This is a genomic window from Haloarcula sp. Atlit-47R (assembly GCF_003665985.1).
GTDB lineage: Archaea > Halobacteriota > Halobacteria > Halobacteriales > Haloarculaceae > Haloarcula > Haloarcula taiwanensis.
Genome location: NZ_QPLQ01000004.1, coordinates 161,889 through 218,681, shown reverse-complemented (window position 1 = coordinate 218,681; position 56,793 = coordinate 161,889). Strand labels below are relative to the sequence as shown.

Here is a 56,793-nt window from a genome sequence, read left to right as displayed (position 1 = left end):
AGGAGTTCGAGCCGGACATCATCGTTTCGGGCTACTCCGCGTATCCCCGGGAGGTCGACTTCGAGCGGATTCAGGAGGCCGCCGATGCGGTCGACGCCTACCACCTTGCGGACATCGCCCACATCACCGGTCTCGTCGCTGCCGGCGTCCATGAGTCGCCGGTCGGCGTCGCAGACTTCGTCACGGGATCGACGCACAAGACCATCCGCGCCGGCCGCGGTGGCATCATCATGTGCGACGAGGAGTACGCCGACGACATCGACGCCGCCGTCTTCCCCGGCTCTCAGGGCGGCCCGCTGATGCACAACGTCGCCGGCAAGGCTGTCGGCTTCGGCGAGGCGCTGGCCCCCGAGTTCGAGCAGTACGCCCAGCAGACCGTCGACAACGCCATCGCGCTCGGCGACCGACTCAAAGAGCACGGCCTCTCGCTGGTCTCGGGCGGCACGGACAACCATCTCGTACTCATTGACCTCCGACCGTCTCATCCCGACACCACTGGCAAGGAAGTCGAGGAAGCGCTGGAGGAAGCCGGCATTGTCCTCAACGCCAACACCGTTCCGGGCGAGACCCGCTCGGCGTTCAACCCCTCGGGCATCCGCGCCGGCACGCCCGGGCTCACCACCCGCGGCTTCGACGAGGACGCCTGCCGCGAAGTCGCGGACCTCATCTACAAGGTCGTCGACGCTCCCCACGACGACGATGTCGTCGCGGAAGTCAGCGACCGTGTGGACGAGATGACCGACGAGTACACGCTGTACGACTGAGCGGTCCCGACCGTCGTTTTACCGGCGGTACCGGCTTTCGTCACTGACGTCCCTGAACAGCATCGTGAGCGGGACCAGAACCGCCATCGCGACGGCGATAAGCGCGAGGATGGGTAGCGGCGGCAGGAACGCCAGTGCCATCCCGACCGCGTCCCCTTCCGCGGCGTTGACGGCGGCGACCGCTCCGCTGTCGTAGAATATCGTGTAGAGAACGCCAAACAGGACCGTCATGAACACGATAGAGTAGAGCATCCGAAACGGACGGGTGACGATTTCGACGGCATTGTGCCGGATTCGTCCGATTTTTCGGCTCGATCCTCTGTTCGTTTCGCTGACGAGCAGGCCCAAGAGGCGTCGGACAACCATGAGACACAATGGATGGCTGACAGCATGAACGTATACCCTGATTACCGACGACGCGCTCGTCCGAGCACTCCGGCGTGCCCGCTGTTTTTTCACCACACTCACCGTTGCGTTCAGCGTGACCGAGACCGACAGGACGCGTCGCGCGGTCCTGACTGCGGGCGTGGCGGCAGTTACCGCGCTCGCCGGCTGTGACAGCGGCTCTGGCCCAGACTCGCAGCCGTCCGAAACCGGGACGACGCCGCCCACGGAACCGACGACGACCGCTCTGACCCCGACGGAGGGAACCGAGCATTCTGACCTAGACCTGCGTGAAGCGAACGTGACCGACGTGGCCGTGACGAACAGCGGGGGGCAGGACTATCGGTTCGACGTGACGCTGTATCACGACGACGACGGCGAGGACGGCTACGCGGACTGGTGGCAGGTCGAGACGCTGGCCGGGGACCGACTCGGCCGCCGGGACCTCCTGCACGCTCACTCGACGACTCCGTTCACCCGTTCGGAGACGATTGCGGTTCCCGGCGATGTCGCATGCGTGGTGGTCCGGGGCCACGACCAGACCCACGGGTACGGCGGGCAGGCGATGACGGTGGCTGTCCCGGACGGCGCGACACGGGCCATCCGGCAGGGGGCCGAGCGGAAGTCGGTCGCCGAGTCGGACTGTCCCTGAGCAGGGTCGCTGTGGCGGCTGGCCGAAATCCGGGACGTTCATACCGCCCCGTGCCGCCGTTGTACCTAATGACAGAAATTATCGACGGCAACGCCGTCGCACAGTCGATTCGGGACGACCTGGTCGCGTCCATCGACCGCCTCGCCGACGCCGGCCACCGTCCGTCGCTAGCGACGGTGCTGATGTCCGAGGACCCGGCCAGTGAGACGTACGTCTCGATGAAACAGGACGACTGCGAAGAGGTCGGTATCGAGGCCATCGACATTGACATCGACCCCGACGCGGACGCCGCCGAACTGTACGACACAATCGAGGACCTCAACGCCGACGACGATGTCAACGGCATTCTGGTCCAGATGCCCGTCCCCGACCACGTCGAGGATAGGGAGGTCCTCCGGGCTATCGACCCGATGAAAGACGTCGACGGCTTCCACCCGGAGAACGTTGGCCGACTTGTCGCCGGCGACGCCCGCTACAAGCCCTGCACGCCCCACGGCGTCCAGAAGCTCATCGAGAGCGCCGGCGTCGACACCGAGGGCAAGGACGCCGTCGTCGTCGGCCGGTCGGACATCGTCGGCAAGCCGATGGCGAACCTGTTCATCCAGAAAGCCCCGGGTGGCAACGCGACGACGACGGTGTGTCACTCCCGGACCGACGACCTCGCCGAGCGGACGCGAAACGCGGACATCCTCGTCGCCGCGGCCGGCGTCCCGGAGATGATAGACGGCGAGATGATTCAGGAGGGCGCGACGGTCATCGACGTGGGCATCAACCGCGTCGACGCCGACACAGAGAAGGGGTACGAACTCGTCGGCGATGTCGAGTACGAGAGCGCGAAGGAGGTCGCTGGCGCAATCACGCCGGTCCCCGGCGGCGTCGGCCCGATGACCCGCGCGATGTTGCTGTACAACACGGTCAAAGCGACGGGCCTGCAACACGACATCGACGTCGACCTCCCCTGAATGCCGGCGCTCGCGGCCTTCCGGAACCGTGACGTGCTCACCCGGCGTGTGACCCGCGAGACCGACGCGGCGGGCGTCGATGCGGTCCGGGCCCGCGCCGAGCGCGGCTGCCACTGGGCAGTGGGTGCGCTCGTCACCGACCCCGACGACCGCGTGCTGTTCGTCTACGAGGACGACACGTGGAAGCTCCCGGGCGGCGGCGTCGAGGCCGGCGAGACCCGCCGAGCGGCCGTGCGCCGCGAGGTGCGCGAGGAGACCGGGGTGGACATCGCCGTCGACGGACTGGCCGCCGTCACCGAGGTCACAGTGACCGACGGCGGGCGCGAGGCGACGTTCTTCTTCGGGACCTACCGCGGCACGCCCGCGTCGACGGCGCTCGCGTCGGACCCGGGGCTCGACGACGAGGGCATCGAGACCGCGGCGTGGAAGAGGTCGGTGCCGTCGGACTGCCTAGACGAGCCGCTGCTCCGGCGACTCAGGGGTTAGACGGTGTCGTCCTCGATTCCAGCGAGCCAGTTCTCGGCCCTGACGAAGGCGCTCTCGTCACCGGTGATGTACGACCCCAGGTCCCGGGCCGCGTGAACGAGACGGTTGGCGTCCGCGGAGTCGACGTCGCCGTCCAGCGCCTCGACCCGCTTTCGGTGGTCGCGAATCCGCCCGGAGAGCTGTCGTGCTGTGGGGTCCGGGTGAGCGTCCAGATACGTCCGTACGTCCCGCTGATAGCTGTCGACAGCGGCCGCCATCGCTAAACCGTACGGCACGCGAAGCGCCGACGGGACGTCTTCGACGGCCGGACGATTGCCGTCGTCAGCCCCGCCGAGCAGTTCGTAGAAGTACCGCTCGGCCGGGTCGCCGCTGCGCAACTCCCGCGTGAGGTGTGCGCCGATGTGCTGGAGTTCGACTGCGGCGACGAACGTCCGGTCAAACTGTCGAAGCTCGCCTGCGTCAATGAACCCCCGCTTGCGCGTGTACTCTCGGCACCGCTCCGCTGCCGCGTCAGCGATCTCCCGTGTCGGGTCCGCGTCGATTCGGCTCCGTACCGGCGTCAGGTCGAGCGTGGTTGGTGTATCCGTGTGCTCGGTGTGCTCGTCGATCCCGACGCTGTGGATGCTACCACAGTCCGGACAGGCGATGCTTCCGGTCTCGTAGTACCGCCACCGCGTGCCACAGTCTTGACACTCGCGCTCCCCGCGGACTTTCATACGACATAGTGAGAGGGCAGCCCTCAAGATTGTTCCGTGCGGGCTGTCTACGCCCACGTATGCGCTCGGAAGACGAGATCCGCGAGCAGTACGAGTTCCTTGTTGAACAGCTAGACGACGAGGAGATGAACCACGAGCGGGTCCGGATGATGTTCACTCACTACAAGCGGGCACTCGGATGGGTGCTTGAGGAGGAACATATCTAAATTAGTTACAACTTACATTCACATCTACTTCGATAACTAACATCTGCTGGACGGGGCCGGTACTTTTAAGTTATTCTGCCCCATTCGACCAAGTGACGCTTCGCTTGGAGGGCCGAAGCGTCAGCGGGGACCAATTCAGGGCGGCAAGCGGTCGCGTTTTTCGCGACCGCTTTCCACTTACTTCGCTGCTAACAGTCTAATACAAGTGACTTCTGTGTCTCTGAAACGTAACTGCTCGGCGATACGACGCGCTCGATAGACAGTTGTGTGTCCGCCGCGTGTGCCGCGCCAGTTCAACCTCGATGCTGACCTCGGTGACGCCGCCCTTGACCACCATGCGCGACTGTCACCCCAAGTTCACCGGTAATAGTGCCGCGAGGTGGTTCCCCTGCGCTGATGTGATCGTATTGTCAGAGGTCGGTCATCGTTCTGAGATGTGACACGGTGACGGTGGGTTGACTACTCCTTCCACTACAATCAGGCGTGTTTCTGCCAACTGTAACCTACAGTGACAAATAATACGGCTGCCATCAGTTTCCGGAGAATGATGATATACTGACTGTATTTACCGTATGGACAAAACGATGACTGAGGGCCTACATACAGAAAATTCGACACCTAGAGATGCCGAAACTATATCAAATTCTCTGGGCCGATATATTTAACAGTATAGATACTAAATCATTACATAGGAGAATCGATGCACGACTTGACAGGATTCCAGCGTGACCTGCTCTACGTGATCGCTGGCAGGGAAGAGCCCCACGGGTTAGCTATCAAGGAGGAACTCGAAGCGTACTACGAGAAGGAGATCCATCACGGTCGCCTGTATCCGAACCTCGACACGCTTGTCGACAAGGGACTCGTCGAGAAGGGCCAGCGCGACCGCCGGACCAACTTCTATACCCTCACGCGCCGCGGGCGTCGCGAAATCGACGCCCGCCGTGAGTGGGAAGACCAGTACGTCGACCTGTAACGAGGTCACACCGCCGCTGGTAAGGCTGTCGTTCCCGGGTAGCGACGAGACACATCGCTGGCTTGTACCGGTGGTCGACCGCTGACTGCCGAACGAGAAACACATGCCCGGAACCAACAACTGTTAACTTATGTCATACGTATGTGCTCTATGTCGATTCTTTTGCAGCTCTCTCCGGTCCCAATTCAGACGACAGTGTTTCGAATCCTGCTCGCGGGGGCGCTTGGGATGTTTCTGGGGCTCGAACGGGAGTGGTCACAGAAGTCGGCCGGTGTTCGGACGTTCGCGCTGATTAGCCTGCTCGCTGCGGTGTTCACGCTGGTCGAGAGCCAGGCGCTGCTCGTCGTCGGTGGCGTCCTGGTCATCGTGCAGGGGATCTTGCTCGCAGTGCAGGGGCTCCTCGGCAGTGCGGAAGAAGAGGGGCTATCGCTGACCACATCTGTCTCGATGCTCGTCGCATACGGCATTGGGGCACTGGTCGCACAGGGGTTCATTCTCGAAGGCGTTTCGGTCGCCGTCTTCTCGTCGTTGCTACTGGTGCTCAAGCGGGAACTCCACTCCCTTGCGTGGGGGCTCACTCGCGAGGAACTACGCTCAGCGACGGAGTTCGCCATCATCGCCTTCGTCATTTACCCGTTGCTTCCGTCCGAACCGGTCGAACTGCCTGGCGGACTGGTCGACGTGACCGTGGAACTGCGTGTCATCTGGCTGATGGTGGTGTTCGTCGCCGGCATCGGCATCGTCAACTACGCCATCGTCCAGACGTACGGCGGCCGCGGCATCGCCGTCACCGGCTTTTTCGGCGGTCTCGCGTCGTCGACGGCGGTGGTCGGCACGATGCTCGACCACGTTCGACAGCGGCCGGACGCAACCTCGTATGCCGTTGCCGCGATTCTGCTGGCCGACGCAGCGATGGCGCTCCGGAATCTCCTTATTACCGTGTTCTTCACCGTCGAGCGCGGCGTTTTACTCGAGGCAGTTGTTCCGCTTGGGGCCGTCATTGTCGGCAGTGTCGTTGTCGCCGCATACACCGCAGATTGGTCCGAGACGGTCGAAATGGGGCTTGAAAGCCCGTTCTCTCTACGGAATGCGCTCGCTTTTGGCGGGGTATTTCTGCTGGTCGTAGTCGCTGGCGGGTTCGCAGAGACGCAGTTCGGAACAGCAGGTCTCTACGTCACGTCGGCCCTCAGCGGACTGGTTTCCAGTGCCGGGGCGACGACCTCAGCCGTGTTGTTGTACCGCGGCGGCGCTATCGACGGACCGACGGCGATGGTCGCCATCCTGATCGCGACGGCCGCCAGTATCATGATCAAAGCAGCGCTGACCGCCCCGGGACCGAACCGCGCCTTCGCCACCCGTGTCGCATTCTGGAGTTCGGTCGTCCTCGGTGTCGCAACAGTGCTGGCGCTGGGGCTCTTGATTTAAAACTGGTAGCGCCGGTCGTCCTTGTCCTGTTGCTGGGGGAAGTCGTTCCCGGTCATCTGGTCGAAGGTCATCCCTGAGAGGTACTCGTCGTACGTGCAGTCGTAACTCGACCGGAGGTGGAAATCAAGTGTCCCACGGTCGACGGTCGACTGAAACAGCATATGAACCGCGCGCCTGACGAGTTCGTCCGGATCGTCTGGGTCGAGTGCGACTGACAGCATCGCGAGTTCGTTGCGTGTCTCACGGTCGATGGACAGCTCGAACTCGTCGTCGAAGTCGCCGTACGCCGCTTCGATATCATCCTGCAGATCTTCGAGGCTCATACGAAAGGAGACGTCGAGCGCGAGGAAACCCCTTACGACTCGTCTGAGGCCGCTCCGTCAAAACACGTGTCTACGCCAGTATATCATATGATAAATTATATCATGGGTTGAACATAACGATTGGTAGCGGTCGACCACTGAAGGGTTCAGATCAGATAATGACAGGTGGTGGGGACGAGACAGCAGGGTCCGGCCAGCACGACGGGCTGCGAGAGCGGCTTCGCGCAGCACTCCCGGGCGTGTACGCGCGAAACTACGCGGCAAAATCCGCGGTCGCGCTGGCAGTAATCGTCGTCGTACTCGCAGCCGTCGGCTTCGGCAGCTACCTGCAGATACAGAAACGGGTTGTCAGCGACGCAGCGACGGACCTCGAAACGTCGGCCACGCATCGCGCCGACAGCATCGAGCAGTGGCGGACAACCACCGAGACGAATGCCATCGCTATCGCGGCTGCAGGGGTGTACGACACTGGAACGCCCGCAGATATCAGACAGTACCTCACCACAGCAGCCACGGCAGAGTCGTCACGGGTTCGGTCGCTTCACTACGTCTCCACCGTCGACGACTCGGAGGTCGTTGTTGCTAGCACTGACCAGAGCACAGACGGCCGGGCTCCGTGGGCGGTCAACCCCGCGTGGAAGTCCCCAGTACTGGCGACGTTGAACGATACGACCGGTACTGAGACAGTAGTGCAATCGACGGCATACGCGGACGGTAGCGGCCACTCGATAGCGTTTGTGACTCCCGTCTCCGATGGCGACGGGGCACTAATTCTGGTTGCGCGGGTCCCGGTGGGACAGTTCAACGACGGTCGCAGCGGGTTTGAAACGCGACTGCTCACCGGGGACGGAGACCCGCTTATCGACGGTCAGGACGGTTCCGCGCCGCTCAGTCAGGACGGTCTCCGGGCCGCAACAGCGGGCCGAACGACGACTATCGAAACTGAAGACCGTGTCACAGCGTACACGCCCGTCAACGGCACGTCGTGGGTGGTCGCGACGAGCGCCGAGCGCGAGTCGCTGTACGGGACCAGCCGACTTGTCCGCCAGGGATTTCTCGCTGTCATCGGGACGGCAGTCGTCACGCTGGGCGTCGCGGGGTATCTCTTCGGACGGCACACGGTTCGACCAGTGGTACAGCTCCGCGACCGAACGCAGGCGATGAAAGAGGGTGACCTCGGCGTCGATATCTCGACCACTCGGCAGGACGAGATCGGGCGGCTGTACGACGCGTTCGAGAACATGCGGGATACGCTCCGGAGCCAGATCCGACAGGCGCAGGCGGCTCGTGAGGAAGCCGAACGGTCGAGCCGCGAACTCGAACGGCAGAACGAGCGGCTGGACGAGTTCGCGTCGACGCTGAGCCACGACCTCCGCAATCCGCTGACGGTCGCTCGGGGACATGTCGAACTGCTTGCGACGCGGCTGTCGGATCCGGAGACGGATGCAGCCGACCTCCAGTCCCACATCGAGAAACTCGAAGACGCACACGACCGTATCGAGTCGATAATCGACGACGTGCTGACGCTGACGAGAAAGGGAGCAAGCGTCGAGGAGACCGCTCCGGTTCCGCTGGAGGCCGTCGTCACCGATGCGTGGGACAACATCGACAACAAAAGCGCTGGCATCGAAGTCACGGGGAGTCGAACCATCGACGCCGACCGGACGCGACTCTTACGCGCCTTCGAGAATCTGTTTCGCAACGCTATCGACCACGTTGGCCCGGACGTGACTGTCACGGTCGGACTGACGGAACACGGATTCTATGTGGCCGACGACGGGCCGGGAATCCCGACTGACGCGGTCGACAACATCTTCGAGTACGGCCACACGACGAGCGAGGACGGGACCGGGCTTGGCCTTTCTATCGTCAAGACAATCGCGGAGGCCCACGGCTGGCGGCTGTACATCGATACGACCTACCCCGACGGCGCGATGTTCGTGTTCGCGGACGTGTTCAGCGAGGACGAGCCGGACTGGTACGGAACCGAGTTCGAGTGGGGCCGACCCGAAGCCGACGACTGATATCACCGGCTATTGCAGGATTCCATTCTCTGTCGAGGGGATTCTCTCCAGACGCACGGTCAGACGAGCGGTACCGACCGCCACGCACAAATCAGGACAGAGCCAAGCGGGGGTATGACCGACCAGTCGACAGCGACGGACCGCCCGGGAGACGTGCCCACGGACCCGTCGGCTGTCCGGGACGCGCTCGTGGAGTGGTACGAGGCGGATCACCGCTCGTACCCGTGGCGGGAGACGACAGACCCCTACGAGATTCTCGTTTCTGAGGTGATGAGTCAGCAAACCCAGCTGGACAGGGTCGTCGACGCATGGGAAGACTTTCTTGACCGCTGGCCGACTGCGGCGGCGCTGGCAGCGGCCGACCGTTCTGCCGTGGTGGGTTTCTGGACCAGTCACTCGCTGGGGTACAACAACCGGGCGAAGTACCTCCACGAGGCCGCGGGGCAAATCGTCGAGGACTACGACGGCGAGTGGCCCCGGGACCCGGACGGCCTCAGCGACCTGATGGGGGTCGGCCCCTACACCGCCAACGCCGTCGCCTCCTTCGCGTTCAACAACGGGAACGCAGTCGTGGATACGAACGTCAAGCGCGTCCTGTACCGCGCCTTCGACGTGCCGGACGACGACTCGGCATTCGAGGCGACCGCGAGCGCGCTCATGCCGGAGGGACAGTCACGGGTCTGGAACAACGCCATCATGGAACTGGGCGGGGTCGCCTGCGAGAAGACGCCCGACTGCGACGGCGCGGAGTGCCCCTGGCGCGAGTGGTGCGGGGCGTACGAGACGGGCGATTTCACCGCGCCGGACGTGCCCACACAGCCCGAGTTCGAGGGGAGCCGCCGACAGATGCGGGGCCGGGTCATCTCGGCGCTGAAGGAGTACGACGAACTGCGGCTGGACGACCTCGGCCCCCGCGTGCGCGTCGACTACGCTCCCGACGGGGAGTACGGCCGGGAGTGGCTCCGCGGGCTGCTGTCGGACCTCGAAGACGACGGGCTGGTCGAGTGCGAGGGGGCCGGCGATGGAGTCGTCGCTCGCCTCAAACGCTGACCGCGAGTGGCATACATCTTGAACCCCTGTGGCTAATACGTTCCCAATGGTTGGCTTGCTCGGCTCGGTCGCCCTCATCGTCATCGCAACCGTGGTCATCTGGAAAGGCAGCGGGTACTTCGAGCAGGCCGCCGAGCGACTGAGCAAGTACTACGGGCTGCCGGTAGCGGTCCACGGTGCTATCGTCGTCGCCGTCGGATCGAGCTTTCCGGAGATCAGTTCGGTCGTCATCAGCACTGTCATCCACGACGAGTTCTCGCTGGGCGTCGGGGCCATCGTCGGAAGCGCAATCTTCAATCTGCTCGTGATTCCAGCCCTCGCGGCGCTGTCGAGCGAGGAACTTCGGTCGACGCGCGACATCGTCCACAAGGACGCCCAGTTCTACGTTATCAGCGTCCTCATCCTCTTTATCGTGTTCGCGCTCGGGGCGACCTACGTCCCGGGCGGGACGAACCAGGCGGCCGTCCTGACCCCCGCACTCGCCGTCGTCCCGCTGGTGACCTACGGCATCTACGTCTTCCTGCACCAGCAGGACGCGAGCGACCACGTCGCAGACGAGACCCACAGCGTCCGTCCGGGCCGGGAGTGGGGCATGCTCGGGGTCGGCCTCGTCGTCATCACCGTCGGCGTCGAGGGGATGGTCCAGGGAGCGCTCTCGCTGGGTGTTATCTTCGACACGCCGCCGTTCCTCTGGGGATTGACTGTCATCGCCGCCGGCACGAGCCTTCCCGACGCCTTCGTCAGCGTCCGGGCGGCGAAAAACGACGACAGTGTCACGAGCCTGACGAACGTTCTGGGGAGCAACACGTTCAATCTCTTAGTGGCGATTCCAGTCGGCGTCCTGCTGGCCGGGCGGGCGACAATCGACTTCCTCGTGGCCATTCCGACGATGGGATTTCTGGGCTTTGCGACGCTCGTGTTCATCGTCTTCACGCGGACGGACCTCGAACTCACCGACCGCGAAGCGTACACGCTGCTCGGCCTGTACGTGGTGTTCGTCTGCTGGATGACCCTGGAATCCGTCGGCCTCATCGAGACAGTCCGCGGTATCTGAGCGGCGCTGGGTCGCTTTTGTCCGCCGTCGAGGCCCGCGATCCCCACAGCCGCGCGGGCTACTCGTCGGCGGGCGGTAGCTCGCGAGCGTAGACCGCTTCATCGTACGGGTCGCCGCCGATAGTGAGCGTGCGCGTCTCGACCCGCTCGAAGCCGAGGTTCTCGAAGAATTCCCGACTCCGGTCGTTCGAGGCCAGGTCGAGCGCGCGGAACTGCTCAACGCCGTGTTCCCGGAACATCGATTCGAGCCGGTCGTACAGCGCCGTCCCGACCCCCTCGCCGTGGTGGTCAGGGTGGACGTACAGCCGCAGCATGGTCCCCATGGTGTGCATGGTGATGCCCTGTGTGAACCCGACGATGTCCCCGTCCTGCTCGGCGACCAGCAGCACCGCCTCGATATCGTCGAGGTCGTTGGCGGGGACGCCACCGGCCCACCCGTGCAGCGCGCTCCCCAGCGGGTCGGCGTACCAGTCGGCTATCGTCTCGTCGATGACTTCGGACTCCAGGGAGTCGTAGGCGTCGTGCCATGCCGCCCGTGCGACTCTGCGGATACCGTCGGCGTCAGCGTCGAAGGCTCGGCGGATGGTCGTCATGCGTGGCCCAACGCTGGATAGACAGATTGTTCCGAGCAGGTGCCACGCTGAGTGGACTGATGCGACAGACGGTGCAGTCCCGGTGGCTCGGTCGACCGCTGAGGCGTGTCGCGTACCATATGCTGTGTCTATCGGTTCGTTTGGGCTATCATGGCTAATATCCTCCCCCAGCGTGTGTGAACTGTTCGCATAATCTATCATGGTTTATCATTAGGTTTATGTAGTTGACACCCATTGATGCTCTTGTATGAGGACAGTCATCCTCGGTGTCATCGGCTCCGACGCGCACGTCGTTGGGATTACCATTCTGGAACGAGCGTTCGAAGCGGCAGGGTTCAACGTAGTCAACCTCGGTGTCCAGTCGTCCCAGTCGGAGTTCATCGACGCCGCGGATGAACACGACGCCGAGGCGATACTCGTGTCGTCGCTGTACGGCCACGCCGAGCAGGACTGTCAGGGGTTCCAGCAGCAGATCAATGAGGCAGGACTTGACGTGACGACGTACATCGGCGGCAACCTCGCTGTCGGACAGGATTCCTTCGAGGAGACGCGCGAGACGTTCAAAGCGCTCGGTTTCGACCGGGTCTTCGATTCGGAGACCGACCCGGAGGAGGCCATTGAGGCGCTGAAGGCCGACCTCGGCCACCGCTCCCGCGAAGAGGCCTCGTCGGAGAAAATTCAGCTCGGCTCCTGACCCACAGACTGCTGCTTCAGACGCTTGCGCCGGCGACCCCTGTGCAATCACTCTCGGCTACTGCTACTGTCGACCACGCACAGCCCGGGACGCTGTACGACCGGTACGGATGGGCCACATAGCACCGTATCTCAGCCGTCTCTACGTGTACCACGACAACTGACGTCGGCCAACGGACCGTAGCCGTGACACTCCGGCAACGGAACCGAGACCAGCGACACACTCTGTCACCCCCATTGATATACCGGGTCCACTCCATAGCCCTGTCATGGCCGAACCACACGTCGTCGGCGTCGTCGGTAGTCTCAGAGACCAGAGCTACACCAGAGTTGCTATCAAGCGCGCGCTCGCCACTGCCGAAGAGATGGGAGCGACGACGGAACTGCTGGACCTCCGGGAGTTCGACCTGCCGGTGTTCGATGCCGACCACCGCGAGGTAGGCGACGCCGTCGAATTCACTGACCGGGTCCACGCGGCTGATTCGATTTTGCTGGGGACGCCGGTGTATCACGGGTCATACTCCGGTGCGTTGAAGAACGCACTCGACTACTGCGGCTTCGACGAGTTCGAACACAAGACTGTGGGGCTGCTTGCGGTCGCTGGCGGGGGCTTTCCGATCACCGCGCTCGAACACCTCCGCTCGGTCTGCCGGGCACTGAATTGCTGGGTCATCCCGCATCAGGCCGCGGTTCCGAACGCAGGTGATTACGTCGCTGACGGCCGGATAACTGACGCAGACATCGAAGACCGGGTGACGACGCTCGGTGAGGAAGCAGTCCAGTACGCGAACATTGAGCCGGACCCGGCGTGTTTCGAGAGCGCGGAGAACGTCGGCGCAGACGATTAGCGGCGAGGACCGTGTGCGCGTCCGAGCCGTGAGCGTGTGATCCGGGGGTGCAGACGATTAGCCGCACATACCGTCGTGCGTGTCCGGCCAACGGCAGGCTGCTGACCGAGAGAAGGAAACGGTCAAACCGCCTCGCGCCCAAGTTTGCGGCGTGACTCAGTGGGTCGAGAATCCGACCGGCGGCCGGGACCGGGGGCCGACCGCGCTACTGCGCGCGTGGGTCGAGATACTCAGTCGTCCGCGGCGGTTCTTTCGCGCCGGCGTCGCACCGGGCGACCAGGCACCGGGACTGGTGTTCGCCGCGACGGTGGTCCTCTTCGAGGAGGTGAGCCGGTACGCCGTCGTCAAACTGGCCCAGCGGGGCCTCCTGTCTACGGGGCCGTTTGAGTACCCCGCTATCGGCGGCTTCTCGCCCGGCGTCGCGGTGCTGGCGCTGTTTGCTATCCTTGTGTTCGTCACGCCGGCGACGGTGCATCTGACGGCAGCGTTGCAGACCCTGCTGTTGCTCCCCGTCGCGTCGGACCGCGGTGGCGTGAGCGAAACTGTACAGGTGATGTGCTACGCGATGGCCCCCTGCCTGCTGGCTGGGCTGCCCAGCGCCGAGGTCCGGGTTCTCGTCACCGCCTGGGGTGCGGGGTTATATCTGCTGGGCACTGCTGTAGTCCACAACGTCAGGCTCCCGGTGGCGGCGATCGTCGGGGCCATCCCCGCCGCCATTATTTTCGGCTACGGCTTCCGCGGCTTCCACGCCCTCTCGGTGCTGGTCGCCGACTACGGGTTTTAGGGGCTGCCCGCGTGCATCTCTCCACGATGCTCAGTATCGACATCGACCAGTTTATGCTGGAACTCAAAGATGGCGCGTTCAAGAGCGTTGGCCCGTCGAACAAAGAAGCGACGATCAAGATGTACGACGTGGAAGGCGTCGACGTTCGAGAGTACGGCGACAAGCGCGTCAAAATTGCCTTCGAAGACGAACAGGGGAGCGAAATCGAAGTCGCTCTGTTCCCGGAGCAGGCGAAAGCCGTCGCTACAGGGCTTGAGATGCTCGAAGAAGAGAGCGAGATGTTCGAATAGCGGCCCCGTTCCGTTCGTCCGGAATTCGACAACCGTTTTAGGCCCGACATGCTTGCACCGTGTAATGGGTTCGTGTATCATCTGCGGCAAATCTGTCGAAGGACGCATCTGTGACCTCCACGAGGAGGACGCCCTGTTCGAGTTCCGTGGCTCGCGTGCCGACCAGCTATCGGTCGACCGCTACTACCGCGGCAGTGTCGACGGCTTCGCCGAGTTCGGCGTGTTCGTCGACATCGGCGACAGCGTAACGGGGCTGCTCCACCGGAGCGAACTGGACCAGCGGCTCGATTCCCTCGACTGGGAGTCGGGCGACACCGTCTACGTCCAGGTCAAGAACGTACGTGACAACGGCAACGTCGACCTCGGCTGGTCGATCCGCCAGTCCGAACGCGAGTTCCGCGGCGTCCTCGTCGACGACCCGGAGATCGGACACTCTGTCCTGCTTGAGAACGAGGACGACGAAGACGAAGCACAGTCCGACGACGGCTCCGACGAGGTCGAGTCCGAATCGACAGCCGACGAGTCACCAAGCCAGAGCGACGACGAATCGAGTTCGGAAGACGACGCCGGCACGAGCCAGTCTGAATCCGAGAGTACCGCAAGCGCCGGTGCTGTCAGCCGGGCCAACGACGCCGACCGCGTCGAGGGCACTGCGGCTGTCGGTGGCAACGACGGCGGGTCGAACACCGCTGCCGTCACCGAGTCCGGCGACGAAGCCGTCGCGGAGAGTGAGGAGCAGACGGACGAGGCGACTACCGCCGAACCGGTCGCCGCGGCTATCGGCGACCTCGACGACCACGTCGGCGCGGACGTTCGACTGGAAGGTGAAGTCGTCGGTATCCGGCAGACCTCCGGGCCAACGGTATTCGAACTACAGGACGAGACCGGTACCGTCGACTGTGCGGCTTTCGTCGAGGCCGGCGTCCGTGCCTACCCCGAGGTCGAGGAAGACGACTACATCCGACTGTCAGGCGAAGTCCGCGAACGTCGCGGTGAACTGCAGGTCGAGACCGAGGAGCTCGATGTCCTCGAAGCCGAGGAGCGCGAGGAAGTCGAACAGCGACTTGCCGACGCCCTTGACGACGAAGCCCGACCTGACACGGTCGAGCCGCTCGCCGACGATACGGCGGTCGCGAACCTCTCAGAGGAACTAGTCGAAGCGGCGACCCAGATCCGGAAAGCCGTGCTGACCGACCGACCGGTCATCGTCCGCCACGCCAACACCGCGGACGGCTATCTCGCCGGCAGCGCGCTCGAACGCGCGGCACTCCCGCTGGTCACCGAGCAGCACCGCCGCGCCGACGCGAAGTATCACTACTTCGACCGGCGACCTATCGAGGGCGGCGTCTACGACATGGACGACGCGACGAAAGACACGACGACGATGCTGGACAACCGGGAGCGCCACGAGGAGAAGCTCCCGCTGTTCGTCTTCGTCGCCGCCGGTGGCACGCGTGAGAGTCTCGACGGCTTCGACCTGCTGAACGTCTACGGCGCGCCGAGCGTCGTCATCGACGACATCGACGTCGACGGCGCGGTCGTCGACACGGTCGATGCTGTCGTTTCGCCGTCCGCTGACACCGTTTCCGAGACCACGTCGACAGCGCTCGCAGCCAACGTCGCTGCACACGTCAACGAGAACGTTCGCGACGACCTGCAACACCTTCCGGCTGTGAGCTTCTGGGAGGATATCCCCGAGCCGTACGTCGACGCCGCCAGCGAGGCGGGGTACGACGAGACCGCGGTGTCGGAGCTCCGCGAAGCCGTCGCGCTGGAGGCCCACTACCAGTCCTACGAGGACAAGCGCGAACTCATCACCGACCTCGTGTTCGGTGACGACGAGGAGGATGTGGGCGGCTTGGCCGGCCACATTGCAGAGCAGTTCCGCGAGAAGGTCGACGAAGAGGTGTCCACCGCCCGTGCCAACCTCGATCACCGGACCGTCGGCGATGTCGACATCGCCGTCCTCGATACGGACGCGTTCACCCACCAGTACGAGTTCCCGCCGGAGTCGCTCCTGCTCGATGAACTCCACCGGGATGTCCGAGACGAGAGCGACGCCGTGCTCGGCATCTCGACGGACACGATGTATATCCGTGCCAACGGCGAGCTGGACCTGCACGAGCTAGTCAACGAGGTCCGCGAGCGAGTTCCCGAAGGCGGCGTCGCGACGCGGAGCGTCCGCGAGGGGACCATTCGCTATCTGGCCGGCGAACGCCCGGCCGTCCTCGACGCCACGCTGGACGTACTGGCCGACGAACTGTAGCGCAAGAGGCTTTTTCTCTCTGCTGGCAGTCTGACCGGGCATGAGCGACGGCCCCGTCAACGAAGCTGACCTCGACTGGACCGACCACGACCACGGCGACCGGACGTTCAAGCGCAAGCAGATCGGTGACGCCGCCGGCGGTGAGCAACTCGGTGCGAGCCTCTACGCCGTGCCGCCGGGCAAGCGGCTCTGGGTGCGCCACTACCACGAGGGCAACGAGGAAGCGATATTCGTCCGTGGCGGAACGGGCACACTCCGGCTCGGTCCTGAGGCCGAAGAACACACGCTAGAACGGGGCGATTACGTTGCGCTCCCGGCTGGCGAGGAGAGTACACACGAAATCGAAGCCGGCGAGTCTGAACTCCGACTGCTGATGGTTTCGACAATGGAGGAGCCGGACATTACCGTCTACCCCGACCGGGAGATGGTCGGGCTGTACGCAGGGTCGCCCCCTGGCGGCGAGAAAGCAGACCGGACGCTGTCGACGTATCTCGATATAAACGCCAAAAAGGAGTACTGGGACGAGTGAATCTTAGCGGCTGCCGACTTCGAACTCGGACAGCATCGTCTGGAGCCGCTCGGACTGCTCGGCCAGCGATTCGATGCTGGCGCTGACCTGCGACATGGACGCGGCCTGTTCCTGTGCGGTCGCGGAGGCGGTTTCGGTCTCCGCGGCGGTCGCCTCGCTGATGTCTACGGCTTCCTCGACCATCGACACCGCTTCCTCAGTCGTGGCGGCCTGGTCGTCCGTCGTGTCGCTGATTTCCTGAATCCCGTTGTCGGTCGCCTCTGCGTTCTCGGCGACTTGCGTGAACGTATCGACGACCTCCTTGACGGCTTCCGTACTCTCCTGCATATCCTCCTTGGCACCCCGTGCCTCCGTGACCGTGGTTTCGGTCTGCGCCTGGGTCTCGGCAATGAGCTGTTCGATTTCGGTCGCCGAGGCTTGCGTCTCCTCGGCGAGCTGTTTGACCTCGTCCGCGACGACGGCGAACCCGTCGCCGCCCGACCCGTTCCCGGCCCGTGCAGCCTCGATGTTGGCGTTCAGGGCCAGCATGTTCGTCTGCTCGGCAATGTCGCCGATGAGATCGACGATCTCGCCGATTTCGGCCATCTTCTCGTCCAGCCGCTCCACGTTTTCGACGGTCGAATCGATGGCGGTCTGGACCTCCCGGGACCCCGCAATCGCCTCCTGTGCCGTCTCCTCGCCGGTGTCCGCTATTTCGGCCGTCTCGCGGGACCGCTCCGCGACGGTCTCGGCGGACGCGGCGACCTCTTCGACGGTCGCCGACAGGTCAGTCATCTCGCTGGAAACGGTTTCGAGCATCTCACGCTGGTCGACCGCCCCGCTGGCGATGCCCTGAATCGACTCGCTCATGTCCTCGCTGGCCTCCGTTGCCTCGTTGGCACCGGCCGTGGCCTGATCGCTCGTGGACGCAACCTCCTCTGAGAACGCCTGTATCTCTTCCATCGCAGACTCCGTCTCCGTCATCATCTGATTGAACGACTCAGCGATCTGTGCCATCGCTTCGTTGTCGGCCACGTCGGGGTCGACGCGAACCGTCAGGTCACCGTCGGCAGCGGCCGCCATCGCCTCGCTGAATCTGCTGGCTGTCTCCTGGAGTTCCGTGTTTTGCCGCTCGGCAGCCTGCATTTTCTCCTCCGCCTTCTCGCGGGCCTTCTTGGCTTCGGCGCGTTGCCGCTCTATCTCTTCTTGTTTGGCCTGGAGATCGTCAATCTCCGAGGCGCGCTGTTCGGCCTGTTCGAAACGCGCTCGCGATTTCTCGCGTGACCGCTCAGTCGACACCCAGTTGTTCACAAGGGCGACACACAGCATCAGGACGAACCCTCCGTGGATAAGCCCCCACACCCAGGGGTTGTTAATCGCTGCCGTGTGGTTGTAAACGCGACTCGGGTCGATCGTTCCGAAGTAGCCGTGGGTGAGAACCACGTACGCCAGTCCCCATAAGAACGGGACCCAGTCCTCGTACACGGCGACCATCGCCATCCCGACGAAGAAGTGAAAGTGGGCTTCAATATAGCCGCCGGAGAACTGGACGAGAGCGAGCGACGAAACGAACACACCCGTGACCGAGAGAATCGTCCTGACACGCCGCCTGAATCGTTTGATGAGGCTCCCCGCCGACAGGGCGAACACAACCCCACAAAGCAGGAGGACCCGAGGCAGCGCGGTAGCGGGGATCTGCGCTTCAGCTATCGGAGTCGACCCGCTGTAGACTCCGAGCCCGAACAGAAACGGTATGTGCAGCAACGTCACAAGCACCACGCTCCGGTGTCGGTTACGCCACTGTTTGTCCGGGATTGTCGACCCGTCTGGGATATAGGATACGAAGCTTTCTAGCCGCTCGACTGGGCCTGGATTGCCGTCTGTTGGCTGCCCAATATCTCCCGTTGGCTGTGCCATATGTACACATGGTACGACTATCACAAATTAACCCTTTCGCGCAGATTATCAGTCCCTGAACTGGCGAATAACCACGGAACAGACATATTGAAGAGCTTATCGCCGCCCCTGAAGTCGGCACCGTCTGCTGTTTACGTTTACAGACGGGCGTAGTGTTCAGGCCACTCGCTACCCACGGATTCCCGATAGCGGTTTCAGCCCGGCAAGACCGTGTCCGTGCACTCACTCGACCCGCTCAAACACAGAAGGCTCGTCCAGTAGTATCAACTGAGATAACAGAGCCGGCTCTCTGAGGTCAAGAGCTGACGTTTTAGCGGCTGTCTCAAATGCTCACTCGCTGCTGGCTACCTCGGAGCCCGCTACGTATCGGTCGCCGAGACAGACCTGACTGCCTTCTTCGCACCGTAGTATGCCCACTCCGCACTGTAACAGAACACGCACCCGCGGAAGGTCGGTCGGTCGAGGCCCTCGGTGTCGTCAGCGTCACTGCTCATGTGCTACCTTGGTATGACAGCACAATGAACCCCACGGCTATCCCCTGTCGCTGACGATACCCGAGCGACACGCTTATTCGGCCGAGGAGCCGATTTCGCACAACGCCGATGAGCACGGAGACGCCGGACCCAGACGAGACAGAGACCTTCCAGCAGGTGTGTGCGGAGCTGGTCGACCGGATTCTCGCAGGCGAGGTCGAACGCGACGACGTCGAATCAGCCAAGATTGATGTCTGCCGGGAGTACTCCGCGCCGAAAGTGCCAAAAAACTCCGAACTACTCGATTACGCGCCACAGGAGCACCGCGAGGTGCTGGAGGAGGTGCTCCAGCGCAAGCCGGTTCGGACCGCCTCAGGCGTCTCCCCTATCGCGATCATGACGTCGCCCGAGCGGTGTCCTCACGGGAAGTGCCTGTACTGTCCCGGCGGCCCCGACTCGGAGTTCTCCTCCGCGCAGTCATACACTGGGCATGAACCCGCGGCCGCACGCGGGGAACAGAACGATTACGACCCGTACGGTCAGGTCACCCTCCGGCTCAACCAACTGCGGGAGATCGGCCACCCCGTCGACAAGGCCGAACTCATCGTGATGGGCGGGACGATGACGGCCCGGAGCCACGACTATCAGGAGTGGTTCGTCAAGCGGGCCTTGGAGGCGATGAACGATTTCGACGTCGACGCGGAGCCGACGCCCGCAGAGGACGTGAGCTTCGCCGAGGACGACTACGAGTTCCGCTATCTGGAGGACGTCATCGCCGAGAACGAGACCGCCGACGTCCGAAACGTCGCCACGACCTTCGAGACAAAGCCCGACTGGTGTGACCCCGAACAGATCGACCGGATGCTGGACCTCGGGGGCACGAAAGTCGAGGTGGGCGTCCAGACGACCTTCGAGCGCATCAACCGCGAGATGCACCGCGGCCACGGCGTTCAGGCCTCCATCGACGCGAACCGCCGGCTACGCGATTCGGGGTTCAAAGTCGGTTTCCACATGATGCCGGGCCAGCCCGGGATGTCCAGGGAGATGTGTCTGGAAGACTTCCGGCGCATCTTCGAGCAGACCGACTGGCGGCCGGACTACCTCAAGATATACCCGACGCTGATCGTCGAGGGAACCGTCACCTACGACTGGTGGCGCAAGGACGAGTTCGACCCGCTTTCCAACGACGAGGCCGCTGAGCTGGTCGCCGAAATCAAAGACATGATCCCCCGCTACACTCGCCTCCAGCGCGTCCAGCGGGACATCCCGGCGGACTTCATCGAGGGCGGCGTCTGGAAGTCGAACCTCCGACAGCTCGCCTGGCAGCGGATGGAAGAACACGACTGGACGTGTGACTGCATCCGCTGTCGCGAGGCCGGACACAGCGACGAGGCCGCCGAGAACATCGAACTCGGCGTGATGACCTACGAGGCCTGTGGCGGCACGGAACACTTCATCTCTTTCGAGGACTTCGACAACGACGTACTCGTCGGCTTCTGCCGGCTTCGGTTCCCGAACGACCCGGTCCGCCGGGAGCTACAGGACGCCGCAATCGTCCGTGAACTCCACGTTTACGGCAACGCTGTCGGCGTCGGGCAGGAAGGTGACGATGACGACCACCAGCACAAGGGGTACGGCAAGAAACTGCTGGAAAAAGCCGAGGCACTGGCCCGAGACGCCGGCTTCCCGAAGCTGGCCGTCATTTCCGGTATCGGCGTCCGGCAGTACTACCGGGAGAAACTCGGGTACAAGCAGGACGGGCCGTACGTGAGCAAGCGTCTCTGATGGCTTTCTGATCCGCTGCCCGGGCATGTGACCGAGCGTCCTGTCGACAGAGTGTGGCTGTGGAACCATGCTGTTGTGTGTTTGGCCAGCAGGAGTTGCTGCATCGCGCGGCAGGAGCCAGGCGATGAGCGAAAGAACGGCCGGCGTTTGAGGGACTATATGTATACCGACGCGCCAGCCCTGTGGGCCGGGCGCGGCGAACGGGCCATTACCTATAATGCCGGGTCTCGGCCCTTATTAGACGAGAACCGGCGGTAGCGGACAGTATACGCGATAATAGTACCTTACTCCGCGATTCGTTCCCGCTAACTAATTACCATACTGTCATCGCCCCTCCCATGGGTAAGAGTACGGGCCTGTGGCTAGCAGCGATGACGCTACTGGCTGTGGTTGCGGTGTCGACGGCCCCGATGTTTGGACCGGGTGTCGCAACGGCAGCCAATCACGAGACAGCGACTATCGAAGTGACCGACGCGTCAGCGACAAAAACCAACAGTTCTGGGACGTACGACACGCCGTTCTCAGTCGTTTCTGGCGTAGGGTTTCAAGTGGCGTTCACGGCTGAAAACTCCGGGGGCGTCAACGGCACGAAACAGGTAACGGTCACGGCAGACGACGAGGAACTTAAGCAAGTCGACGTTGCCGTCGACGGCGGCCGGCAGAAGACGGAGAGCGTCCCAATCACGCTTGATGACACGGGCGAATACGACCTCGCCGTCGACGGTGTCTCAGCCGGGACGGTGACCGTCGTCGAACCGCCGAGTATCACGGTCATTGAGACGGCCGTCAACCGAACTACGGTCACGCGAGGTGAACACATCGAAGTAACGCACACGCTGGAAAACACCGGCGGGAAAACCGGCGCGCTGACCATCACACCGACGCTGAAGAACACGGACACCGGAGAGTCTCAGATGGTCAACGAACTCGATGTCGAGGTCGGTGGCGGCGACACGGAAACGGCTTCGTGGACGCTGGACACCGGGACCTTCGACGAGCTGTCTGCCGGGGAATACGAACTGCAAGCTGGTGGGGATTCGAACCCGACAATCACCATTGAGGAGTCCACTCGGTTCACCGTCGAGTACTCGCAGCTAAGCGACGAATCGACAGTAACGGATGAGCCAGTCGAACTCACCGCTCGGATGGCAAACCCCAGAGACGGAGACGGCTCGGCGACAGAGACGGTCGTGCTGCAGGCTGACGGCATCGAAATCGCCACCCGGACCGTTGAAATCGAGAACGGCGAGACGGAGACGCTGACGTTCTCGCCGACCTTCGACACCGAAGGGACGTATGCCCTGAGAGTAAACGGCGAGTCGGTCGGGTCTGTCGAAGTTGCGGACGAGGCCTCGATTCAGGTTCGGGACGCCGGGCTCATCGACACCCAGGTCAATACTGACACGGACACGGGCGGCATCGGGACCCGTGAGCCGGAGCTGTGGGTTACGGTGGAGAACACTGGTGGACAGGCCGGAACGATAACGCTGCCAATCGACGTCGGCGGCACGCAGGTCGGACAGGAGTCGACGACGGTTCCGGCCGGAGAGACAGTCAACGAGACACTACTCTATCGACTCGACGGTGCTGTTGACGAGGGTGACCACGAAGTCACGGTCGGAGATGTCACCGCCGGCACCCTGACCGTCGGCCAGCCCGATATGCAGGTCACTGATGCGAGCTGGAACCGAACGACGGTCACCCGGGGCAACGCGGCAGAGCTGACAGTAACGGCCAGGAACGACGGGGCCGTGACCGCAGAGCAGGAGTTCTGGATCGAAACGGAGACCGAAGTCGTCGACACCGTCTCGTTCGACCTTGCCCCGGGCGACTCCGGGACGGAAACGTACGTGCGAACGTTCGATGAGCCCGGGACGTACCAGTTCACGGTCGGGAGCGAGACGCAGACGGTCACAGTGGAGCAGCCAGCGACGTTCGAGGTATCTGATAGGGCGCTGAACACGACGAGTGTGAGCGAGGGCGAGAGCGTCGCGGTGACTGCAACGGTCACAAACACCGGCGACCAGGCCGGTAGCTATGAGGTCCCGCTTACCGTCGCTGACGAGCGGAAAAATGCCGCGGAACTGCAACTAGAACCTGGAGAATCGACGACCGTCTCGTTCACGGAGCCGTTCACTGCCGTCGGCGCATACCCTATCGACCTTGACGACGGGCGGGTCGGGACGGTCCGCGTGTCTGAGGCGGCAACGTTCGAAACCACCGCTGTCGACTTGAACCGAACGGATGTCATCACCGGAGAGTCGATAGCGGTCACCGCGACCGTCCGGAACGAGGGCGACCAGCCCGGGACGGCCGATGTGCGGTTGCAGGAAGATGGTACCACGATAGATACGCAATCGGTGACACTCGACGGCGGCGAGGAAACGACCGTCACGTTCGTCCAGTCGTTCAGCGATGCGGGGACGCGAGCCATCGCCGTCGACAACCAGTTCGGGGCCCGTGTGACCGTCACTGAGCCGGCGACGTTCGAAATCAGCAACGCGGCGGTCAGTAGCGAATCCGTGACCCAAGGTGGCGCTGTCGAACTCAGCGCGACTGTAACGAACACCGGTGGGCGGACGGGGAACGTCACGGGCACCTTTTCAGTCGCAAATTCCGTCGTTGAGAGCCGGGAAGTGACCGTAGCCGGCGGCGAGGCGACGGAAATCACGTACGAACACGTCTTCAACAACAGCGGGAACTACGTGGTTGCTATCAATGGCGAGCGGGCGGGCACGGTCACGGTCAAGGAACCGGCGGCGTTCGACACGGCCGCCGTCGAACTGAACCGAACGACCGCCCGGACAGGCGAACCCGTGGCGGTGACTGCCACAGTCGTCAACAACGGTGACGAGACGGGCACCTCCCCGGTTCGCCTCCAGACCAACGCTGATATCGCGGACACGACGAACGCCACGCTCTCGGGCGGACAACAGACCGAGGTTACCTTCGTCTACGTCTTCGAGAGTGGCGGCGAGTACAACGTGGCAGTCAACGGTGACTCTGGCGGAACTATCTCAGTGACACAACCCGCGACGTTCGAGGTCCGCGACGCAAAACTGAGCAATCAGTCTGTCGACACCGGTGAGTCAGTGGACGTGACAGCGACTGTCGCAAATGTCGGCACGGAGAGTGGGAATTACACCGCGGCGCTCGCAGCGAGCAATCAGACACTCAAGTCCAAAACCATCGGTCCGATTGCCGGCGGAGAAACTGCAACTGTGTCATTCAGCATCTCCTTCGACAATGAGGGCAACCGGTCGCTCTCTATTGGCAACACCCCTACCGAAACGCTCGCCGTCGAAGCTGAAGCCAGTAGTGACGGTGGCGGCGGAGGCGGTGGTGGCGGAGGTGGCGGTGGTGGTGGCGGTGGTGGCGGGTTCGATTTCGATGATGACTCGGACGAGACCGACACTGGCGGCGGCGCAGAGGCACCCGCTATCTCCCAGTCCAAGATCGATAACGGGGTCACCGTCCGGGTGTCCGCCGACGCTGCGAACTCGACGGTCTCCCAGTCGCTGAACCGCTCCGGGCCGTCCGAGACCGCGCCGGTGATCACTCTCTCGGCGCTCTCGCTCAACGTGACTAATGACAGTGCTGGGTTCAACACGACACTGCTTGGTCCGCACGCCACGCCGAACGACATGGCCGCGGTTCAGGAAGACGGTGTGCGCGGGTACGTGACTGTCACCTCCGGCGCGAATGCGTCTGCCGTCAGCCGGGCGACGTACACGCTGCAGCTCAACGAATCGGCGCTTCCGGACAACGGGTCGATGGACGCGGTCCGGGTGTATCAGTACCACAACGAGTCCTGGAGTCAGCTACCGAGTACGGTAAACGGAACGAACAGGTCTATTCGGGCGACATCGCCAAACCTGGCAACCCTTGCTATCGTTTCCCCGGTCGCTAATGGGTCCACCCAGACGACAGTGGCGCCCTCGACGAATGCATCGGCGCCGACGCCCGCCGAACTCACCGTTGCTGATGCGTCCCTGATGGCTGATTGGGTCCGGGCTGGCTTCAACACGTCAGTGCGAGCGACAGTCGAGAATCCGAGCGACGAAACCGTCGAGCAGGCACTGACAGTCACCGTCGGCGGCGATTCGGTCGCTTCTCGGACCGTTCGACTCAACGCCGGCGAACAAACTACTGTGACGATAGAGTTCGAGGCTGTCGACGGCCCAGTCGCAGTCAACGGCGTCAGTGCCGGTGACCTCCGCGTCGGCTCGGATGCTGCACAGAGCACGGGCGGCTCCGGGGCTGACGAGACTGGTGAAAGCGGTGGTGGCGCAGAGCCAGCCGCCGAAACGGTCGCAGCGTCCGGCCCGGGATTTACTGTTCAGCTAGTCGCAATCGTGTTGGCGCTGATCACCGGTTTCGCCCGCCTCCGTCGACGAGTGTGAGGCCCCAGCCGACAGAGACGTTCTATCGCTCCTGTTTCAGTGTCGGACGGACGACCTTACCGGCGGTTTGGCTGCTGCGTAACTAATCCTTTACTCACGTACACCACTGTATGAGCGGGGCCAGAACACTCTGTACTGCCGTCGCCGTCGTTTTTGCCATCGCTGTGTTCGCATCTGTCTTCGCCGTCGGCGGCGTGGTCGCTTCTGACGCCAGTCCACAGAGCGGGACTGACGGTACAGCAAGCACACCCGGGACCGCCGTTTCGTCTGTTCTCGACCGCCACACAGGGACACTACTCGGGCAGGTCAACGGGACAGACACACCGGATGACGGTGAGCAGACTGACGAAGAGACCGAGGAGCCGACTGAAACTGAAGAACCCACAGAAACTGAGAGGACAGAGAAGCCGACCGAGACAGAGGGGCCGACTGAAACCGAGGAACCTACAGAAACTACGGAGACAGAGGAACCGACCGAGAACGGAAGCCGGGAGGAGACAAACGGCGACGACGGCGCTGACCGAGGCGATTCTGACGACGATGACGGGAACTCCGATGATTCGGACAGTTCAGGCGATAGCTCGAATGGTTCAGACGACGGGGAGAACACGACTACACAGAACACGGCGGGCGGCGGCGCGCCTGCTGACAACACGGCCGGTAGCGAGAACGGAACCGTCGGGTTCGGGATGGAAACTGAAGCGGACACCGACGGGGCACCCACGCCGACCGGGCAGGGCAGCGCCGATGTCCGGATTTCGGATGCGTCACTGTCGGCTGACTGGGTCCGGGCCGGGTTCAATACGACTGTGCGAACAACAGTAACGAACACTCGCTCGCGGCCGGTCAACGAGACACTGATTGTGACAGTCGACAGCGAACCCGTGGCACGGGACCGAGTGGCGCTCAACCCCGGCGAAGAGATCGTCGTCGAGACCGAGTTCGAGGCGGTCAACGGAACCGTTCGGGTCAACGGCAAGGCCGCTGGCCCGCTCACCGTCGAAAACCAGTCCCTTTCCGGAGCTGCTAGTGACGACCGGGCAACGACCGCGGCCCAAGGCCCCGGGTTCTCACTCGCGCAGGCGGGCGTCGCTATCACGATACTCACGGTCATCTGCTGGACGCGTCAGGGCTTCCGGCGCGGCCGGGGCCGCTGAATCGGACCACTGGCGGGCGGTCCGAACTGCTTGTGTGGTGGATTTTTACTCGTACCGTCCGACTGGTCAATATGGCTCGTGACCTCGCCGTCGTCGGTGCCGGCGCTGCCGGTGCGGCGGCAACATACGCGCTCCACGACGCGGAAGTCGACGTAACAGTGTTCGAGAAGAGCCGCGGCGTCTGCGGGCGCGCTGCGACCCGGCGACAGGGCGACTGCACGTACGAGTACGGGGCGAACTATCTCAAGGCAGACGACGGCCGCGTGACGGAACTGGTCACGGAGACGCTCCCGACCGAGGGACTCGTTGATATCGAGGAACCGGTGTATGCGTTCGACAGGACCGGCGACATCGATGTCGGCCGGGACGCCGACGAACACAAGTGGACGTACGAGGCAGGCATTACACAGATTGCAAAACGGCTGTTCAACGAGACCGACGCCGAGATAGAGAACGGCGTTCGGGTCGAGCGTCTGGAGCGACAACGCGACGGCTGGCAGCTTGAGGACGACGACGGAGCGGACCTGGGGCATTTCGACGCCGCGCTGCTGACACCGCCAGCCCCACAGACGGCTGACCTGCTGGGGCAGTCGCGGTGGGACCACGACGACTGCCGGGAACTTCGGCAGGAGATCGCGTCGGTCCCCTACCGAACGGTCATCGCTGGGGTGTTGCACTATCCATTCGAACTCGACGTGCCGTGGTACGCCGCGGTCAACAGCGATAAGGACCACGACATCGGCTGGATCGGCCGCGAAGAGTGCAAGGACGGCCACGTCCCAGACGGCGAGTCTCTGCTGCTGGTCCAGATGAACGAGCCGTGGTCGATTGCGAACTACGACGAACACCCCGACTCGCTCGTCGACGACATCGCCGCGCGGACGGCGCGATTGCTCGGCGACGACCGGCTGGCCGACCCCGACTGGGCCGACCACCAGCACTGGCGTTACTCCCAGCCCGAGGGCGAAGTCGACCACGACCTGCTGTCGTGTGCCGCCGAGCACGACCTGCACTTTGCCGGGGACTGGGTGGCCGGCGAGGGTCGGCTCCACGCGGCCCTGCGGAACGGACTGGAGACGGGCGAGGCAATCGCCGACGGTGGGTAACGGAACGCCTTTGGGTGCCCGCCGACAGCCACCGACATGGACCACAAGCGGGAACTGACGAGCGTCGACCTCGCCGCCCTGGAGGGTGAACTCGCCGGCTACGAGGGCGCGAAGCTCGACAAGGCGTACCTCTACCCCGAGGACGACCTCGTCAGACTGAAGCTCCGGGACTTCGACCGCGGGCGCGTCGAGTTCCTCATCGAGGTCGGTGACGTCAAGCGCGCTCACGTTGCCGACCAGAGCCACGTCCCCGACGCGCCGGGTCGGCCACCGGACTTCGCCATGATGCTTCGGAACCGGCTTTCGGGGGCCGACCTCGTCCGCGTCGAGCAGTTCGAGTTCGACCGCATCATCGAACTGGAGTTCGACCGAGAGGACGCGTCGACGACCATCGTTGCAGAACTGTTCGGCGACGGGAACGTCGCCGTGCTGGACGAACACGGCGAGGTCATCGACTGTCTGGAGACGGTGCGGCTCAAGTCCCGAACCGTCGCGCCGGGGACGCCCTACGAGTTCCCGTCGGCGCGATTCAATCCGATGACCGTCGATTACGACGGCTTCGTCGCCCGTATCACGGAATCCGACGCCGACCTCGTCCGGACGCTGGCGACGCAACTGAACTTCGGCGGCCTCTACGGTGAGGAGCTGTGTACCCGCGCCGGCATCGACTACAACGTCGCCGTTGACGAACTCACCGAGTCCGACTTCCAGCGGCTGTACGAACTCGTCGACGAGATGGGGACGCGCCTGCGCGAGGGCAACGTCGACCCGCGGGTGTACTACGAGACGCTCGACGACGGTGCAGACAACGGAGGGTCCGGCGATGACCTGGACCGCAGGCGCGTCGACGTGACCCCGATTCCGCTGTCGGAGTACGAGGAACTGTACAGCGAATCCTTCACGGAGTTCAATCCCGCGCTGGACGACTACTTCTTCAATTTCCAGCGGGAGGAGGAAGTCGAGGGCGGCGAGACACAGCGTCCGGACTTCGAGGCCGAAATCGAGAAACAGAAGCGCATCATCCAGCAGCAGGAACAGGCCATCGAGGACTTCGAGGCCGACGCCGAGGCCGAACGGGAGAAGGCCGAACTGCTGTACGCCAACTACGACCTCGTCGACGACGTGCTCTCGACGGTCCGGGCCGCCCGCGAGGACGACGTGGCCTGGGACGACATCGAAGCGAAGTTCGACGAAGGGGCCGACCGCGGCATCGCGGCCGCGGAGGCGGTCGTCTCGCTGGACGGCAGCGAGGGGACGGTGACGCTCGACATCGACGGGACGCGGGTCACGGTCGACGCGTTCACTGGCGTCGAGAAGAACGCCGACGAACTGTACAAGGAGGCAAAACGCATCGAGGAGAAAAAGGAGGGTGCGCTCACCGCCATCGAGAACACGCGCGAGGACCTCGAAGCGGTCAAGAAGCGCCGCGACGAGTGGGAGGCCGACGACGGCGAGGACGAGGCCGAGGAAGACGATAGTGAGGACGAATCGACTGACTGGCTCTCGATGCAGTCCATCCCCACTCGGTCGACCGAGCGCTGGTACGAGCAGTTCCGCTGGTTCCATACCTCGGACGGCTTCCTCGTCATCGGCGGCCGCGACGCGGACGACAACGAGGAACTCGTCCAGAAGTATCTGGAGGGCGGTGACAAGTTCTTCCACGCGCAGGCTCACGGCGGCCCGGTCACGGTTCTCAAGGCCACCGGCCCCAGCGAGCCGTCCAAGGAGGTGGATTTCCCGCAGTCGTCGCTGGACCAGGCCGCGCAGTTCGCCGTCTCTTATTCTTCGGTCTGGAAAGATGGGAAGTTCGCCGGCGACGTGTACATGGTCGACCCTGACCAGGTTTCGAAGACGCCCGAGAGCGGCGAGTACCTGGAGAAGGGCGGCTTCGCCGTCCGCGGCGACCGGACGTACTTCGAGTCCACGCCGGCCGGCATCGCTGTCGGCATCACCTGCGACGACGAGACGCGGGTCATCGGCGGCCCACCGGCGGCCATCGAGGGACAGGCTGCAACGAGTATCACCGTCGAGCCGGGTCAGTACGCCCAGAACGACATCGCCAAGCGACTCTATCGGGAGTTCAAGGACCGCTTCGCCGATGAGACGTTCGTCCGGAAGGTGGCCAGCCCGGACCAGATACAGGAGTTCCTGCCGCCCGGGGGCAGCCGAATGACTGAGGACTGACGATGTCGGAGCAGAGAGTACACCGCGTCGGAGGTGACTACCTGCATGAGTGACCTCGGGAAAATCGACCGCGAACTGTTCGATACCGTCATCTACCCGGAACTGGGCGCGGACCGAGAGGATGTGACGCTGGGGCCGACTCACGGCATTGACTTCGGCGTCATCGACGTTGACGGGAAGGCGCTGGTCACAGCTACCGACCCGCTCTCTGTCCTCCCCGGCTTGGGGTTCGAGCGGGCTGGTCGGTTCGCACTCGACGTGGTGCTGGCCGACGTGGCCGTCTCGGGCGTCCCGCCGTCACACCTCTCCGTGACGTTCACGCTCCCGCCCGAGATGACCGATGACGAACTGGCGGCGATGTGGCACGGCTTCGCCGGCCGGGCCGAGGAAGTCGGCGTAAGCGTCGTCACCGGCCACACCGCCCGGTATTCGGGCGTCGACTACTCCTGGGTCGGCGGCGCGACGGTACTCGGGGTGGGGTCCCACGACGACGTCGTCCGGCCCGACGGCGCGCGACCGGGCGACAAACTGGTCGTCGGCACCGGCCCCGCCGCGGAGGTCACGGGCCTGTTCGCCCGCCTCTTCCCGGCGCAGATCGGACTGTCGCCCGACCGAATCGCCACCGCACAGGAACGTCTGGCTGACACCGCACTCGTTGAGGACGCGATGGCCGCGGCCAGCGCCGGCAATGTGACGGCGATGCACGACGCCACTGAGGGCGGCATCGTCGGTGCGTTCATCGAGATGGCCGACGGTGCGGGCGTCCGCTTTGACGTGGACAGCGACGCGATGCCGGTCGCCGACGGCGTCGATGCCCTCTGTGACGCCCTCGACATCGACCCCTGGCACGTCAGCAGTTGCGGGACGCTGCTGGCCGCCGTCGACCCTGCGGACGCCGACAACGTTGTCAGCGCGCTCCGGGACCGGGGGACACCGGCCGCCGTCGTCGGCGAGGTGAGCGAGGGGACGGGGCTGTACGTCGACGGTACCCAGCGGTCCCATCCCGGAGCCGACCCCTCGTGGGAGGCGTTCGCGCGGCTGCAGGCGGCCGCGGACGGGGACCCCAACAGCCGCTGACTCTACCGCCGCGTTTACGAGTGTTAGCACTGCACACGTACTGGTATATATAGTTGTAAGTTGTATTATAATTTGATGTGACACCTCGTCGCGACTGACGTGGCACCGGCCACGCCGGCCAGGCTGATGTCACGGAGTACCATCATGTTCCAAGAAGCACTCTCGTATCCACGAGACAGTGACAGCGCAGTGAAAACCATCGCCATCGGGGGCGTGCTGCTGCTCCTGAGTTTCCTCGTCGTACCGGTGTTCTTCGTTCTCGGCTACATCACCCGGACGCTCCGGGCGGTGTTGAACGGCGAAACCGAGCCACCGGTGTTCGACGACTGGGGCGACCTCGGCATGGACGGCCTGAAGGTGTTCGTCATCGGATTCGCCTACTCACTCATCCCGGCGGCCATCGCTCTCGTGGCGGTGTTCACAAGCGGCGCGACGCTGGGGCTGGGCGGCAACGGGACCGGAAGCGGACTGGCCGTCGCCATCATCGTCCTCGTCGCAACGCTCGCGATGACTGTGCTATCGCTCGCCATCGCGTACGTACTCCCGGCCGCAATCGTTGCGTACGTCCGGACGGACGCCATTGCGGCGGCGTTCGCACCGGATGAAATCCGCCGGCTCGCGTTCAGTCGGACCTACGCTACCGGCTGGCTGGTCGCGTTCGGTATCAGTCTGCTCGCCGGCGTCATCATCGGCGCGCTGAACGCCGTCGTCATCGGCGCAGTGCTGGCTCCCTTCGTGACGTTCTACGCGAACGTGGCGGGGACCTACGCAGTCGGGACCGCCGTGCGAGACATGCCCGCCGTCGACGCTGGCGATGAGACGCCTGACGCACAGCCTGCGGCCTGACCCGGACCGTCGGCGCATCGAATGGCAGAACACTTGTGTCCCTGAAGCGGACGCTTCAGTATGCAAATACCGAGCCAGGAGACCACCGCGGAAGGGGCAGAACGCATCGAGGTGGTCCCAGAGACGCTGGATGATCTCTGGCATCTCTCGTATGTCATCGAGCCCGGGGATCTCGTCTCCGGCGACACGACGCGGCGCATTCAGCGCAACGACGACAACCTCCGGGACAAGGGCGGCGAGCGCGAACCGATGTGGATTCAGATCGAGGTCACCGACGTGGAGTTCGCGAAGTTTGCCAACCGGCTCCGCGTGGGCGGCGAAATCGTCGACTGCTCCCGCGAGGACCAGCTCGGTTTCCACCACACGCTCAACGTCGAGGAACACACCGAACTCACCGTCGAGAAACACCTCAAGCCCGACCAGGCCGACCGACTGGAGGAGGCCGTCGAAGCGACGGAGAATCCTGACGTTGCGATTGCAACTGTAGAGGAGGGCGAAGCACACGTCCACACCGTCGCCCAGTACGGCACCGAGGAGCGGGCGACCATCACCTCGACGACCGGAAAGGGGGAGTACGCCCGTCCACGGAAGGAACTGTTCGACGAGCTGGCGTCAGTCCTCAAACGGCAGGACGTGGACGCCTACATCCTTGCGGGTCCCGGCTTCACCAAACAGGACGCCCTGGACCACTTTCAGGACGAGATTCCCGATATCGCCGAACAGATTACCGTCGTAGACACGTCGGCCGTCGGCGACCGTGGTGTCCACGAGGTGCTCAAACGCGGTGCCGTTGAGGATGTCCAACAGCAGACCCGCATCGCCGAGGAGGCGGACTACATCGACGAACTGATGGAGCGCATCGGGTCGGGTTCGGAGGTGGCCTACGGCCCGGAGGAAGTCGCCAAGGCGGCCGACTACGGCGCTATCGAGACGCTGCTCGTGCTCGACGAGCGGCTCCGACTGGAGCGGGCCGGCGAGGGCGACTGGGACATCGACGTCGACCAGATCATCGAGACGACAGAGCAGAAAGGCGGCGACGTGACCGTCTTCTCCGCGGAGTTCGCGCCCGGCCAGCAGCTCTCGAACCTCGGTGGCATCGCCGCGCTACTTCGGTACCGACTCGATTGAGACCGCGTACCCACGATACCTGTATGTTATTTTTCATCTCGCCGGTGGTTCCCCCGAAACAGCTCTATTGAAATCCTATTGATTCGACATTATCGCTACCGAAACAATCGATAGGTGGGTGTGTATTGACCGGAACGGGATCAGAATTTCTCATCTGGTGACTATTTAAACAAGACCAGCAAACTGTGTGAGATATTTTGGTTATCACGAGAGGAATCAGTGCCCGACACAAAGAATCGTTCCTCACGCCGTCAGTTGGGCGTGTGAGCGTCTGGTACACGATCATGAAGTTCTTCGGGGCGAGACCTTGTCGGGGAGTTTCCTTAGCGCGGCGTGGCGGTCGCCTTGATTTCGTCGTACCTCTCCGCTGCCCACCGTCGGAGCTCCGATTGCGACGGTGCTGCTATTACCGAGTGGGTTCGCATTCGTTCGTCGAACGCTCCGAGTAGCACCGTCTCGTCGATAATCCCAAGTGCGTACTCCGGGACCGAACCCGACTCGTAGAGTGTGATGTTTTCAGACGCCCCAATTGCGTCGAGCGTCTCGTCGTAGTCAGGGCTCGCAGATTCGTACCCTGATGGAGGTGCGACGACCTCAAGTGTCAGATCCTCGTCGATACACTCCTGGAGTGTGTCGATGTAGAGCGGATTGATGGTCGGCACGAATCCCTTGACGCAGGCCGCACCCATCACGTTCCGGCGGACGTGGTAGAGCGGCTCGAACGGAGTATCGGTCGTCGATATTGTAATGTCGCACGACATGAGCGTGTCCGGACCGATTGGGAGTTCGGCCGGGAACCGCTCGAAGAAGGGGCCGACCGAGGCTCCAAGTTCGACCGTCGAAAGCGCGTTTCTGACCGCTTTGCACGCGATCTCTCCCGCTACGGTGACCTCGTATCGATTCTCCGTAACGACTTGGGAGATGTACCCCTGGTTCTCAAGGGCAGTAAGATTCCGCCGAAGCGTTGACCGTGGGAGGTCAAGTTCCTCTCCGAGTGTGTCAGACGACGCCGCACCCTCCGAAAGCGACCGCAGTAGTCGGTACCGATTCGGAGACGCGATCAAGAATTCAAGTCGTTCCAGCGCGGTCTCGCCAGAACGATTCATAGTCTATCACTACCGGTATGACACTTCTGCGTTTCGGTACGTCGTGTTCACCCCATGAGCAGTACTCACCCTCTGAACGTATCCCACCAGATAGCGTTATACATTTGATGTATCATATACTATTTAAGATGAGCTACGACGCGGTACTGTTCGACTGTGATGGTGTCATCGTAGAGATGCCCGACAGGACGGTTATGACGGAGGCGATGCGCCGTGTTCAGCGGCGGTTTGAACTGTCCGACCCGCCCGAACAGATGGTCGCCGACTTCTTCCGGGGGAATCTTTCGTCTATCACCGAGCGCTGCCGGTCGGCTGGAATCGAGCGCGATACCTTCTGCGCCGAGGCCGCCCGCGAAGGAGTTCGGGCGCAACTAACCGAGATCCGGTCGGGGCTCCGCTCAGTATATGATGACGTCGCCGCCGTTAAGAAGTTGAACTACCCGATGGGTGTAGTTAGCGACAACCACCCGCACGTACTCTCGTTCCTCCTGGGGCGGTTTGACCTGACCAGCTACTTCGAGACGGTGAGAGGCTGTCGGTTCACGCCGTCGGGGCTGGAACGTCAGAAGCCCAACCCGCATAACGTCCAGGCTGCGCTGGAAACGTTGGGTGCTGAGAGCGCTTTGTACGTCGGTGATCAGCAGATCGATGTCAAGGCGGCTGATAACGCCGGCATCGACTCTGTACTGCTACGACGTGAACGTCCGACTGAGAGTGGGATTGACGTTGCACCGACATACGAGGTGTCCTCACTCTGGCAACTCCACAACATCTTATCCCAGCGCGACTGATGCCGCTGGTCGGCTCCAACAGTCGTTCTATTGGCTGGTAACTACTCAACCAATCTTGACCATTCAGAGTGATCGATTAATGTTAGCTCTGTACTGAGCGATTGAGCACGCAAAACTATCAACTGCTGAGGGTTTCAACAGAGCCCCCGAAACCGTTTTTTGCCCCGCTCACTATTGCTACGTAGTTCCAATGTCTGCGAGGAGTGGGTGATATGTCGTTCGAAGAACAACAGGACTTTGCCAGACAGGTCGCCGACCTGAACAAGTACGGGCAGGCGCTCAATCGGTGTGAGTCCGTCGACGAGGTCGTTTCCCTCACGCTCGAAGCGATGTCGCTGCTGTTCGAGTTCTCCTACTCTACGTTCGTCGAGGTTCGTGACGACGACCTCCGGGTCGTCCACAGCACGAACCCGAATCTCGTTCAGGGCGAGCCACCCAGTGACCTGGCTCGACGGGCGCAGGAGGCCGGCGAGACGCTCGTCGAACAGGGCGCTGACGCCGCTGTCACGGCCGACTCGGACGTGACGGGTGCGCTGGCTGTCCCGGCCCGGATGGGTGACGAGGTGACAGCGGTGTTGGTCACACGGTCACAAACCGTCGAGGAGTTCGGGGACGAGTACGTCAGACCGATGGAGATTCTCGCGACCCACGCCGCGACGGCCATCTCCAACATCCGTTCCCGTGAACGGCTAGAACGGGCACACCGGGACCTGGAACGGCGAAAGGAGATGATCGAGATGTACGACCGGCTTCTCCGCCACGACCTGGGCAACGACCTTCAGGTCATCGCCGGGTTCGCCGATGTCGTCGCGGGACAGGTCGACGGCCAGACCGAGGAGTACGCCGGCAAGATACAGCGCGCGGCCGAGAGCGCCGCCGACCTCATCCACCGCGTCGGCGATCTCGTTTCGACGCTTGAAGCACAAGACAATCCGGAGCCTCGGGACCTCGACACGGTCCTCGGGGAGACGGTCCGTGACATCGAGGCCAACTACGAGTCGCTGACCGTCGACTTCGATGCGGCCGAGTTCGACTATCAGGTGTACGGCGGTGACCTGCTCGATTCGGTGTTCACGAACATCATGTCCAACGCGGCGGTCCACAACGACGGTGAGATTCATGTGCGGGTCTCACCAGCCGAAGCCAGTCCGGACGAAGTCACCGTCTGTTTCGGCGACGACGGGGGCGGTGTCTCGCCGGACCTGCGTGAGGATATCTTCGAGATGGGTGTGAAAGGACAGGAGAGTCCGGGGACCGGCTTCGGGCTCGGCTTCGTTCGGGCGTTGACTGAATCCTACGGCGGCAGTGTCAGCGTAGCCGAAAGCGACGCTGGCGGGGCCGAGTTCCGCGTCACGCTCGAACGCGTCTAGCTGACTGTTATCGTCAGACCGTCCTCGGCGAACTGCACGTCGCCGTCGTAGCTGTCCGCTATCGACTCCAGCATCTCCTCGTGTCGTCCCTCCGTGTGTGGATACAGGTGGGTGAGGTACACACGCCCGACCTCGGCGTCGGCATCGCGGAGGGTCCGGCCGAGCGTTTCGGGTGTCGGGTGGTTCGATACGTCCACGTCGTCCGGGAACGAGCAGTCGTGGACGAGCACGGCCGAGCCATCGGCGAACCCGATGAGGTCCGTGAACGCCTCGGAGTCAGCGCCGAGCGTTATTGCCGGTCCGTCATCGACAGAGAGCCGGTAGGCGAAACACTGCATCGAGTGGCGCGTCTCGCAGGTGTCGCCGCTGAACCCCGCCAGTTCGAAAGGTCCGCCGTCGAGGTCCCTGAGCGTCAGGTCCAGCCGGTCCTGCATGTAGTCGTGTGTTTCGAGGAGGTCACGAACTATGTCGCTTGTCCCCGGCGGCCCTGCGATAGTGAGGTCCGTCTCACCGGCCAGCCAGCGGGCCTTCATCAGCACATCGAGGTCGGAAACGTGGTCCAGATGGTGATGTGTCAGCAAGACGGTGTCGACGCCTTCGTACCCCGCATCTGTTCGGGCCAGTGAGTGCAACACGCCGCTACCACAGTCGACGAGCAGCCGGTGTCCGCCGCGTTCCAGTAGATAGCCGGACTGCATTCGAGAGCCGGTCGGCATGGCGCTTCCGGTGCCGAGAGACGTGAGACGCATACCGGACGACAGCGAGCGAACAGACAAAGGGTTGGTGTCTGGGGGCACACGTCGGCAGGGGAACCACCAGGGAGCGTCAGCGGAGTGAGGGCGGTGGCCGTCGGCGGGGACGGGGTCAGGGCGGCCGTGTGGGAAGGTCACCCGTCGACGGCGCAGTTCATGCTTCGGACGGGGATAGCAAAAGTTCACCCGTGGCTCAAAAACCATTTTAACCGAACCGCGCTTGCGGCAAACCCACGAAACGGAGCGGGAGACACTTGTGCGAGTACGCCGAGACGCGAGTATGAAGAAATCACTCGACGAACACGCCGAACGGTTCTCCGAACACGCCGACGCCTACGACGAGAACCAGGATTCAGCGGCGTATCGCGCCTGTGTCGACTTCGTTGTCGAGCACGCAGGCCCCGAAACTGACGACGTGGTGCTCGACCTCGGCACTGGCACCGGAGCCATCGCGTTCGCGCTCGCGCCCGACGCACGGGAGGTTATCGGCCGCGATATCAGCGACGGGATGCTGGACAAAGCGCGGGAGAAAGCTGAGGAGCGCGGCGTCGGGAACGTTTCCTTCGATGACGGTCGCTTCCGCGCGCCGAACGTCGACCGTTCAGTGGACGTCGTTACGTCGAACTTCGCGATGCACCACCTAGGCGACGACGAAAAACGCGAGGCTATCGACACCATCGCCGATTTGGGGCCACGGCGAATCGTCCTCGGGGACGTGATGCTGTTCGGCGACGACGACCCCGACGCCCCGTTCTACAGCCCCGAGGTTGACGACCCGGCGACGGTCGGCGTCCTCGCCGACGCCTTCACCGATGCTGGCTACGCGCTGACGGCCGTCGAGATGGTCACCGAGCAGGCTGGCGTGCTGGTCGCCGACCGACTCGATTCTGACTGAAGCGACTGGACCGCCAAACCGGCTCAGCGGTAGTTTCTGTACGCCCAGAACGAGACGTACAGCGTCAGGACCAGCAGTCCGCCGAGGAAGAAGGCCACGCCGGGCTCGATGTGGAAGCCGCCGCTACCGCTCGCGGCCTCGGTCGTCAGTTGTCGCGCCTCCTCGGTCATCGCTTGGACCGGGGTATCGGCTTCCGGGGCCGGAGTGCTCTCGGGGGCCGGCGTGGCTTCTGGTGTCTCCGTCGCTTCGGCTATCTGGAACCCACCGTCGTCCGACGCTGTCGGGGTCGGCGTAGATTCGGCCGACGCGGCTGTCCGGTTCGCCGCTTCGAGACTCTCAGCGTCCCCGCTACCTTGGGCACCGTCACCGCCGGCTCCCGCGTCCCCGCCGCCAGCCCCTGCACTCCCGAACTGAAGCGGGAACTGTCCGAGCAGGAGTTGCAGCATGACGCTGGCCGCGGTGAGGATACCGATAACAGGGAGGACGCGGCGGACGAGCGACCGGAGGGACTGCTTGCGCTCCTGCGTGCCGACGAACAACACCAGCGGGTCCTCCGGCGGCTCGTATACCTTCATCTCCTGGCCCTTCTCTGAGTACTGGACCCCAGCGACGGCGATGAGTTCCTCGTCTTCCAGTTTCTCCAGATGATAGGAGACCTTTTGTATCGACATATCGAGCCGGTCTGCCAGTTCGGAGGGCGTGCCCGGCTCCTCGTAGACCGTGTTGAGTATCTCTCTGGCCGTTTCCGAAGAAAGGGCGTCGAGGACCGCCGAAACGTCTTCGTCGACCCCGACGACCTGAAGCTCCCCGTCCTGTGAGGTGCTCGTGTCGGGACCGCGGGAGGGCAGCAACGACATATATTCCGTTCACTGCCGCCCAGAGTAATGAATCTCGTGGAACCTCACAGACTCGTTTGAGTCTGAGGTCACTCCAGCCGCTCGGTCACCGACGCGACCGCCTCCGGCGACAGTGAGTCCCGGGGCGGTCGCACCGTCGCGTGGTCGATGACGCCGCGGTCGGCGAGCAGGGCTTTCACCGTGGGCGCGAAGCCGAACTCGGCACACGCCTCCGAAAGCGGTGAGAGGACATCCCGCTGGACCGCTCTGGCCTGTGGCACGTCGCCGCTCTCGATGGCGGTCCCCGCCCGCTCTAAGTCGTCGAACAGCAGGTGCGAGAGCGCGCTGACGCCGCCGTCCCCGCCCACCACGAGCGACGGGACGAACAGACCGTCGTGGCCCTGGTAGACGGTGAACTCGTCGGGCGTCTGATTCATGACTGCGGTGACGTAGGAAAGGTCGCCCGAGGAGTCTTTGAGTCCGGCGACGGCGTCGGACTGAGCGAGCGCGGCGACCGTCTCGACGGACAGTTTCTGCCCGACGGCCCCGGGGATGTTGTAGAGGTAGACCGGCAGGGGAGCGTCGGCAAGCGCCGCGTCGAAAAAGGCCTCGTTGCCCGCTGCGCTGGCCTGGCCGCCGTAGTACGACGGCACGACCAGCGTGCTGTCCGCGCCCTGCTCGGCTGCGAACGCCATCCGCTCGTCGACGGTCGCAACGTCCGTCGCCGCCGTCCCGACCATGACGTGGCAGTCGTCTGGCGCTGTGTCAGCCGCGGTTCTGACGACGGTCCGGTACTCGCCGGGCGAGAGCGTCTCGAACTCGCCGGTCGTCCCGCAGGGGACGATACCGTCGACGCCGGCCGCTGAGACGTGCCGGACCAGCGACTCCAGGCCCGCGATATCGAGGTCACCGTCGGCGTCGAATGGTGTCACCAGCGGCGTCAGTACGTCGAAGGATTCAGCCATGCCCTTGGTCAGACACGGTGGTCGCTTAGGCGTTTTCCCCGCCGATATGGCGGAACCGACTTGACGTGGCAGTCCTACTGACCGGTAAGAGCCGACAATGGGAGGACGCGAGCGTCTCGCAGCGACGGACCCGGACTTCGATCCGGACGCGGTCGACATCGACGACGCGGCGGTACTCGACCGCCTCGCGCCCGTCGTCCAGGAGTGGTGGGTCGAGCAGTTCGGCGAGTTCGTCCCCGGCAACGGCGGCTTCTTCACGCCGCCACAGAAGGAGGCCATCCCGCTTATCCACGAGGGCGAGAACGCCCTCATCTGCGCCCCGACGGGGAGCGGGAAGACCCTCGCGTCGTTTACCGGCATCATCAACGAACTGTTCGGGAAGGCCCGTGAAAACGAGCTTGCGAACTCCGTCTACTGCCTGTACGTCTCGCCGCTGAAGTCACTGGCCAACGACATCCACCGGAACCTCGAACAGCCCCTCGACGGCATCACGGCCAAGCTCGACGACCGCGGCGAGGACGTGGAAATCCGCCACGCCATCCGCCACGGCGACACCAGCGACAGCGAGCGCCAGGCGATGCTAGAGACGACGCCCCACATCCTCAACACGACGCCGGAGACGCTGGCTATCCTGCTGAACTCCCCGAAGTTCAAGAAGAAGCTCGAAACCATCGAGTACGTCATCGTCGACGAGATTCACAGCCTCGCGGAGAACAAGCGCGGGACCCACCTCTCCGTCTCGCTGGAACGATTAGAGGAAATGGTCGAGGAACCGCCGACCCGAATCGGCTGTTCGGCCACCGTCGAGCCACTGGACACCGTCGCGGAGTTTCTGGTCGGCCGCGAGGAGCCCGGCGGCGACCCCCGCGACTACGAAATCGTCGACACGCGGTTCGCCCGTGATTTCGACATGGAGCTGTCCTGTCCGGCCGACGACCTCATCAACACGCCCCGTGACATCGTCACCGAGCGGTTCTACACGCAACTGCACGAGTACGTCCAGTCCCATACCAACACGCTCGTGTTCACGAACACCCGGTCGGGGGCCGAGCGCGTCCTGCACAACCTCCGCGAGAAGTTCGACGACTACGACGAATCGAACTCCGGGTGTCACCACGGCTCGCTCTCGAAGGAGAAGCGCCGGGACATCGAGGAGTCGCTGAAAGCCGGGACGCTGGACGTGGTGACGACCTCGACCAGTCTGGAGCTGGGCATCGACATGCCCCACATCGACCTCGTCGTGCAGGTCGGGTCGCCGAAGTCCGTCGCCGCGCTCCTCCAGCGCATCGGTCGCGCGGGCCACCAACTCGGCGAGACTGTCGAGGGCCGCGTCATCGCACTGGACCGCGACGAACTCGTCGAGTGTGCGGTGATGCTGGAGAAGGCCGAGCGGGGATTCGTCGACCGCGTGTTCATCCCCGAGAACGCACAGGACGTGGCGACACAGCACGTCTACGGCATGGCAATCAACGACGTTCGCCCCGAGGCGACGTTCAAGAGCGTCCTCCGGCGGGCCTACCCCTACCGGAACTACGGTGACGGTGACTGGGAGCAGTTGATGCGGTACATGACCGCCGACTATCCCGGGATGGAGGACAAGAACGTCTACGCCAAAATCTGGCGGGACACGAACGACCCGCCCGACGGGGAACACCACTACGAGGACTACGACGTGGGCGAGCACCTCATCGGCAAGCGCGGCCGGCTCGCGCGGGTCATCTACATGACCAACATTGGGACGATTCCGGACTCCTTTACCTGTGACGTGGTCACCCGGAGCGACGACAGCTGGGTCGGCCAACTCGACGAGTCGTACCTGGATACCTTAGAGAAAGGCGACGTGTTCGTGCTGGGCGGGGACAACTTCGAGTACCGGTATCGCCGCGGGTCGAAGGTGTACGTCGACCGGACCGCCGCGCGGCCGACGGTCCCGTCGTGGTTCTCCGAGCGGCTCCCCCTCTCGTATGACCTCGGCCGCGAGATACTCGACTTCCAGGGCCAACTGCTGGACCGGCTGGAAGACGGCGGGATGTCTGAGGTCCGCAACTGGCTCCGAGAGTTCCCCGTCGACGAGAATAGCGTACGGGCAATCGCTCGGATGTTCCGCGAGCAGGTGGCCTACGCCGGTCCAGAGAGCGTCGCCACGTCGGACCGGCTGGTCGTCGAGGAGACGCTGGACCACGACGAGTACGAACGCCACTACCACGTCCACTCGAACTACGGCCGGCGGTTCAACGACGGCTTCTCGCGGCTCCTGGCGTACCACATCGCGCAGGCGGCCAGCGCGAACGTCCAGGTCGCCGTCGCCGACAACGGCTTCACCCTCTCGATGCCGCTGAACCGCAAGGTCGACATCTCGCGCATCGTCCGGGACCTGGACCCGGAGACGGCACGGGAGGACCTGCGGGCCAGCCTCGACGGGACCGACCTCCTCCAGCGGTACTTCCGCATCAACGCCACGCGGTCGCTGATGATACTCAAACGCTACAAGGGCTACGAGAAGTCCGCAAGCGAACAGCAGGTCTCCTCGGAGATGCTGCTTGGGTTCGCCGAGGACCTGGGCGAGTTCGCCGTCGTCGAGGAGACCTACCGCGAGATTCTGGAGGACAAACTGAACATCGACGGCATCGAGTCCGTCCTCCGTGCGATACGGGCCGGCGACGTGGACGTGGTCCGGACCCGCGTCGACTCGCCGTCGCCGCGTGCCTTCGGCCTGGCGACGCTGATGGCAAGCGACGTGGTCCTCGCGGAGGACGAGTCGGCCGTCCTCCAGGAGTTCCACCAGCGAGTCCTGAACGAAATCGAGAACGGGGATGCCGACGACAGCGCGGTCGCCACTGATGACTGAACGGCTGGCACCGTTCGACTGTGTGCTTTCTGTCCGCTGGCCTGTTGTCGAGCAAGCAGTAAAGTCCACGGGGCACAAAGGCGTGTTCTGCAATGCCACACCACACACACGGGAGCGACGGCGCACACGAGCACGACGAGCCGGAAGCCGGCCACGTCCACGAATCGGTCGACGAGGGTGTCGACGCACGGGACGACTGGGCGCGGCGGCGTCGGAAGGGGATTCCGACAGACAAGCAGTTGCTCGTCGTCGCCTGCATGGACGAGCGCATCCCCGTCGAGGACGCGCTCGGCCTCTCGCTGGGCGACGCACAGATTTACCGCAACGCCGGCGGCAAGGTCACAGACGACGTGATCCGCTCGGCCGCGCTGACGACACAGTACTTCGATACGACCGAAATCATCGTCGTCAACCACACCGACTGTGGGATGATGAGCGCGTCCGACGAGGACGTGATCGAAGGGTTCGAGGCCGCGGTCGACGGCGACCTCGACGACGTCGACCTCGACCCGGCGCTGCCGGAGTTGAATATCGGCGACGCGTCACTCGCGGAGTGGGTCCGGATGACCGACGACATCGACGCGGCGTGTGCGGCACAGGTCGAATACCTCGAAAACCACGACTTGATTCCCGACGACGTGAGCGTGACCGGGTACGTCTACGAGGTCGAGAGCGGGCACCTCCGGCGGCCCGGCGAGCGGGTCGCGGAGCAGGTCAACGAGCGCGTGTAGCCGACCGGCGTCGTCGCCGAGTGACTGTGCGGCCGCCACCTCCGCCCCGGAGCCAAACCGTTAATCCGCGGCCGGGCCCTCGGATGAGACATGGAGTCGATTCATCCGCGGGTGAGACTGCTGTGGATTCTATCGACGGTTATTCAGGCGTCGGTGCTCGGCGTCATCGCATATCTCGTCGACCGGTTTGCTGTCCCACTGCCACAGACGGTCATCGTCGGCGGCTGGGTCGTGCTCGTGGTTCTGGGTGTCGTCCACGCCGTCGCTGCCCACCGAATCTGGCGATTTGACCTGCAAGACGACGCACTGTTTCTCCTTCGCGGTGTCGTCACCCGGACCGACACGTCAGTCCCGTACGTCCGTGTTCAGCACGTCGATACCACGCGCGGTCCGGTCGAACGCGCTATCGGGCTAGCGAGTGTCGTCGTCTACACCGCCGGGACCCGCGGCGCGGACATCACTATTCCCGGGCTGCGGCCGGAACGGGCGACCGAACTCCGTGAACAGCTCCGTGACCTCGCGAACGAGAGCGAGGCGACGGACGCGGTATGAACCGGCTCCACCCGCGAAGTGCGGTCCTGCGCGTCGCCCGAGCGGCGCTGCAGGGCGGCTTCTTCGGCTTTTTCGGTGGGTCACTTGGGACCGGGATGCTCGGACTGCCGGCGTTTGCGGTTCCGCTGCTTGGCCTGTTCGGCGCGCTGGCATTCAGCGGCTACGCACTGGCGCGCTACCTCCGCTTTCGCTACGAACTTGACGGGGACACGCTCACCGTCGAATCCGGTGTCTTCGCCAGACAGTCCCGGCAGATTCCGCTCGGCCGCGTCCAGAACCTCGATGTCGAGCAGAACATCCTCAATCGCCTGCTCGGCCTCGCTATCGTCCGCTTCGAGACAGCCGGTGGCAGCGCGACGGAGGCCACCCTCGATGCAGTCGACGAGGCCGAAGTCAGACGCCTGCGGAACTACGTGCGGACCCACGACCGGGACGACGAAACTGCGGCGGCCACCTCCGATGCGGTGTCTAAGACTGCGACAGCTGTCCGGTCGGCTCACGCGGACCTCCCCGGCGTGACCGGCCCCACTCCGGCACGCGCGGGCGACGCCCAGACCGCGAATGAGCACGGGGACCCGGTTTCGACGTCGGAGGTGGAGGACCGCGACCAGCCGGACGGGTCGCTGTTGTTCGCCTTCGACCAGCGCGAACTCCTGACGTACGCCCTCGTCTCTGTTCGACCGGCCGCGCCGGTCCTCACGCTGGCGTCGCTCCCGCTGGGGATGGACATTGTCTGGGCCGTGCTGCGGTTCAATGCGACCCTCGTTGGAGCGTCGCTGAATGGGCCTGTCGTCCGCTGGCTAGCCGGCTCACCAGAAACAACGCGAGTTGGCATTTTCGCTGCGATTTCGCTCGCTCAGTTCTTCCTGCTCGCACTGGTCGTCAGCGTGGCGCTAACCGTCATCGAATACTACGGCTTCCAGCTCACGCAGGCTGACGGCGACCTCCGGTACGAGCGTGGACTCCTGCGCCGCTACAGCGGCAACATCCCACTGGAGAAGGTGCAGACGGTAACTATCCGCGAAAACGTCCTGATGCGGCGGTTCGGCTACGCGACGCTGGCCGTCGAGACGGCCGGCTACAGCGGCGGGAACCAGCAGTCGACGCAGGGTGTCGCCGTCCCGCTTGCACCACGCGAGGAGGTGTACGAACTGGCCCGTGACATCGAACCGTTCGGCGACCTTGACTTCGAGCGGTCGCCCAAACGCGCCCGACGGCGCTATCTCGCGCGCTTCTCGCTGGCCGCAGCCGGGCTCACCGCGGTCGCCTACGCCGTGGACGCGCTGGTGCTTGAAACGGGCTACTGGTGGCTCACAGCCCTCCTCTTTCTCCCGGTCGCGCCGGCGGCCCACCTCCGCTGGCGACACCGCGGGTTCGACCTGGACGACTCTGTGCTCGCGACCCGGAGCGGGTTCTGGCGGCGGACGACCCGCATCGTCCCGTACTACCGGCTCCAGACGGTGTTCGTGACGCGCTCGCCGTTCCAGCGTCGTCGCGACCTGGCGACTGTGGGGGCTGACACGGCGAGTTCGTCGAGCCTTCTCGGCGGCATCGCCCGCGTGTACGATATCGACGAGGACACTGCAACAGCGCTCAGAGAGACATTGCGAGAACGCCTCACCGCACACCTCGCGGGACTGCGGCTGGGCGATAGGGCCGGCGACACGGACGGGTAGTCAGCCCCGCGCCCATTCGACCATCCGACCGTACACCTCGTCGGTCGCCAGCGCGTCGCCGTCGCCGACGAGCACGAGCGCCTTCTTCGCCCGCGTGAGCGCGACGTTGATACGCCGGTAATCCTCGAAGACGGGGCTGTCGAGCGCTCCGGTGGCGACGAACGAGATGATGATGACTTCTTTGCTCGACCCCTGGAACCGGTCGACCGTGTCGACGGTCACGTCGGGTAGACGCTTCGATATCTCCGCGACCTGCGCGCGGTACGGGGCGATGACGCCGATATCGTCGGCTGCTACCCCAGCCGACCGGTACGACGCGACGATGTCGGCGATCCGGTCGGCCTCGGCGGGGTTGGTGTTGCCGACTTGGCTGCCGTCGGGGTCGACAAACGCCACGCGGTCCCGGAGCCGCTCGGGCAGGCTCGTGGTCGAGACGCCGTCGAGGTCATCGAGCCGCTGGGCCGCTACCTCGCCGGTCGCGGGCCGCAACTGCCCGTCGTAGAACTCTCGCGAGGCGAAGGCCTGAATGCGCTGGGCCATCCGGTACTGGCGGTCCAGCATGATGCCGGCCTCGGGGTGGGCCTCCATCAGGCGCTCGAACAGCGAGGTCGACAGCGTCTCGTCTTCCGACTGGACCACGGGCGGGAGCTGCTGGTGGTCGCCGACGAGCACGAACCGGCCGGCGAGCGTCGTCGCCGCGAGCGTCCCCGGCTCGGTCAGCTGGCCGGCTTCGTCGACGACGGCCACGTCGAACTCCTGGGTCTGGAGCGTGCTCCCGCCACAGGTGGCCGTCGTCGCCGCGACGACCTGTGCGGTCTGGAGCCGGCTCGCACACGCACCAGGGTCGCCGCTGGTCTCCAGCCGGTACTTCTGCATGTCCCCGCGGACACCGCTCTCCGTGCCGACGCGGACGATATCGGTGTACCCCTGGTCTTCTAGCGCCTCCAGCAGATTGTCCACGGCGCGGTTGGTAAAGGCAGAGAGCAGTACTCGGTCGCCGCGAGCAACCAGAGCCCGCACCATTCGGGCTAGCGTATAGGTCTTGCCCGTCCCGGGCGGGCCGTGAACGAGCGCGAAGTCCTCCGCGCCGACCGCTAACTGGACGGCCTCGTTCTGGGCGTCGTTGTTGTCGATGAACGTCTCCTCGACGGTATTGAAGTCCGGCTCGCGCCGCCCGAACAGCACGTCCTTCTGCTCGGGCGACTGGAGGAGCACGGCGTCGTGGAGCGCGTTCTGGAGCCGGTCGGTCGTCAGCTCGGAGGGGTACACGTCCAGCCGCCGGAGGTCCAGTGGCTCGTCAGCCGTGACGACGATTTCTTCGCCGAGACGTTCTACGCGGGCCAGTTCAGCGTTGCCGGTCACCGGGTCGCCGTCGCTGGCGAGCACGAGATTTCCTTCGCGGATTTTCGAGACGGCCCCGGTCCCGGTCGCGCGGAGTTCCCACCGGCCGCCGTCGAGTTCCCGGCGGCCGGTCGGTTCGAGGTCGATGAGCGCGCGGTCGTTGTCGGCGCGCTCCTCGGGCGTCTGTTCCCAGAGCTTCGCGTACTCCCGATGGACGGACCGGCGCTCGGCCTCGATTGCCGCGTAGAACTGCTCGAAGTAGTCCAGTTCCTCGTCGGGCACCGCTCGGCCGACCTGTCCAGCCTTGGATTCCTGGTCGAGGCGGCCGGAGACGGCCATACAGGTGTCCTGCTCGAAGCAGTACTCGCATTTCGCGTTGGCCTCGTAGCCGGTCGGCACGCTACAGTCGTACTCCATCGCCGCAATCGCATTGCGCGTCCGGACGACGTAGTTCAGCAGCCCGCTCCCGATAGAGAACTCCTTGGCCGGTGAGAGGTCGCCGCTTTCTTCGGCGCGGTCCACGGCGGCGTTTTTGGTGTACAGGAGCGTGCCCGTATCCGGCGCGGCCTCGACGGCGCTGTCCGCGCCGGCCGTGCGCTCGCCGAGCATCAGCGCGTACGCGGTCGCCTGAATCTTGTCCTGGAATCGGGGCTCTCGCTTGGTGTTCTTGCCGGTCTTGAGTTCGACGGGCATCCCGCGCCGGACGGCATCGGCCCGCCCCTTCATGCCGAACCGCTCGGAGATGAGCGTCATCTCGGAGCGCCACTGGTCTGTTTCAGTTAGCGTCCCCTGCTGGAGCCAGCCCTGAATAGCTGCGGCGTGGTCACGCACGTCGCCGGCCACCTCGTCGGACTCTCGGCCCAGCAATCCGATATCCAGTCCGGCGGCGTCCACCTGCTCCTCGATAGCAGTGTCGAGGTCCCGGCCACGGAGCAGGTCGCCGAACACCTCGTGGACGACGGTCCCCTTCACCAGTGGATAGGCGTGGTCCGCGCCGTCGAGTTTCCGGAGGTAGTACATCCGCGGGCACTGCACCCACGCCCGGATGTCGGTCACGTCGACGAGGAAATCCGGCTGGACGACGAGGGTGGCGTCGCCGCCGACGGAGTACTGCTGCTCGCCCTGGTACTCCCGCTCGTCGGGGTTGTAGACGGCGATCTCCATGCCTGTCTCGATGACGGCGGCGTTCTCAGTCCACTTCCCCCAGAGTGTCACTGTCGTCGGTTCGCCGGCTCCGCGTTCAGGGCGGATGGTCACCTCACAGAGGTCGCTTTCCCCGTACTGGGTGGTCACCGTCTTCGGCTCCTCGATGTCGACGACGACGCCGCGAACGCGATCCGCGCTCACTGGCTGGCCCTCCCCTGTTGCACGGCCCAAGCGAGGGGGCGGACCCTCAAAAGTCGTTCGCGCCGCGGGTCATTCGCTGGTCGCATCGGCTTCGGACTCCGTGTCGGCGGCGTACTCCTGCAGCGTCTCCAGCGATACGTCTTCGAGTACGTCTTCGCTCGTCGCGTCGAGGTTCACCGGCGGTGCACGCCCGGCCTCGTGAGCCTCTATCCAGCGCGGGACACAGACACACCAGTGGTCGCCGGGGTCGAGGCCCGGGAAGTTCAGGTCCGGCCGCGGCGTCACGAGGTCGTTGCCCTGCGCCTTGCTGTACTCTAGAAACTCCGCAGTCATCACGGCACAGATCTCGTGCCGACCGGGGTCACGCTGGAGCGGGTAGCAGTATCCGTCGCGCATGAAGCCCGTCTTCGGGTCCATCGAGCAGGGGGCCAGTTCCCCGCCGAGGACGTTGCGTTCGCTTTCCATACCACGTCTGGCTGTTCCGGGGAGTAAAGCCGTTCGGCTACGCCACTGACAGGCTGGCTGTCACCCGGATGCTTCGCTCCCGCGCAGCGACGACCGGTCACTGTGCCATTCAGGACCGATGGGTTCATTCTGACCCAGTTCAAACAGGAAACTGACAATGCGCGTTCGCGACTGGCAGGACATTCTCGAAGACGTGATGGAGAGCAATGCCAATCCGGGGGACTGGCGTGCCGTCGGGGGCGACCGCGCGAACGGAATCGGCGAGGATATCTACTTCGGACACCCCGATGCCGGCGTCTACCAGCTCAAGACGTACGCGAAGAACCCTTTCGAGGTACAGGGCGTCGGGTCGCAGGTGGCCCGCCGAATCGACGACGACATCGACCCGCTGTTCCCGACCGATGGCTCGGGCATCTTCGGCGTCCAGCAGGGGCCCGAAGACGAGGACGACGCCAAGGAGAAGGCGAAGAACCTCGAAACGGTGCTCGAAACGCACGCTGACGCACCCACATCGCCGCAAGCGCTGCTGGAAGATATGATGGACGCGATGGACTCCCCGGCCTACGGGCCGATGGAGTTCGACCACCACGACCGGCCCGACCAGATGACCGAACTCACCGAGACGTTCGAGGAAGCGGAGGAACTACTCGACGCAGAGTTCGAAGACGTCATCGAGGAAGACGTAGAGCGGGGCTTTTACTGATGGCCGAACGGACAGACGCCGACTGTTACGGGGGCTCCTGATGGTCGGCCCTTCGATGACGGACGCCGACCGGAAACGCTTTCTCAGATACACGCAAGTCGGGTTTGCGCTCCTTATCGGCGGGTCGATGGGGCTTGTGACGATGTATGGCGGTGCCGAGCTGCTGATTGTCGTTGGCGTGTTCGTTGGTGGCACCGCTGTCGGTGGCGCTCTCGCGTGGTATCTCATCCCGGAGAGCATCGCAGAAACCCCGTACGAGTCGGTCGACAGCGGTCCGAAACCCGGCGCAAAGATGAAGCAACGTCGGCAGGAGAACGACGGCTCCAGACAGCAGGCAGCTGAGGACGACGGCCGGCTCTCACAGAACCGCGACTAGAGGAAGTCGTCCTGCATCGCGGGGTCCTGCTGTTCGGAGGCCGTCTGGTCGAAAATCTCTTCGTCGAGCGTTTCGGTCTCTTCGGTCGTAGTATTATAGGCCGAAATCCCCCGCTTCAGGAGATCTTCGACTGCTTGGTCGCGGTTGAGGAACTCGCCCTGTTCGACGAGTCGCTGGATGTCCGAGTCCACCTGGTCCGGGAGTGACACCTTGATCTTGCTCACACTTGCCGCCTATACTGTTCGGACATAAAAACCCACCCCTGCTTTTGAGAGGGGTCAAAAAGGCGCACACGTGAATGCGCGAAACCGTCACACACTTGCCGGCGGCCGACACGAACCACAGTGTGAACGCGAACGACCGAGCGATCACTGCACTGGTCATGCTCGCACACGGGCTGGTCCACACCTACGAGATGACGGTCCCGGTATTCGTCGTCATCTGGCTCACCGAGTTCGACCTCATTAACCTCGGTATCGCTCAGTTCGACGTGACAACGGCGACCGTCGGCGTCATCGTAACAGTAGGCTATGGCCTGTTCGGGGCCGGCGCGCTCCCGGGCGGCATCATCGTCGACCGAATCGGTTCCCGCCGGCTCATCACCGGCTGTCTGCTCGGCATGGGTGGGTCGTACATCCTGCTGGGACTGGCTCCGAGTATGGTCGTTATCGCGCTCGCGCTCATCCTCTGGGGAATCTCTGCCAGCGTGTACCATCCGGCGGGGCTCTCGCTTATCAGCAAAGGTGTCGAACAGCGCGGGACCGGACTCGCCTATCACGGCGTCGCTGGCAACCTCGGTATCGGTCTCGGTCCGCTCGTCGCCGCGATTCTCCTGTTGGTCGCCGAGTGGCGGACCGTTGCACTCGTTCTCGGGGTTCCGGCGCTGCTCGCCGCCGTCTACGCCTCGCAGGCGAGTTTCGACGAAACGGCGGCGGTGACGACGGCGACTGACGGCGGGTCGAAGGCCAACAGCGGCATCGACTCCCTCGGAGAGTTCCTCTCGGAGAGCAAGCACTTGCTGGCCGGGAGTTTCCTCTTCGTGTTCGTCGTCGTCATGTGCTCGGGGCTGTACTACCGCGGTGTCCTCACGTTCCTCCCGGAACTCCTGCGAGACTTGCCGGGCTTCGAGCCAATCCCGGTGGAGACGTTACTGCCACCCACCGTGCTCTCAGCGCTTGGCATCGAAACCGGAACGGGGCAGGCCTTCAAGCCACAGGACTATTTTTACGCCGGCCTGTTGCTCATCGGCGTCCTCGGCCAGTACGCCGGTGGCAAACTGAGCGACCGGATTCCCGTCGAGTACGGCATCGCCGGGTCGTTCCTCGTGCTTGCCGTCCTTGCAGTGCTGTTCGTTCCGGTGTCGGCGATAGGCTTCGGGCCGCTGGCGGTGCTCGGTGCGCTTCTGGGCGTCGCGCTGTTCGTCGTCCAGCCGATGTATCAGGCCGCCGTCGCGGAGCACACGCCCACTGGCACGCGCGGACTGTCGTACGGCTACACGTATCTGGGTGTGTTCGGGGTCGGCGCGCTCGGTGGCGGGCTGGCGGGGTCGATTCTGGCTTTCGCGAACGTGACGGCGCTGTTCGGGACGCTCGCCGGAATCGCACTCGTCGCTGTCCTCGCGGGAACCACCCTCGCTCGTCGTTCGTGACTCCCTGAGTGAGAGGCAGGCCGTCGCATCGCTTGCTATTTCTGTCTGTACAATCTACCTGCCGCTCAGATGGACGCCGCAGTTATCGTCCCGGCCTACAACGAGGCGGAGTCGCTGGCCCGCTGTCTGGCTCCCTTCGAGTCACAGCCCGTCGAACTGGTCGTCGTGGTCGGCGGCGACGACGGGACGGAACAGGTAGCCCGCGACGCCCCCTTCGTCGACACCGTCGTCCGGTGCGACGAGGGCGGGGCGGGAATCGCCAGGAACCGCGGAGCAGAAGCCGCGACAGCGCCGATACTGCTGTTTACCGATGCCGATACGGTCGTCCCCGAGGACTGGGTCCGCCTGCATCTCAGGCACTACACCGACGACGATGTGGTGGGGGTCGGCGGCCCCGCACGCCCGCTCGAAGACAGCCTCAAACACCGCGTGCTGTTCAAACTGCTGTCGGACTACTGGTATCGGGTCTCGTGGCCGCTGGGCTTCGTCCAGCAACCGGGCTTCAACTGTAGCTTCCGGGCCGACGCCTTCGAGGCCGCGGGCGGCTTCGACGAAGACATTCCGTTTATGGAGGATACAGAACTCTCTCTCCGGATGAAAGACTACGGCCGGATTGTCTACGATGCGGACTCCTGTGTCGCTACGTCGGCCCGCCGTGAGGCCGACGAGGGGTATCTCTCGCTGTTTGCGAAGTACGTCCGCGGGTACGCGAACCACTACATCCTCCGCCGGGAGTTCGATGCCGACTACTTCTGAGAAGGGCAACCTTTTCAACGCACACACCGGAGCACTGACACGATGAGTGGCTGGCGGTCACTGCCCCGACGTGCTGTCGAACAGGGACGGTCGGACCTCCGGGACGACCCCTATCTCCGCTATATTCTCCTCCTGTCGACTGTGCTGGTCGGATTCTGGTTCTGGCACCGCATCCCGAACTTCGCGACCCGGGACGAGTACAGCCGCCTGCTTGACGCGATGGTCGTCTACGGCTCAGTCCTCGAAGAACCGACCTTCGAGGGTCTCAAGGCCGGTGTCGAGTGGGGCCGGGCCCCGTTCGGCGCGACGCTGTACCTCTACGTACTCGCCATCCTCCCTGTCGTCCTTGTCGCAGCACTGACCGGCGACCTGGGCGCGTTCACAGCCATCGCCTTCCCAAGCTGGGAGTTCGGCCACTACGAGGCCTGGGCCGCCACGCCCGAGTGGATATGGACCGGGAGCCTCGTCTTCATCCGGCTAACCAACGTCGTTGCTGCACTCTGTGCCGTCTACCTCACCTACCGCCTGGGCGTCGCAATCGAGGGGCGCAACGCGGGCCGGCTGTCGGCGGTCGTGCTCTCGCTGACCTTCGGCTTCCTCACCATCTCGAAGGAAGCCGGCGAGGATATGCCGGCGCTGGTGTTTGTCCTCCTCGCGCTGTACCTGCTGGTCAGGTACGTTCAGACCGACGACGGAACGCTGTTTCTAGCGGCGAGCGCCGCTGGCGGGGTCGCCATCGCGTTCAAACTGACGGCCGCGCCGGTTATCCTGCTTATCGGCGTCGCCTTCCTGCTGCGTGCCCGTGTCGCTGACGCGCCGCTAACGGAGACGCTGTACCGGCCGAAGCTCCTCCTGAGCGGCGCTTTGCTTGGGTTCGTCATGATCGTGCTTGGATTCCCGACCGCGCTCGTGGCGGGTCCCGAGCCGTTCATCGAGCGGGTGTTCGGCGGCTCGACCTCGCGGATGAGTCACCCGACCGGTCCCGACGCCCCGATGTGGTGGTGGTTCCTGCGGGGGTACTTCAGCGCGCTTGGACTGCCGCTGGTTGCCGCGGCCGCAGCCAGCATCGTGGCGACCGTTGCGACGTTGCGTGACCGCGGTGTCGCCGTCCACGGCACTGTCCTCGTCCTGACGGGACTGATAGCCTACATCGCCATGTTCTCTCAGTGGCACGACTTCCGGGTCCACCACCTCTTGCCGACGTTCCCGCTGCTCGCCTTACTCGTCGGGGGACGACTGGTGGACCTCCGCGAGCGCTCGTCGTCTCTGGCGCGACCGGTGATGGCCGTTCTGTTGGTAACAACGGCCGTCTACGCCGGTATCGGGGCAGCCCAGTTCGCGTCGATGCCCCGGGACGAGGCGACAGCGTGGCTCGAAGACAACAGCGACGAGGGGGACGTGGTGGAGTCGTATCGCGTCCACATCCAAGACACTGCTATCCCGCACTCGCTGACCGCCCGCCACGTCGCCGGTCAGGACTCGGAAGCGGAGGAAGCGATGGCGTGTCCGCGATACATTCAGGTCGGGTACCGTGACCTGCTCTACCTCAAAGAAGACACCTACTACCGGAACGGTGACGCACAGGCCGTCTACCTCCGGAAGCTTCTGAACGAGGAGTATAACTACCGAATCGTCGCGGAGTTCGGGGAGCGGCCGCCGAACTTCGTGCCCCAGCGGCCGACGCCCGGTTCCTTTACCGACCTGCTCCGACTCGGCGTTGTCCCGCACACGGACCAGTTCGCCGACGAGCAGGAACTCGCGGCGAACCAGTACACGCTGATTTTGGAGCGTGACGGCCAGTGCGACACGAGCCGGCATCCGCCCTTCTGAGTCCCTCTTTGCGTAGCTCTTTCCGGCTACTCTGTCGTCAGTGACGTAACGTCGAGTCGAACAGAGGGATACCAGCCCGCAAGCGACGGCAGGTAGATACTGAGGAACCGGTCGACGAAGATGATCGGGATGATAACTGCTGCCGGGATGCCCAGCGCGACGAACACCGCTGTCGCCGTCGCTTCGGTGATGCCGATACCGCCGGGCGTCAGCGGCAAGAGTGTCACAGTGTATGCGACCAGCAGATACAGCGGCACCGCGACCAGTGGTTCGAACCCGACGCCGAAACTCCCCAGCAGCAAGCCGACGCGGACGCCGGGCGCAAGGACGAGATCGACGGCCCAGCCGATTGCGTACCGCAGCCACACTGCCGGCTCGCTCGCCAGTGTCCGGAACGTCGTGGTTGAGCTGTCCGTGAATTCGAGCAGGCCGTCGAGTCGGGCCGCGAGCCTTTCGCCGACGCGTGGGACCTGGACTGCGACCCCGGACAGCCAGCCGATAAGGCGGTCCAGATAGGTGAGCTTGAGTCCTCCGAACAGTATGGCGAGACCGGCTACGAAGTAGAGGCTCGTCGCGAGCGCCAGCACCACGAGGAGTTCGGGCCGGAGCAGTGGAATCGCCAAGACGAGTCCCGCGGTCGCCGCGACGCCGTAGTACAGCGCGAAGACAGCGGTGTGAAGCGCTGAGGCGGCTGCGGCGTCGCTGTAGTCCATCCCGGTCTGGCTCCGGAGGACAAATGGTGCGGCTAGCCGTCCGGAGAGCCGCGAGGGGAGCAACTGGTTGACGAAGTTCACGATGAGGGTCGTTCCAGCGGCGGTCCGGAACCGGACAGGGGACAGCGGGGAGATTACCGCGTGCCACGTGTAGGCTCGGCCACAGATGCCGAGGGCGCTGACGGCGACGATCGCGAGCGCTGTCTCGCTCTCGACGCCGGCGAGCAGGTCGATTGCGCTCCCGATGTCGAACTGCGTGAGCAGCCACGAAACCGCACCGACGGCGATACCGTACTGGGCAACCGTGATGCCCAGGTCACGAGCCCGACTCGTCACGGCGTCTCGCCCCTGTGTAGCTGTGACGCGGCCGCCTCACCGTCAGCTAAAACGGCCCGTGCGGTCGTGAACTCGAAGTCCTGTTGCAGAATCCGTTCGACGGCCCGGCGCATCCAGTCACCAGTTCTGACGTACACCCGCGTCGGCACTCCCTCAACGGCTGGCAGGTCGACCAGTTCCCACGGATGGACGTACAGCATTGGCGTGATACCACGCCGGGCTAGTAATTTCATGCCCAGAATCGTGTATCGCGGGCCGAAAAACCGGAGCCAGGTCCCGGTGAGAGGTAACTGCAGGCCGGGCATGACGCTCGCCGGGAACTCCGTAACGCTGTCCGGCGCGTCTGGACGCACGGCCGTCGCCGGCACCGGCTCGTGAATGTCGTACTCGCCGCCGTACCACCCCGGTATTGACCGACTGGAGACGACGCTAGAGTCGTACGTGTACCCGGTATCGGCAAGCAGATCGAAGTGGTCGTCGGTGATGTCGAAGGCAGGCGCGCGGAACCCGGAGACGCGTTTGCCGGTAACTCGCTCCAGCACGGCCTTCGACTGGGACAACTCCGCTCGTCGCTCCTCGCTGTCGAGAGCAGAGAGCAACTGGTGTGTCTGCGTGTGCGAGCCGATTTCGATACCCGCATCAGACAGCGCTCGCACGGCGTCGGGATGGGTCTGAGCGACTGATGAGACCACGAATGCGGTCGAAGTCGCATCGTACTTTGCGAGCGTGTCCCTGAAAAATCGACCGCCGTCGAGGCCGACACCGTCGCGGTCGGTCGTCCCCGATGCGCTCCGGTAGGCCGGCGTCTGGGTGAACAGCTCGAAATCTATCGACAACACCGCCCGGTCAGTCATCCTGCTCGTCCTCGGTCCGTAGCTGGTGTTCCTCCAGTTCGCTCCGGAGGAGGCTCAGCTCCTCGTTCAGCCGCGACAGCCGGTCGTACATATGCCCGATTCGGTTGAGCAGGTACGTCACCGCGACGAACAGCGTCAGGTTCGAGATGACGAGGATGGCACGCGCCTTCCATTCGAGGCCCAGCAGCCGCGCCACGACCTCGAACACGTTGGGAACGACGGCGACGACGATGAGCCCTGCGCCGAGCAGCAGCGACATCACAAACAGCTCTAGTGACTCGCGTTCGCTTCTGACGATGATGTACCCGTTCGCGAGGAAGGCCAGGCCGACGACCAGCGACAGGAGGTTGACCAGTGAGTAATCGAATCCAAAGACCATACTTAGCGAAAGAGGAGGACGCGAAACACCGTGTCAGTCATCCGAAGCGGGTACAGCACGAGCGTGTCGAGGCTGAACTGCGACTCGCCCTCGTCCCGGATCGGCATCTCTATCGATACTTCTTCGATGCGGTGGCCGCGCTGGGCCGCATCGAGCGTCTGTTCGACCGCCCAGTGGTTGTCCGAGCGGTGGAGGATGTCCTCTAAGGCCGACACGCGGTAGACGCGAAAGCCGCTGGTCACGTCGGTGATGTCGATGCCGCCGAGTTTGCGGACGACGGTGGTAAAGAAGGTGATCCCCAGCCGCCTGACCAGCGGGTAATCCTCGATGCTCTCGTTCAGGTAGCGGCTGCCGATGACCATGTCCGCGTCCTCCGCGTGGTCCAGCAGGGTCGGAATCTTCGCCGGGTCGTGTTGGCCGTCGGCATCGACCTGCACGACGAAG

At 64.0% G+C, this 56,793-nt stretch carries 53 protein-coding genes (2 of these 53 running past the window's edge); 36 read left to right on the top strand and 17 right to left on the bottom strand.

Going from position 1 to position 56,793, the window contains the following annotated elements; genetic code table 11:
- Positions 1-764: the 3' portion of a serine hydroxymethyltransferase gene (gene glyA / locus DVK00_RS15870; RefSeq protein ID WP_101350147.1), read on the top strand. 484 nt of this gene lie to the left of the window's left edge; only the last 764 of its 1,248 coding nucleotides appear in the window; the start codon falls outside the window, past its left edge; its stop codon occupies positions 762-764.
- Positions 765-782: 18 nt separating this feature from the next.
- Here glyA and DVK00_RS15865 read toward each other — a convergent pair whose 3' ends face one another.
- Positions 783-1,130, bottom strand: coding sequence for a hypothetical protein (locus tag DVK00_RS15865; RefSeq protein WP_101350146.1), 348 nt, complete (start codon positions 1,128-1,130; stop codon positions 783-785).
- Between the two features lie 115 nt (positions 1,131-1,245).
- On the opposite strand from DVK00_RS15865, the gene DVK00_RS15860 reads away from it, so the two are divergent.
- The 3 genes from DVK00_RS15860 to DVK00_RS15850 all read left to right on the top strand — a co-directional run bounded on the left by DVK00_RS15860 (position 1,246) and on the right by DVK00_RS15850 (position 3,248).
- Positions 1,246-1,800 carry a hypothetical protein gene (locus tag DVK00_RS15860; protein WP_121512251.1) on the top strand — a complete coding sequence of 185 codons (555 nt, stop codon included), beginning with the start codon at positions 1,246-1,248 and terminating at the stop codon, positions 1,798-1,800.
- A gap of 68 nt (positions 1,801-1,868) precedes the next feature.
- Positions 1,869-2,762, top strand: coding sequence for a bifunctional methylenetetrahydrofolate dehydrogenase/methenyltetrahydrofolate cyclohydrolase (locus DVK00_RS15855; RefSeq protein ID WP_121512252.1), 894 nt, complete (start codon positions 1,869-1,871; stop codon positions 2,760-2,762).
- Entirely contained in the window at positions 2,763-3,248 is a 486-nt protein-coding gene (locus DVK00_RS15850; protein WP_121577989.1) for an NUDIX domain-containing protein, read from the top strand.
- Here the strand turns inward: DVK00_RS15850 and DVK00_RS15845 are convergent.
- Complete coding sequence (locus DVK00_RS15845; RefSeq protein ID WP_121577988.1) at positions 3,245-3,964, bottom strand: TFIIB-type zinc ribbon-containing protein; 720 nt, start codon at positions 3,962-3,964, stop codon at positions 3,245-3,247. The two genes, DVK00_RS15850 and DVK00_RS15845, sit on opposite strands and share 4 nt — an antisense overlap.
- Positions 3,965-4,023: 59 nt before the next feature.
- Between DVK00_RS15845 and DVK00_RS21810 the strand changes: the two genes are divergently transcribed.
- From DVK00_RS21810 to DVK00_RS15835, 3 genes are all read left to right on the top strand, one after another.
- The gene (locus tag DVK00_RS21810; protein ID WP_004518083.1) at positions 4,024-4,170 is read left to right on the top strand and encodes a hypothetical protein; all 147 of its coding nucleotides are present in this window, start codon (positions 4,024-4,026) and stop codon (positions 4,168-4,170) included.
- A 700-nt stretch (positions 4,171-4,870) separates the two neighbouring features.
- Entirely contained in the window at positions 4,871-5,146 is a 276-nt protein-coding gene (locus DVK00_RS15840) for a PadR family transcriptional regulator (protein ID WP_004518082.1), read from the top strand.
- Positions 5,147-5,287: 141 nt separating this feature from the next.
- Positions 5,288-6,571 carry an MgtC/SapB family protein gene (locus DVK00_RS15835; RefSeq protein ID WP_121537483.1) on the top strand — a complete coding sequence of 428 codons (1,284 nt, stop codon included), beginning with the start codon at positions 5,288-5,290 and terminating at the stop codon, positions 6,569-6,571.
- Here DVK00_RS15835 and DVK00_RS15830 read toward each other — a convergent pair.
- Entirely contained in the window at positions 6,568-6,894 is a 327-nt protein-coding gene (locus DVK00_RS15830; protein WP_101350140.1) for a hypothetical protein, read from the bottom strand. The genes DVK00_RS15835 and DVK00_RS15830 overlap by 4 nt on opposite strands.
- Before the next feature lie 158 nt (positions 6,895-7,052).
- Here DVK00_RS15830 and DVK00_RS15825 point away from each other — a divergent pair, with 158 nt between their 5' ends.
- From DVK00_RS15825 to DVK00_RS15815, 3 genes are all read left to right on the top strand, one after another.
- Positions 7,053-8,918: a sensor histidine kinase gene (locus DVK00_RS15825; RefSeq protein ID WP_101350139.1), complete on the top strand. Its 1,866-nt coding sequence runs from the start codon at positions 7,053-7,055 to the stop codon at positions 8,916-8,918.
- A gap of 114 nt (positions 8,919-9,032) precedes the next feature.
- A complete protein-coding gene (locus DVK00_RS15820; protein ID WP_101350138.1) occupies positions 9,033-9,968 on the top strand; it encodes an A/G-specific adenine glycosylase in 936 nt (311 codons plus the stop codon).
- Positions 9,969-10,014: 46 nt separating this feature from the next.
- Positions 10,015-11,022 (top strand): sodium:calcium antiporter, encoded by a 1,008-nt coding sequence (locus tag DVK00_RS15815; RefSeq protein ID WP_101350137.1) that lies wholly within the window; start codon positions 10,015-10,017, stop codon positions 11,020-11,022.
- 58 nt (positions 11,023-11,080) lie between these two features.
- On the opposite strand, the gene DVK00_RS15810 is transcribed toward DVK00_RS15815, so the two are convergent.
- Positions 11,081-11,614: a GNAT family N-acetyltransferase gene (locus tag DVK00_RS15810; RefSeq protein WP_121577987.1), complete on the bottom strand. Its 534-nt coding sequence runs from the start codon at positions 11,612-11,614 to the stop codon at positions 11,081-11,083.
- A gap of 247 nt (positions 11,615-11,861) precedes the next feature.
- Between DVK00_RS15810 and glmS the strand changes: the two genes are divergently transcribed.
- From glmS to DVK00_RS15780, 6 genes are all read left to right on the top strand, one after another.
- Positions 11,862-12,308 (top strand): methylaspartate mutase subunit S, encoded by a 447-nt coding sequence (glmS, locus tag DVK00_RS15805; RefSeq protein WP_101350135.1) that lies wholly within the window; start codon positions 11,862-11,864, stop codon positions 12,306-12,308.
- 268 nt (positions 12,309-12,576) lie between these two features.
- Positions 12,577-13,155 (top strand): NADPH-dependent FMN reductase, encoded by a 579-nt coding sequence (locus DVK00_RS15800; RefSeq protein ID WP_121512257.1) that lies wholly within the window; start codon positions 12,577-12,579, stop codon positions 13,153-13,155.
- A 151-nt stretch (positions 13,156-13,306) separates the two neighbouring features.
- Positions 13,307-13,939, top strand: a complete 633-nt coding sequence (locus tag DVK00_RS15795) for a YIP1 family protein (RefSeq protein WP_101350133.1) — start codon at positions 13,307-13,309, stop codon at positions 13,937-13,939.
- 26 nt (positions 13,940-13,965) lie between these two features.
- Positions 13,966-14,229: a hypothetical protein gene (locus tag DVK00_RS15790; RefSeq protein ID WP_101350132.1), complete on the top strand. Its 264-nt coding sequence runs from the start codon at positions 13,966-13,968 to the stop codon at positions 14,227-14,229.
- 64 nt (positions 14,230-14,293) lie between these two features.
- Entirely contained in the window at positions 14,294-16,495 is a 2,202-nt protein-coding gene (locus tag DVK00_RS15785) for a DHH family phosphoesterase (protein WP_121577986.1), read from the top strand.
- 40 nt (positions 16,496-16,535) lie between these two features.
- Positions 16,536-17,024, top strand: a complete 489-nt coding sequence (locus DVK00_RS15780) for a cupin domain-containing protein (protein ID WP_101350130.1) — start codon at positions 16,536-16,538, stop codon at positions 17,022-17,024.
- Positions 17,025-17,027: 3 nt separating this feature from the next.
- Here the strand turns inward: DVK00_RS15780 and DVK00_RS15775 are convergent, their stop codons facing one another.
- Both DVK00_RS15775 and DVK00_RS22310 read right to left on the bottom strand, forming a co-directional pair.
- Complete coding sequence (locus DVK00_RS15775; RefSeq protein WP_101350129.1) at positions 17,028-18,920, bottom strand: methyl-accepting chemotaxis protein; 1,893 nt, start codon at positions 18,918-18,920, stop codon at positions 17,028-17,030.
- A gap of 359 nt (positions 18,921-19,279) precedes the next feature.
- Positions 19,280-19,414 carry a hypothetical protein gene (locus DVK00_RS22310; protein WP_255410223.1) on the bottom strand — a complete coding sequence of 45 codons (135 nt, stop codon included), beginning with the start codon at positions 19,412-19,414 and terminating at the stop codon, positions 19,280-19,282.
- Between the two features lie 108 nt (positions 19,415-19,522).
- On the opposite strand from DVK00_RS22310, the gene DVK00_RS15770 reads away from it, so the two are divergent.
- The 8 genes from DVK00_RS15770 to DVK00_RS15735 all read left to right on the top strand — a co-directional run bounded on the left by DVK00_RS15770 (position 19,523) and on the right by DVK00_RS15735 (position 33,079).
- On the top strand, positions 19,523-21,178 hold the full coding sequence (locus DVK00_RS15770; protein WP_121577985.1) for a tRNA uridine(34) 5-carboxymethylaminomethyl modification radical SAM/GNAT enzyme Elp3: 1,656 nt from the start codon (positions 19,523-19,525) through the stop codon (positions 21,176-21,178).
- Between the two features lie 338 nt (positions 21,179-21,516).
- On the top strand, positions 21,517-25,581 hold the full coding sequence (locus DVK00_RS15765; protein ID WP_233560819.1) for a CARDB domain-containing protein: 4,065 nt from the start codon (positions 21,517-21,519) through the stop codon (positions 25,579-25,581).
- Between the two features lie 110 nt (positions 25,582-25,691).
- Positions 25,692-26,738: a hypothetical protein gene (locus DVK00_RS15760; protein WP_121577983.1), complete on the top strand. Its 1,047-nt coding sequence runs from the start codon at positions 25,692-25,694 to the stop codon at positions 26,736-26,738.
- A gap of 71 nt (positions 26,739-26,809) precedes the next feature.
- Positions 26,810-27,844: an NAD(P)/FAD-dependent oxidoreductase gene (locus DVK00_RS15755; RefSeq protein ID WP_121512262.1), complete on the top strand. Its 1,035-nt coding sequence runs from the start codon at positions 26,810-26,812 to the stop codon at positions 27,842-27,844.
- Positions 27,845-27,880: 36 nt separating this feature from the next.
- Positions 27,881-30,028, top strand: a complete 2,148-nt coding sequence (gene rqcH, locus DVK00_RS15750) for a ribosome rescue protein RqcH (RefSeq protein WP_121512263.1) — start codon at positions 27,881-27,883, stop codon at positions 30,026-30,028.
- 45 nt (positions 30,029-30,073) lie between these two features.
- Entirely contained in the window at positions 30,074-31,105 is a 1,032-nt protein-coding gene (locus DVK00_RS15745) for an AIR synthase family protein (protein ID WP_101350123.1), read from the top strand.
- Positions 31,106-31,249: 144 nt separating this feature from the next.
- Entirely contained in the window at positions 31,250-31,951 is a 702-nt protein-coding gene (locus DVK00_RS15740; protein ID WP_101351439.1) for a DUF4013 domain-containing protein, read from the top strand.
- Positions 31,952-32,011: 60 nt separating this feature from the next.
- Positions 32,012-33,079, top strand: coding sequence for an mRNA surveillance protein pelota (locus DVK00_RS15735; protein ID WP_121512265.1), 1,068 nt, complete (start codon positions 32,012-32,014; stop codon positions 33,077-33,079).
- Between the two features lie 323 nt (positions 33,080-33,402).
- On the opposite strand, the gene DVK00_RS15730 is transcribed toward DVK00_RS15735, so the two are convergent.
- On the bottom strand, positions 33,403-34,185 hold the full coding sequence (locus tag DVK00_RS15730; RefSeq protein ID WP_121512266.1) for a winged helix-turn-helix domain-containing protein: 783 nt from the start codon (positions 34,183-34,185) through the stop codon (positions 33,403-33,405).
- Between the two features lie 128 nt (positions 34,186-34,313).
- Between DVK00_RS15730 and DVK00_RS15725 the strand changes: the two genes are divergently transcribed.
- Positions 34,314-34,976, top strand: coding sequence for an HAD family hydrolase (locus DVK00_RS15725; protein WP_014040419.1), 663 nt, complete (start codon positions 34,314-34,316; stop codon positions 34,974-34,976).
- Positions 34,977-35,188: 212 nt separating this feature from the next.
- On the top strand, positions 35,189-36,346 hold the full coding sequence (locus DVK00_RS15720; protein ID WP_121578077.1) for an ATP-binding protein: 1,158 nt from the start codon (positions 35,189-35,191) through the stop codon (positions 36,344-36,346).
- On the opposite strand, the gene DVK00_RS15715 is transcribed toward DVK00_RS15720, so the two are convergent.
- Entirely contained in the window at positions 36,343-37,095 is a 753-nt protein-coding gene (locus DVK00_RS15715) for an MBL fold metallo-hydrolase (RefSeq protein WP_121577982.1), read from the bottom strand. The two genes, DVK00_RS15720 and DVK00_RS15715, sit on opposite strands and share 4 nt — an antisense overlap.
- A 283-nt stretch (positions 37,096-37,378) precedes the next feature.
- Between DVK00_RS15715 and DVK00_RS15710 the strand changes: the two genes are divergently transcribed.
- Entirely contained in the window at positions 37,379-37,993 is a 615-nt protein-coding gene (locus DVK00_RS15710; RefSeq protein WP_121577981.1) for a class I SAM-dependent methyltransferase, read from the top strand.
- Between the two features lie 23 nt (positions 37,994-38,016).
- Here the strand turns inward: DVK00_RS15710 and DVK00_RS15705 are convergent, their stop codons facing one another.
- Both DVK00_RS15705 and DVK00_RS15700 read right to left on the bottom strand, forming a co-directional pair.
- Positions 38,017-38,850, bottom strand: coding sequence for a winged helix-turn-helix domain-containing protein (locus tag DVK00_RS15705; RefSeq protein WP_121577980.1), 834 nt, complete (start codon positions 38,848-38,850; stop codon positions 38,017-38,019).
- A 68-nt stretch (positions 38,851-38,918) separates the two neighbouring features.
- A complete protein-coding gene (locus DVK00_RS15700) occupies positions 38,919-39,794 on the bottom strand; it encodes a dihydrodipicolinate synthase family protein (RefSeq protein WP_121577979.1) in 876 nt (291 codons plus the stop codon).
- 97 nt (positions 39,795-39,891) lie between these two features.
- Between DVK00_RS15700 and DVK00_RS15695 the strand changes: the two genes are divergently transcribed.
- The 4 genes from DVK00_RS15695 (at position 39,892) to DVK00_RS15680 (ending at position 45,601) form a co-directional block, all read left to right on the top strand.
- Positions 39,892-42,642, top strand: a complete 2,751-nt coding sequence (locus DVK00_RS15695; protein WP_121577978.1) for an ATP-dependent helicase — start codon at positions 39,892-39,894, stop codon at positions 42,640-42,642.
- Between the two features lie 92 nt (positions 42,643-42,734).
- On the top strand, positions 42,735-43,373 hold the full coding sequence (locus tag DVK00_RS15690; protein ID WP_101350115.1) for a carbonic anhydrase: 639 nt from the start codon (positions 42,735-42,737) through the stop codon (positions 43,371-43,373).
- Positions 43,374-43,463: 90 nt separating this feature from the next.
- Entirely contained in the window at positions 43,464-43,925 is a 462-nt protein-coding gene (locus DVK00_RS15685) for a PH domain-containing protein (RefSeq protein ID WP_101350114.1), read from the top strand.
- Positions 43,922-45,601: a PH domain-containing protein gene (locus DVK00_RS15680; protein WP_101350113.1), complete on the top strand. Its 1,680-nt coding sequence runs from the start codon at positions 43,922-43,924 to the stop codon at positions 45,599-45,601. Before DVK00_RS15685 ends, DVK00_RS15680 begins: the two co-directional genes overlap by 4 nt.
- Here DVK00_RS15680 and DVK00_RS15675 read toward each other — a convergent pair whose 3' ends face one another.
- A complete protein-coding gene (locus tag DVK00_RS15675; protein ID WP_121577977.1) occupies positions 45,602-48,289 on the bottom strand; it encodes an AAA domain-containing protein in 2,688 nt (895 codons plus the stop codon).
- A 69-nt stretch (positions 48,290-48,358) separates the two neighbouring features.
- Entirely contained in the window at positions 48,359-48,754 is a 396-nt protein-coding gene (locus tag DVK00_RS15670) for a DUF2237 family protein (protein ID WP_101350112.1), read from the bottom strand.
- Between the two features lie 157 nt (positions 48,755-48,911).
- On the opposite strand from DVK00_RS15670, the gene DVK00_RS15665 reads away from it, so the two are divergent.
- Both DVK00_RS15665 and DVK00_RS15660 read left to right on the top strand, forming a co-directional pair.
- Positions 48,912-49,457 carry a hypothetical protein gene (locus DVK00_RS15665; RefSeq protein ID WP_101350111.1) on the top strand — a complete coding sequence of 182 codons (546 nt, stop codon included), beginning with the start codon at positions 48,912-48,914 and terminating at the stop codon, positions 49,455-49,457.
- Between the two features lie 40 nt (positions 49,458-49,497).
- Positions 49,498-49,833, top strand: coding sequence for a hypothetical protein (locus DVK00_RS15660; RefSeq protein WP_101350110.1), 336 nt, complete (start codon positions 49,498-49,500; stop codon positions 49,831-49,833).
- Here DVK00_RS15660 and DVK00_RS15655 read toward each other — a convergent pair.
- A complete protein-coding gene (locus tag DVK00_RS15655; protein WP_004518043.1) occupies positions 49,830-50,057 on the bottom strand; it encodes a ribbon-helix-helix domain-containing protein in 228 nt (75 codons plus the stop codon). The two genes, DVK00_RS15660 and DVK00_RS15655, sit on opposite strands and share 4 nt — an antisense overlap.
- 74 nt (positions 50,058-50,131) lie before the next feature.
- Between DVK00_RS15655 and DVK00_RS15650 the strand changes: the two genes are divergently transcribed.
- The 3 genes from DVK00_RS15650 to DVK00_RS15640 all read left to right on the top strand — a co-directional run bounded on the left by DVK00_RS15650 (position 50,132) and on the right by DVK00_RS15640 (position 54,067).
- Positions 50,132-51,481, top strand: coding sequence for an MFS transporter (locus DVK00_RS15650; protein ID WP_121577976.1), 1,350 nt, complete (start codon positions 50,132-50,134; stop codon positions 51,479-51,481).
- 69 nt (positions 51,482-51,550) lie between these two features.
- Complete coding sequence (locus DVK00_RS15645) at positions 51,551-52,237, top strand: glycosyltransferase (RefSeq protein WP_101350108.1); 687 nt, start codon at positions 51,551-51,553, stop codon at positions 52,235-52,237.
- Positions 52,238-52,279: 42 nt separating this feature from the next.
- A complete protein-coding gene (locus DVK00_RS15640; RefSeq protein ID WP_101350107.1) occupies positions 52,280-54,067 on the top strand; it encodes a glycosyltransferase family 39 protein in 1,788 nt (595 codons plus the stop codon).
- Positions 54,068-54,093: 26 nt separating this feature from the next.
- On the opposite strand, the gene DVK00_RS15635 is transcribed toward DVK00_RS15640, so the two are convergent.
- The 4 genes in view from DVK00_RS15635 to DVK00_RS15620 are tightly spaced (at most 2 nt apart) and all read right to left on the bottom strand, a layout consistent with a single transcriptional unit that may run on beyond the window.
- Positions 54,094-55,116 (bottom strand): lysylphosphatidylglycerol synthase transmembrane domain-containing protein, encoded by a 1,023-nt coding sequence (locus DVK00_RS15635; RefSeq protein WP_121537520.1) that lies wholly within the window; start codon positions 55,114-55,116, stop codon positions 54,094-54,096.
- The gene (locus DVK00_RS15630) at positions 55,113-55,970 is read right to left on the bottom strand and encodes a polysaccharide deacetylase family protein (protein ID WP_101350105.1); all 858 of its coding nucleotides are present in this window, start codon (positions 55,968-55,970) and stop codon (positions 55,113-55,115) included. The genes DVK00_RS15635 and DVK00_RS15630 overlap by 4 nt, the downstream gene beginning before the upstream one ends.
- Positions 55,963-56,349, bottom strand: coding sequence for a DUF2304 domain-containing protein (locus DVK00_RS15625; RefSeq protein WP_101350104.1), 387 nt, complete (start codon positions 56,347-56,349; stop codon positions 55,963-55,965). Before DVK00_RS15625 ends, DVK00_RS15630 begins: the two co-directional genes overlap by 8 nt.
- A 2-nt stretch (positions 56,350-56,351) precedes the next feature.
- On the bottom strand, positions 56,352-56,793 hold the 3' portion of the coding sequence (locus tag DVK00_RS15620; protein WP_101350103.1) for a glycosyltransferase family 2 protein. 233 nt of this gene lie beyond the right edge of the window; the window shows 442 of its 675 coding nt (coding positions 234-675); the start codon falls outside the window, past its right edge; its stop codon occupies positions 56,352-56,354.

Coding starts and splice junctions, on each gene's coding strand:
- DVK00_RS15850 (WP_121577989.1), top strand. CDS start 2,763: ATGCCGGCGCTCGCGGCCTTCCGGAACCGTGACGTGCTCACCCGGCGT.
- rqcH (WP_121512263.1), top strand. CDS start 27,881: ATGGACCACAAGCGGGAACTGACGAGCGTCGACCTCGCCGCCCTGGAG.
- DVK00_RS15790 (WP_101350132.1), top strand. CDS start 13,966: ATGCTCAGTATCGACATCGACCAGTTTATGCTGGAACTCAAAGATGGC.
- DVK00_RS15690 (WP_101350115.1), top strand. CDS start 42,735: ATGCCACACCACACACACGGGAGCGACGGCGCACACGAGCACGACGAG.
- DVK00_RS15685 (WP_101350114.1), top strand. CDS start 43,464: ATGGAGTCGATTCATCCGCGGGTGAGACTGCTGTGGATTCTATCGACG.
- DVK00_RS22310 (WP_255410223.1), bottom strand. CDS start 19,414: ATGAGCAGTGACGCTGACGACACCGAGGGCCTCGACCGACCGACCTTC.
- DVK00_RS15780 (WP_101350130.1), top strand. CDS start 16,536: ATGAGCGACGGCCCCGTCAACGAAGCTGACCTCGACTGGACCGACCAC.
- DVK00_RS15640 (WP_101350107.1), top strand. CDS start 52,280: ATGAGTGGCTGGCGGTCACTGCCCCGACGTGCTGTCGAACAGGGACGG.
- DVK00_RS15840 (WP_004518082.1), top strand. CDS start 4,871: ATGCACGACTTGACAGGATTCCAGCGTGACCTGCTCTACGTGATCGCT.
- DVK00_RS15810 (WP_121577987.1), bottom strand. CDS start 11,614: ATGACGACCATCCGCCGAGCCTTCGACGCTGACGCCGACGGTATCCGC.
- DVK00_RS15670 (WP_101350112.1), bottom strand. CDS start 48,754: ATGGAAAGCGAACGCAACGTCCTCGGCGGGGAACTGGCCCCCTGCTCG.
- DVK00_RS15760 (WP_121577983.1), top strand. CDS start 25,692: ATGAGCGGGGCCAGAACACTCTGTACTGCCGTCGCCGTCGTTTTTGCC.
- DVK00_RS15630 (WP_101350105.1), bottom strand. CDS start 55,970: ATGACTGACCGGGCGGTGTTGTCGATAGATTTCGAGCTGTTCACCCAG.
- DVK00_RS15820 (WP_101350138.1), top strand. CDS start 9,033: ATGACCGACCAGTCGACAGCGACGGACCGCCCGGGAGACGTGCCCACG.
- DVK00_RS15865 (WP_101350146.1), bottom strand. CDS start 1,130: ATGGTTGTCCGACGCCTCTTGGGCCTGCTCGTCAGCGAAACGAACAGA.
- DVK00_RS15695 (WP_121577978.1), top strand. CDS start 39,892: ATGGGAGGACGCGAGCGTCTCGCAGCGACGGACCCGGACTTCGATCCG.
- DVK00_RS15800 (WP_121512257.1), top strand. CDS start 12,577: ATGGCCGAACCACACGTCGTCGGCGTCGTCGGTAGTCTCAGAGACCAG.
- DVK00_RS15720 (WP_121578077.1), top strand. CDS start 35,189: ATGTCGTTCGAAGAACAACAGGACTTTGCCAGACAGGTCGCCGACCTG.
- DVK00_RS15735 (WP_121512265.1), top strand. CDS start 32,012: ATGCAAATACCGAGCCAGGAGACCACCGCGGAAGGGGCAGAACGCATC.
- DVK00_RS15825 (WP_101350139.1), top strand. CDS start 7,053: ATGACAGGTGGTGGGGACGAGACAGCAGGGTCCGGCCAGCACGACGGG.
- DVK00_RS15745 (WP_101350123.1), top strand. CDS start 30,074: ATGAGTGACCTCGGGAAAATCGACCGCGAACTGTTCGATACCGTCATC.
- DVK00_RS15665 (WP_101350111.1), top strand. CDS start 48,912: ATGCGCGTTCGCGACTGGCAGGACATTCTCGAAGACGTGATGGAGAGC.
- DVK00_RS15815 (WP_101350137.1), top strand. CDS start 10,015: ATGGTTGGCTTGCTCGGCTCGGTCGCCCTCATCGTCATCGCAACCGTG.
- DVK00_RS15625 (WP_101350104.1), bottom strand. CDS start 56,349: ATGGTCTTTGGATTCGATTACTCACTGGTCAACCTCCTGTCGCTGGTC.
- DVK00_RS15770 (WP_121577985.1), top strand. CDS start 19,523: ATGAGCACGGAGACGCCGGACCCAGACGAGACAGAGACCTTCCAGCAG.
- DVK00_RS15680 (WP_101350113.1), top strand. CDS start 43,922: ATGAACCGGCTCCACCCGCGAAGTGCGGTCCTGCGCGTCGCCCGAGCG.
- DVK00_RS15725 (WP_014040419.1), top strand. CDS start 34,314: ATGAGCTACGACGCGGTACTGTTCGACTGTGATGGTGTCATCGTAGAG.
- DVK00_RS15645 (WP_101350108.1), top strand. CDS start 51,551: ATGGACGCCGCAGTTATCGTCCCGGCCTACAACGAGGCGGAGTCGCTG.
- DVK00_RS15710 (WP_121577981.1), top strand. CDS start 37,379: ATGAAGAAATCACTCGACGAACACGCCGAACGGTTCTCCGAACACGCC.
- DVK00_RS15650 (WP_121577976.1), top strand. CDS start 50,132: ATGCGCGAAACCGTCACACACTTGCCGGCGGCCGACACGAACCACAGT.
- DVK00_RS15660 (WP_101350110.1), top strand. CDS start 49,498: ATGGTCGGCCCTTCGATGACGGACGCCGACCGGAAACGCTTTCTCAGA.
- DVK00_RS15730 (WP_121512266.1), bottom strand. CDS start 34,185: ATGAATCGTTCTGGCGAGACCGCGCTGGAACGACTTGAATTCTTGATC.
- DVK00_RS15755 (WP_121512262.1), top strand. CDS start 26,810: ATGGCTCGTGACCTCGCCGTCGTCGGTGCCGGCGCTGCCGGTGCGGCG.
- DVK00_RS15775 (WP_101350129.1), bottom strand. CDS start 18,920: ATGGCACAGCCAACGGGAGATATTGGGCAGCCAACAGACGGCAATCCA.
- DVK00_RS15705 (WP_121577980.1), bottom strand. CDS start 38,850: ATGTCGTTGCTGCCCTCCCGCGGTCCCGACACGAGCACCTCACAGGAC.
- DVK00_RS15700 (WP_121577979.1), bottom strand. CDS start 39,794: ATGGCTGAATCCTTCGACGTACTGACGCCGCTGGTGACACCATTCGAC.
- DVK00_RS15830 (WP_101350140.1), bottom strand. CDS start 6,894: ATGAGCCTCGAAGATCTGCAGGATGATATCGAAGCGGCGTACGGCGAC.
- DVK00_RS15785 (WP_121577986.1), top strand. CDS start 14,294: ATGGGTTCGTGTATCATCTGCGGCAAATCTGTCGAAGGACGCATCTGT.
- DVK00_RS15855 (WP_121512252.1), top strand. CDS start 1,869: ATGACAGAAATTATCGACGGCAACGCCGTCGCACAGTCGATTCGGGAC.
- DVK00_RS15845 (WP_121577988.1), bottom strand. CDS start 3,964: ATGAAAGTCCGCGGGGAGCGCGAGTGTCAAGACTGTGGCACGCGGTGG.
- DVK00_RS21810 (WP_004518083.1), top strand. CDS start 4,024: ATGCGCTCGGAAGACGAGATCCGCGAGCAGTACGAGTTCCTTGTTGAA.
- DVK00_RS15740 (WP_101351439.1), top strand. CDS start 31,250: ATGTTCCAAGAAGCACTCTCGTATCCACGAGACAGTGACAGCGCAGTG.
- DVK00_RS15765 (WP_233560819.1), top strand. CDS start 21,517: ATGGGTAAGAGTACGGGCCTGTGGCTAGCAGCGATGACGCTACTGGCT.
- DVK00_RS15715 (WP_121577982.1), bottom strand. CDS start 37,095: ATGCGTCTCACGTCTCTCGGCACCGGAAGCGCCATGCCGACCGGCTCT.
- glmS (WP_101350135.1), top strand. CDS start 11,862: ATGAGGACAGTCATCCTCGGTGTCATCGGCTCCGACGCGCACGTCGTT.
- DVK00_RS15835 (WP_121537483.1), top strand. CDS start 5,288: ATGTGCTCTATGTCGATTCTTTTGCAGCTCTCTCCGGTCCCAATTCAG.